This is a genomic window from Herbaspirillum sp. C7C2, assembly GCF_022627865.1.
Taxonomy (GTDB): domain Bacteria; phylum Pseudomonadota; class Gammaproteobacteria; order Burkholderiales; family Burkholderiaceae_D; genus Herbaspirillum; species Herbaspirillum frisingense.
The window spans coordinates 228,615-285,214 of record NZ_JABXGI010000003.1 but is presented as its reverse complement, the minus strand read 5'-3'; the positions used below and the strand labels follow the sequence as shown (position 1 = coordinate 285,214).

General features: G+C 63.9%; 48 protein-coding genes (2 of these 48 cut by a window edge). 19 read left to right on the top strand and 29 right to left on the bottom strand.

The window, feature by feature from the left end; genetic code table 11:
• Positions 1–1,486, bottom strand: the 5' portion of a protein-coding gene (murJ, locus tag HWE04_RS07245; protein ID WP_241811972.1) for a murein biosynthesis integral membrane protein MurJ. The gene continues 68 nt to the left of window position 1, outside the view; the window shows 1,486 of its 1,554 coding nt (coding positions 1–1,486); the start codon lies at positions 1,484–1,486; its stop codon lies beyond the left edge, outside the window.
• Positions 1,487–1,827: 341 nt separating this feature from the next.
• Here murJ and rpsT point away from each other — a divergent pair, with 341 nt between their 5' ends.
• On the top strand, positions 1,828–2,094 hold the full coding sequence (rpsT, locus tag HWE04_RS07240) for a 30S ribosomal protein S20 (RefSeq protein WP_006463174.1): 267 nt from the start codon (positions 1,828–1,830) through the stop codon (positions 2,092–2,094).
• 188 nt (positions 2,095–2,282) lie between these two features.
• Here the strand turns inward: rpsT and HWE04_RS07235 are convergent, their stop codons facing one another.
• From HWE04_RS07235 to HWE04_RS07225, 3 genes are all read right to left on the bottom strand, one after another.
• On the bottom strand, positions 2,283–2,756 hold the full coding sequence (locus HWE04_RS07235; protein WP_241811971.1) for a DUF192 domain-containing protein: 474 nt from the start codon (positions 2,754–2,756) through the stop codon (positions 2,283–2,285).
• A 153-nt stretch (positions 2,757–2,909) separates the two neighbouring features.
• Positions 2,910–3,080 carry a hypothetical protein gene (locus tag HWE04_RS07230; RefSeq protein WP_006463172.1) on the bottom strand — a complete coding sequence of 57 codons (171 nt, stop codon included), beginning with the start codon at positions 3,078–3,080 and terminating at the stop codon, positions 2,910–2,912.
• Between the two features lie 192 nt (positions 3,081–3,272).
• Positions 3,273–3,839 (bottom strand): pseudouridine synthase, encoded by a 567-nt coding sequence (locus HWE04_RS07225; protein ID WP_241811970.1) that lies wholly within the window; start codon positions 3,837–3,839, stop codon positions 3,273–3,275.
• Between the two features lie 248 nt (positions 3,840–4,087).
• On the opposite strand from HWE04_RS07225, the gene icd reads away from it, so the two are divergent.
• Complete coding sequence (gene icd, locus HWE04_RS07220; protein WP_006463170.1) at positions 4,088–5,344, top strand: NADP-dependent isocitrate dehydrogenase; 1,257 nt, start codon at positions 4,088–4,090, stop codon at positions 5,342–5,344.
• A 187-nt stretch (positions 5,345–5,531) separates the two neighbouring features.
• On the opposite strand, the gene cspE is transcribed toward icd, so the two are convergent.
• Positions 5,532–5,738, bottom strand: coding sequence for a transcription antiterminator/RNA stability regulator CspE (cspE, locus tag HWE04_RS07215; RefSeq protein ID WP_006463169.1), 207 nt, complete (start codon positions 5,736–5,738; stop codon positions 5,532–5,534).
• A gap of 339 nt (positions 5,739–6,077) precedes the next feature.
• Here cspE and clpS point away from each other — a divergent pair, with 339 nt between their 5' ends.
• Positions 6,078–6,392 (top strand): ATP-dependent Clp protease adapter ClpS, encoded by a 315-nt coding sequence (gene clpS / locus HWE04_RS07210; RefSeq protein WP_006463168.1) that lies wholly within the window; start codon positions 6,078–6,080, stop codon positions 6,390–6,392.
• Positions 6,389–8,692, top strand: coding sequence for an ATP-dependent Clp protease ATP-binding subunit ClpA (gene clpA, locus HWE04_RS07205; protein WP_006463167.1), 2,304 nt, complete (start codon positions 6,389–6,391; stop codon positions 8,690–8,692). The genes clpS and clpA overlap by 4 nt, the downstream gene beginning before the upstream one ends.
• Before the next feature lie 186 nt (positions 8,693–8,878).
• On the opposite strand, the gene HWE04_RS07200 is transcribed toward clpA, so the two are convergent.
• On the bottom strand, positions 8,879–9,970 hold the full coding sequence (locus tag HWE04_RS07200; RefSeq protein WP_241811969.1) for a M48 family metalloprotease: 1,092 nt from the start codon (positions 9,968–9,970) through the stop codon (positions 8,879–8,881).
• Between the two features lie 143 nt (positions 9,971–10,113).
• Positions 10,114–10,575, bottom strand: coding sequence for a dUTP diphosphatase (gene dut, locus HWE04_RS07195; protein WP_006463163.1), 462 nt, complete (start codon positions 10,573–10,575; stop codon positions 10,114–10,116).
• A gap of 447 nt (positions 10,576–11,022) precedes the next feature.
• Between dut and HWE04_RS07190 the strand changes: the two genes are divergently transcribed.
• The 5 genes from HWE04_RS07190 to HWE04_RS07170 all read left to right on the top strand — a co-directional run bounded on the left by HWE04_RS07190 (position 11,023) and on the right by HWE04_RS07170 (position 15,816).
• Positions 11,023–11,823 carry an ABC transporter ATP-binding protein gene (locus HWE04_RS07190; protein WP_006463162.1) on the top strand — a complete coding sequence of 267 codons (801 nt, stop codon included), beginning with the start codon at positions 11,023–11,025 and terminating at the stop codon, positions 11,821–11,823.
• Between the two features lie 10 nt (positions 11,824–11,833).
• Entirely contained in the window at positions 11,834–12,598 is a 765-nt protein-coding gene (locus HWE04_RS07185; RefSeq protein ID WP_006463161.1) for an ABC transporter permease, read from the top strand.
• Positions 12,595–13,566: an ABC transporter substrate-binding protein gene (locus HWE04_RS07180; RefSeq protein WP_241811968.1), complete on the top strand. Its 972-nt coding sequence runs from the start codon at positions 12,595–12,597 to the stop codon at positions 13,564–13,566. Before HWE04_RS07185 ends, HWE04_RS07180 begins: the two co-directional genes overlap by 4 nt.
• A 159-nt stretch (positions 13,567–13,725) precedes the next feature.
• Positions 13,726–15,027, top strand: coding sequence for an amidase (locus HWE04_RS07175; protein ID WP_241811967.1), 1,302 nt, complete (start codon positions 13,726–13,728; stop codon positions 15,025–15,027).
• Positions 15,028–15,150: 123 nt separating this feature from the next.
• Positions 15,151–15,816 carry a GntR family transcriptional regulator gene (locus tag HWE04_RS07170; protein WP_006463158.1) on the top strand — a complete coding sequence of 222 codons (666 nt, stop codon included), beginning with the start codon at positions 15,151–15,153 and terminating at the stop codon, positions 15,814–15,816.
• Positions 15,817–15,821: 5 nt separating this feature from the next.
• Here the strand turns inward: HWE04_RS07170 and coaBC are convergent, their stop codons facing one another.
• The 17 genes from coaBC to HWE04_RS07085 all read right to left on the bottom strand — a co-directional run bounded on the left by coaBC (position 15,822) and on the right by HWE04_RS07085 (position 34,868).
• Positions 15,822–17,018: a bifunctional phosphopantothenoylcysteine decarboxylase/phosphopantothenate--cysteine ligase CoaBC gene (coaBC, locus tag HWE04_RS07165; protein WP_241811966.1), complete on the bottom strand. Its 1,197-nt coding sequence runs from the start codon at positions 17,016–17,018 to the stop codon at positions 15,822–15,824.
• A gap of 57 nt (positions 17,019–17,075) precedes the next feature.
• Complete coding sequence (gene lspA / locus HWE04_RS07160) at positions 17,076–17,591, bottom strand: signal peptidase II (protein ID WP_006463156.1); 516 nt, start codon at positions 17,589–17,591, stop codon at positions 17,076–17,078.
• A gap of 81 nt (positions 17,592–17,672) precedes the next feature.
• Positions 17,673–20,567: an isoleucine--tRNA ligase gene (ileS, locus tag HWE04_RS07155; protein ID WP_241811965.1), complete on the bottom strand. Its 2,895-nt coding sequence runs from the start codon at positions 20,565–20,567 to the stop codon at positions 17,673–17,675.
• Between the two features lie 122 nt (positions 20,568–20,689).
• The gene (locus tag HWE04_RS07150) at positions 20,690–21,667 is read right to left on the bottom strand and encodes a bifunctional riboflavin kinase/FAD synthetase (RefSeq protein ID WP_241811964.1); all 978 of its coding nucleotides are present in this window, start codon (positions 21,665–21,667) and stop codon (positions 20,690–20,692) included.
• Between the two features lie 192 nt (positions 21,668–21,859).
• Complete coding sequence (locus tag HWE04_RS07145) at positions 21,860–22,564, bottom strand: GntR family transcriptional regulator (protein ID WP_234295873.1); 705 nt, start codon at positions 22,562–22,564, stop codon at positions 21,860–21,862.
• Positions 22,565–22,598: 34 nt separating this feature from the next.
• Positions 22,599–22,976 (bottom strand): oxalurate catabolism protein HpxZ, encoded by a 378-nt coding sequence (gene hpxZ / locus HWE04_RS07140; RefSeq protein WP_006463152.1) that lies wholly within the window; start codon positions 22,974–22,976, stop codon positions 22,599–22,601.
• Entirely contained in the window at positions 22,973–23,656 is a 684-nt protein-coding gene (locus HWE04_RS07135) for a cysteine hydrolase family protein (RefSeq protein ID WP_241811963.1), read from the bottom strand. Before HWE04_RS07135 ends, hpxZ begins: the two co-directional genes overlap by 4 nt.
• Positions 23,653–25,248, bottom strand: a complete 1,596-nt coding sequence (locus HWE04_RS07130) for an ABC transporter ATP-binding protein (RefSeq protein WP_241811962.1) — start codon at positions 25,246–25,248, stop codon at positions 23,653–23,655. Before HWE04_RS07130 ends, HWE04_RS07135 begins: the two co-directional genes overlap by 4 nt.
• A 2-nt stretch (positions 25,249–25,250) precedes the next feature.
• Entirely contained in the window at positions 25,251–25,946 is a 696-nt protein-coding gene (gene biuH, locus HWE04_RS07125) for a biuret amidohydrolase (RefSeq protein ID WP_241811961.1), read from the bottom strand.
• 17 nt (positions 25,947–25,963) lie between these two features.
• Positions 25,964–26,884: an ABC transporter permease gene (locus HWE04_RS07120; RefSeq protein WP_006463148.1), complete on the bottom strand. Its 921-nt coding sequence runs from the start codon at positions 26,882–26,884 to the stop codon at positions 25,964–25,966.
• Entirely contained in the window at positions 26,877–28,034 is a 1,158-nt protein-coding gene (locus tag HWE04_RS07115) for an ABC transporter permease (protein ID WP_006463147.1), read from the bottom strand. Before HWE04_RS07115 ends, HWE04_RS07120 begins: the two co-directional genes overlap by 8 nt.
• A 22-nt stretch (positions 28,035–28,056) precedes the next feature.
• Positions 28,057–29,154: a BMP family ABC transporter substrate-binding protein gene (locus HWE04_RS07110; RefSeq protein WP_102661293.1), complete on the bottom strand. Its 1,098-nt coding sequence runs from the start codon at positions 29,152–29,154 to the stop codon at positions 28,057–28,059.
• A 102-nt stretch (positions 29,155–29,256) separates the two neighbouring features.
• A complete protein-coding gene (locus tag HWE04_RS07105; RefSeq protein WP_241811960.1) occupies positions 29,257–30,114 on the bottom strand; it encodes an ABC transporter ATP-binding protein in 858 nt (285 codons plus the stop codon).
• Positions 30,111–30,956 carry an ABC transporter permease gene (locus HWE04_RS07100; RefSeq protein WP_241811959.1) on the bottom strand — a complete coding sequence of 282 codons (846 nt, stop codon included), beginning with the start codon at positions 30,954–30,956 and terminating at the stop codon, positions 30,111–30,113. The genes HWE04_RS07105 and HWE04_RS07100 overlap by 4 nt, the downstream gene beginning before the upstream one ends.
• A gap of 7 nt (positions 30,957–30,963) precedes the next feature.
• Positions 30,964–31,977, bottom strand: a complete 1,014-nt coding sequence (locus tag HWE04_RS07095; RefSeq protein WP_241811958.1) for an ABC transporter substrate-binding protein — start codon at positions 31,975–31,977, stop codon at positions 30,964–30,966.
• A gap of 39 nt (positions 31,978–32,016) precedes the next feature.
• A complete protein-coding gene (atzF, locus tag HWE04_RS07090; RefSeq protein WP_241811957.1) occupies positions 32,017–33,873 on the bottom strand; it encodes an allophanate hydrolase in 1,857 nt (618 codons plus the stop codon).
• A 269-nt stretch (positions 33,874–34,142) separates the two neighbouring features.
• Complete coding sequence (locus HWE04_RS07085) at positions 34,143–34,868, bottom strand: 16S rRNA (uracil(1498)-N(3))-methyltransferase (protein WP_006463141.1); 726 nt, start codon at positions 34,866–34,868, stop codon at positions 34,143–34,145.
• Between the two features lie 215 nt (positions 34,869–35,083).
• Between HWE04_RS07085 and tkt the strand changes: the two genes are divergently transcribed.
• From tkt to HWE04_RS07065, 4 genes are all read left to right on the top strand, one after another.
• Positions 35,084–37,084: a transketolase gene (gene tkt, locus HWE04_RS07080; RefSeq protein ID WP_326491480.1), complete on the top strand. Its 2,001-nt coding sequence runs from the start codon at positions 35,084–35,086 to the stop codon at positions 37,082–37,084.
• 14 nt (positions 37,085–37,098) lie between these two features.
• The gene (locus HWE04_RS07075) at positions 37,099–37,626 is read left to right on the top strand and encodes a GNAT family N-acetyltransferase (protein WP_006463139.1); all 528 of its coding nucleotides are present in this window, start codon (positions 37,099–37,101) and stop codon (positions 37,624–37,626) included.
• Between the two features lie 149 nt (positions 37,627–37,775).
• Positions 37,776–38,789 (top strand): type I glyceraldehyde-3-phosphate dehydrogenase, encoded by a 1,014-nt coding sequence (gene gap, locus HWE04_RS07070; RefSeq protein ID WP_241811956.1) that lies wholly within the window; start codon positions 37,776–37,778, stop codon positions 38,787–38,789.
• Between the two features lie 234 nt (positions 38,790–39,023).
• Positions 39,024–39,542 carry a hypothetical protein gene (locus HWE04_RS07065; RefSeq protein ID WP_039875190.1) on the top strand — a complete coding sequence of 173 codons (519 nt, stop codon included), beginning with the start codon at positions 39,024–39,026 and terminating at the stop codon, positions 39,540–39,542.
• A 91-nt stretch (positions 39,543–39,633) separates the two neighbouring features.
• Here HWE04_RS07065 and glnE read toward each other — a convergent pair whose 3' ends face one another.
• Positions 39,634–42,351: a bifunctional [glutamate--ammonia ligase]-adenylyl-L-tyrosine phosphorylase/[glutamate--ammonia-ligase] adenylyltransferase gene (glnE, locus tag HWE04_RS07060; RefSeq protein WP_077237814.1), complete on the bottom strand. Its 2,718-nt coding sequence runs from the start codon at positions 42,349–42,351 to the stop codon at positions 39,634–39,636.
• 296 nt (positions 42,352–42,647) lie between these two features.
• Between glnE and HWE04_RS07055 the strand changes: the two genes are divergently transcribed.
• The 4 genes from HWE04_RS07055 (at position 42,648) to aroG (ending at position 51,057) form a co-directional block, all read left to right on the top strand.
• Complete coding sequence (locus tag HWE04_RS07055) at positions 42,648–46,988, top strand: YhdP family protein (protein ID WP_241811955.1); 4,341 nt, start codon at positions 42,648–42,650, stop codon at positions 46,986–46,988.
• Between the two features lie 130 nt (positions 46,989–47,118).
• Positions 47,119–47,925, top strand: coding sequence for a carbon-nitrogen hydrolase family protein (locus HWE04_RS07050; protein ID WP_241811954.1), 807 nt, complete (start codon positions 47,119–47,121; stop codon positions 47,923–47,925).
• A gap of 26 nt (positions 47,926–47,951) precedes the next feature.
• Positions 47,952–49,412: a metalloprotease TldD gene (gene tldD / locus HWE04_RS07045; RefSeq protein WP_102661302.1), complete on the top strand. Its 1,461-nt coding sequence runs from the start codon at positions 47,952–47,954 to the stop codon at positions 49,410–49,412.
• Positions 49,413–49,983: 571 nt separating this feature from the next.
• Positions 49,984–51,057, top strand: coding sequence for a 3-deoxy-7-phosphoheptulonate synthase AroG (aroG, locus tag HWE04_RS07040; protein ID WP_102661303.1), 1,074 nt, complete (start codon positions 49,984–49,986; stop codon positions 51,055–51,057).
• Positions 51,058–51,150: 93 nt separating this feature from the next.
• On the opposite strand, the gene HWE04_RS07035 is transcribed toward aroG, so the two are convergent.
• Positions 51,151–51,636, bottom strand: a complete 486-nt coding sequence (locus HWE04_RS07035; protein WP_006463130.1) for a YajQ family cyclic di-GMP-binding protein — start codon at positions 51,634–51,636, stop codon at positions 51,151–51,153.
• Positions 51,637–51,772: 136 nt separating this feature from the next.
• Here HWE04_RS07035 and murB point away from each other — a divergent pair, with 136 nt between their 5' ends.
• On the top strand, positions 51,773–52,804 hold the full coding sequence (gene murB / locus HWE04_RS07030) for a UDP-N-acetylmuramate dehydrogenase (protein ID WP_241811953.1): 1,032 nt from the start codon (positions 51,773–51,775) through the stop codon (positions 52,802–52,804).
• 74 nt (positions 52,805–52,878) lie between these two features.
• On the opposite strand, the gene ppnP is transcribed toward murB, so the two are convergent.
• The 3 genes from ppnP to argF form a co-directional block, all read right to left on the bottom strand.
• Complete coding sequence (ppnP, locus tag HWE04_RS07025) at positions 52,879–53,193, bottom strand: pyrimidine/purine nucleoside phosphorylase (RefSeq protein ID WP_006463128.1); 315 nt, start codon at positions 53,191–53,193, stop codon at positions 52,879–52,881.
• Positions 53,194–53,237: 44 nt separating this feature from the next.
• Positions 53,238–54,572: an argininosuccinate synthase gene (gene argG / locus HWE04_RS07020; RefSeq protein WP_241811952.1), complete on the bottom strand. Its 1,335-nt coding sequence runs from the start codon at positions 54,570–54,572 to the stop codon at positions 53,238–53,240.
• A gap of 70 nt (positions 54,573–54,642) precedes the next feature.
• Entirely contained in the window at positions 54,643–55,560 is a 918-nt protein-coding gene (gene argF, locus HWE04_RS07015; protein ID WP_006463126.1) for an ornithine carbamoyltransferase, read from the bottom strand.
• A gap of 341 nt (positions 55,561–55,901) precedes the next feature.
• Between argF and HWE04_RS07010 the strand changes: the two genes are divergently transcribed.
• Positions 55,902–56,600: the start of a TonB-dependent receptor gene (locus HWE04_RS07010; RefSeq protein ID WP_241811951.1), read on the top strand. Its footprint extends 1,473 nt past the window's final position; 699 of the gene's 2,172 nt are visible here — the first part of the coding sequence; it begins with the start codon at positions 55,902–55,904; its stop codon lies off the right edge, out of view.

Genomic DNA, 56,600 nt, shown 5'->3' with positions numbered 1-56,600 from the left:
CAGCTGCACAGACCCCCAGTACCAGCATCAACGCGCCGATGCGTAGCAGCGGATGGGCGCGCAGGGCGACCCAGTCGAAGTGGCCGGCGATCCACAAGGCCACTCCGGCCATCACCAGCAAGGCGCCGCATAGACGCACCAGGAACAGGCCCCAGCCCGGTCGCGGCACGTAGATCTGGCGCCGGCGCAGGCCGATGAACAGGCACAGCGCATTGAGGCAGGCGCCCAGCCCGATCGACAGCGCCAGGCCGGCATGAGCGAAGATCGGCACGAACAGGCTGTTCATGGCCTGGGTGGCGATGAGCACGCCCACGGCGATGATCACCGGGGTGCGGATATCCTGCTTGGCATAGAAACCGGGCGCCAGGATCTTGACCAGGATCAGTCCGATCAGGCCCACGCCATAGGCCACCAGTGCGTGGCCGACCATGGTGACGGAAAGCGCGTCGAAACGTCCGTAGTGGAACAGGGTGGCGGTCAGCGGTTCGGAGAGCGTGGCCAGTCCTACCGCGGCCGGCATGGCCAGCATGAAGGTCAGCCGCAGGCCCCAGTCCAGCAGGGCCGAGTACTCCTCCATGTCCTGCGCGGCGTGGGCGTTGGACAGGCTGGGCAGCAGGATGGTCCCCAGGGCGACGCCCAGCAGGGCGGTGGGGAATTCCATCAGGCGGTCGGCATAGGTCAGCCAGGAGACGCTGCCGTGCTCCAGGCGCGAGGCGATGTTGGTATTGATCATCAGGCTGATCTGCGCGGCCGAGACGGCAAAGACGGCCGGCCCCATCTTCTTCAACACCCGTTTGACGCCCTCGTCGCGCAACCCGAGCATGGGATTCCAGTACAGGCGCGGCAGCATGCCGATCTTCACCAGTGCCGGCACCTGGATGGCCACCTGCAGCACGCCGCCCACCAGCACGGCGAAGGCCATGGCGTAGATGGGCTGCTCCATGAAGGGCGCCACGAACAGCGAGGCCACGATGAAGGCCACGTTGAGCAGCACCGAGGTCACGGCCGGGATCTTGAATTCCTTCCAGGTATTGAGGATGCCCCCGGCCAGCGCCACGAAGGCCATGAAGCCGATGTAGGGAAACATGATGCGGGTCATCAGCACCGAGGCGTGGAAGGCGTCCGGGTTGTATTGCAGGCCGGTGGCGATGAAATAGACCACGAAGGGGGTGGCCACGATGCCGGCCACGCAGGTGATGAGCATCACCCACATCAGGGCGGTGGCGACATGGTCGATCAGCTGCCTGGTCTCTTCGATACCGCGGCGGTTCTTGTATTCGGCCAGGATGGGCACGAAGGCCTGCGAGAACGCGCCTTCGGCGAACAGGCGGCGCAGCAGGTTGGGAATACGGAAGGCGATGTTGAAGGCGTCGGTGTAGGCGGAGGCGCCGAAGGCGCGGGCAAACAGGATTTCCCGGACCAGTCCGGTGATGCGCGAGAGCATCGTCATGCCGGAAATGGCGGCTAGCGTTTTATGCAAGTTCATGGAGCGGCATTATAGCGGGGGCCTTGCGGCGGCGGCCGCAATCGCGGCCCTGGTTCCGGTGCGTCTGCCGGCCTGGACCGGCGATGCGCAGCGGGTGGAGGTAGAGTCGCCGGGTGGATGGCAGGTTCGATGCCGGATGACAATTTCTTTGCGGCAATCCAGCCCTCGCTGAACTTGCATGCCGGCCGATGCAGGGCTGTTTACGGCAGTTCAGCGACAGAAGAGGGCAAGTTGATTGCCTTGTCGAGTGAATCTGGTTATAATCCGATGCTTTACAGAATTTGGCATCGCGAGTCCTCGGGGTTTGCGGCGCAAACGACTCTCGATTTAGGATAATTTTCATGGCAAATACCGCACAGGCACGTAAGCGTGCTCGTCAAGCAGTCAAGCAAAACGCTCACAACTCGAGCCAGCGCTCGACCCTGCGCACCGCAATCAAGGCAGTTCGCAAGGCCATCGCCGCCGGCGACAAGGCTGCAGCAACCTCCGTGTTCCAATCTTCCGTGTCGACCATCGACAGCATCGCCGACAAGAAGATCATCCACAAGAACAAGGCTGCTCGCCACAAGAGCCGTCTGGCTGCTGCCCTGAAGGCCCTGGCTGCTTAATTGCTGCTTGGCTTGAGCTGAAGCGCGGTTCACCCGCTTCAGACTGCAGTACAAGAAAACCGCTTGCTTGCAAGCGGTTTTTTGCGTTTGTCGCCCGTGTTTTACCCGTTTGCCGCGACTTGTTCCTGCCGGTTTGTGGTGGCCGGCACGGCAGGCCACCAGCCTGCCGCTCCTGCTGACCACCTTGCTTACTGGGGCAGGCCTTCGATCTTGGTGCCGGGCTTGATGTTCTTTTGCTTGAACCAGCCCTTGTTCATCTCCAGCGCATAGACCGCTGCGCGTTTCGCACAATGCGAATCCAGGGTCTGTTCCTTCATTTCCTCGATGTTGATGATGACGCCTTTTTCATCCATGAAGGCCACCGACAGGGGAATCAGCGTATTTTTCATCCACATGCAGACGCCTGCCGGCTGACCGAACAGGAACAGCATGCCTTCGTTGTCCCCCATCTTGTCGCGGAACATCAGGCCTTGCTCGCGCTCGGCTTCGGACTGGGCCACTTCGGCCTTGATCAGGTGGATGCCGATGTTGAGCTGGGTGGTGGGGAACTTGCGGACCGGCGTCTGGGCGCTGGCAGTGGTGCTGGCGAGGCAGCCGATGGTCAGCGCGGCAGCGGCGGCGAGGCGCAAGAGGGCGGGGCGGAAAAGTGAAGATTGGCGCATGTTCAATATCTATCGTGGATCAGGTCGGACGAAGAGCAGGCAGCATAGCAGGTGCCGGGCCGGGTGCGACAGTGGATGAGCAGCCAGCCGGCAAAAGCGTGCGGGCATGAAAAAAGGCAGGACCAGCCTGCCTTTTCTTGATGCGGACGCTAATTACTTAGCTTCAGCTGCCTTCTTTGCCTTCTTTGCCTTTTTGGCCTTCTTGGCCTTCTTAGCCTTCGGAGCAGCGGCTTCAGCCTTCGGCGCTTCCGGAGCGGCCGGAGCTTGTGCGAAAGCAGCAGTGGCGAACAGACCAGCGATCAGAGCGGCGATCAATTTTTTCATTTTGCGTCCTTCAATTCAACATGTTAGGGATGTGAGGCAAACGATGATTCGTGCGAATCAATGCCAATAACGGCGGGCGCGGATGAAGGTTGACACTGATTTTGATCTTTTTTACGGAGATTGATGAAGAATCATGCACTCTGCCACAATAAAATGTTGTTAGAGTGATCAGTATTTTGGGTCCTGGCCTGTTCAGGATGGGTTGTCCAGTGCGGCCGGATCGACCTCGCGCCATTCGCCGGGCATCAGAGGATGACTCGCCAGCGAGAACGGCCCGATCGCGATGCGCACCAGGCGCAGCGTCGGCAGGCCTACGGCAGCCGTCATCCGGCGCACCTGGCGGTTCTTGCCTTCGCTGATGGTCAGTGCGATCCAGCTGGTCGGCTGGTTCTGGCGCTGGCGGATCGGTGGTGTGCGCGGCCATAGCCAGGGCGGTTCCTGGATCAGTTGGGCCTGGCTTTGCTGGGTCACGAAATCGCCCAGGTCCAGCGGGTTGCTCAAGCGTTGCAGCGCCTCCGGGCTGGCCTGGCCTTCCACCTGGGCCAGATAGGTCTTGGGCTGCTTGCGCCGGGGATGGGCAATGGCATGCTGCAGCTTGCCGTCGTCGGTGAGCAGGAGCAGGCCCTCGCTGTCGGCGTCCAGCCGGCCGGCGGGATAGACATTGGGAATATCGATGTAGTCGGCCAGGGTCTGGCGTTCGGGGTGGGCCGAGAACTGGCTCATCACCTGGAAAGGTTTGTTGAATAAGATCAGAGGCATGCGCTAGTGTCGCAAAAACATGGCATTCCGTAAAATCCTGATGCATAATCGTCCACGGATGTCCTATATCTTATATAAGACCTTGCGCGTGCATTCCGGAATTTCCCCGACTCAAACTGCGGAAATCTCTTAAAATTCCCCGCTTGTATGACAATCCAGGCAATGGCGACCTGCTGGTCGCTGGTCCGGATTGCCGCTGATGCCTTCTATCCCTTCTATCGCCACCGCCTCAACCGTCGGAGACCACGATGTCGTACCAACATATCCAAGTGCCTGCTGAAGGGCGCAAGATCACCGCCAACGCTGATGACACCCTCAATGTCCCCAATAACCCCATCATCCCCTTCATCATGGGCGATGGCGTGGGCGTGGATGTGACGCCGGTGATGCTCAAGGTGGTCGATGCCGCCGTGGAAAAGGCCTACGGTGGCGCGCGCAAGATCCACTGGATGGAAATCTACGCCGGCGAAAAGTCGACCCGGCTGTATGGTCCCGATGTCTGGCTGCCGGATGAGACCCTGGACGTGCTCAAGGAATACCTGGTCTCGATCAAGGGGCCCCTGTCCACGCCGGTCGGCGGCGGTATCCGCTCGCTCAACGTGACCATGCGCCAGCAGTTGGACCTGTATGTCTGCCTGCGGCCGGTGCGTTACTTCAAGGGCGTGCCTTCACCGCTGCGCGAGCCGGAGAAGACCGACATGGTGATCTTCCGCGAGAACTCCGAGGACATCTACGCCGGCATCGAATGGCAGGCCGGCACGCCGGAAGTGAAGAAACTGATCGAACTGCTGACCCGCGAGATGGGTGTCAAGAAGCTGCGCTTCCCGGAGACCTCTGCACTGGGCATCAAGCCGGTCTCGCGCGAAGGTACCGAGCGCCTGGTACGTAAGGCGATCCAGTACGCCATCGATCACGACAAGCCCTCGGTCACCCTCGTCCACAAGGGCAATATCATGAAGTACACCGAAGGTGCCTTCCGTGACTGGGGCTATGCCCTGGCGGGCCGCGAATTCGGTGCCGAGCTGATCGACGATGGCCCGTGGATGCGCCTGAAGAATCCCAAGACCGGTCGCCAGATCGTGATCAAGGATGCGATCACCGATGCCTTCTTCCAGCAGGTGCTGATGCGCCCGGCGGAATACAGCGTCATTGCCACCATGAACCTGAACGGAGACTACATCTCCGACGCCGTGGCGGCCCAGGTCGGCGGCATCGGCATCGCGCCGGGTGCCAACATGTCCGACTCCGTGGCCGTGTTTGAAGCCACTCACGGGACCGCGCCCAAGTACGCCGGCAAGGACTATGTGAACCCCGGCTCCAGCATTCTCTCGGCAGAAATGATGCTGCGCCACATGGGCTGGATCGAAGCGGCCGAACTGATCGTGACCGCGATGCAGAAGTCGGTCTCTGCCAAGCGCGTGACCTATGATTTCGCCCGTCTGCTGGAAGGCGCGACCCAGGTTTCGTGCTCCGGCTTCGGCGAAGCCATGATCGAAAACATGTAAGGCCGTCAGACTGCTTCCGGTAGAGATTCGGGTTGCGAAGATGACGAAAAAACAACAGCCGGCAATGTCCGGCTGTTTGTTTTTGGGAAGAAGGGGAAGGGCGATAACGCCGCCACGCGGATTGCACTAGCCGCGCGCCCAATGAAAAAAGCCCTGCAATGCAGGGCTTTTAAGAGCATACCGGGGTTTAAGCGGCGTTCTGGATGTTCGATGCTTGCTTGCCTTTGGGGCCTTGCGTAACGTCAAACTGGACTTTTTGACCTTCTTTCAGGGTCTTGAAGCCGTTCATCTGGATTGCGGAGAAGTGAGCGAACAGATCTTCGCCGCCGTCATCCGGAGTGATAAAGCCAAAGCCTTTGGAATCATTGAACCACTTGACAGTACCTGTTGCCATAAAAGCATCTTTCAAATATTAACTATCACACGAGCCGTCAAAGCAAGAAGCATCGCGCGTCACGCAGCCCCCCTTAAACCGTGCCCCCTTCGCATCGATCAGTTGTTACATTTGGTAACTACTAATCAATGAATTTGCATTGTTCTCGGTCGAAATCCAAAAGTCAAGCAGTTTTCATCTCAAAGTTTATGGGCTTGTTTGGGGGATAGCGCAGGATCCCCTTGATTTAGGATAAATCATCGTCATCTGCGCAAGGTCCGGAAAACAAGTAATATCTATCTCATCTAGAGGTTACGAGATCATTGTGCGTTGCACAGCTTTTGATGGTCCAATAAACGCATGGCAACCAAGCACGTAAATGATGGCGGTACAGTCCTGGAACGGCAGGAGGCCAAACTCAAGCCGCCCGCGATGTACCAGGTTTTTTTGTTGAACGATGACTATACGCCGATGGAATTCGTCGTCGCAGTCATCCAGCAGTATTTCAACAAGGACCGTGAAACCGCGACGCAGATCATGCTCAAGGTTCACCGCGATGGGAAGGGAATGTGTGGTGTGTATCCCAAAGATATCGCATCCACTAAAGTGGAACTCGTTTTAACCCACGCTCGAAAGGCAGGGCACCCCCTGCAATGCGTGATGGAGGAAGCATGATTGCGCAGGAACTCGAAGTCAGTTTGCATATGGCCTTTGTCGAAGCCAGACAATCGCGTCATGAATTCATTACCGTGGAGCACTTGCTGCTGGCGTTGCTGGACAACCCGTCGGCCGCCGAAGTGTTGCGCGCCTGCTCGGTGAACATTGACGATCTGCGCAAGACGCTGACCAATTTCATCACCGACAATACCCCCACGGTACCCGGTACTAACGAAGTGGATACCCAGCCCACGCTGGGCTTCCAGCGCGTGATCCAGCGCGCCATCATGCACGTGCAGTCGGCGTCCAATGGCAAGAAGGAAGTCACCGGCGCCAACGTGCTGGTGGCCATCTTCGGCGAGAAGGATTCGCACGCGGTGTACTACCTGCACCAGCAGGGCGTGACCCGCCTGGACGTGGTCAATTTCATTTCGCACGGTGTGCGCAAGGACCAGCAGGCTGATCCGCAGAAGGCGCCGGAAGGTGCCGAGGACGTGCAGGCCGAAGGCCAGCAGAAGGAAAGCCCGCTCGACCAGTTCACCCAGAACCTGAACAAGGCCGCCGCCGAAGGCAAGATCGATCCGCTGATCGGCCGCGATTCCGAGGTCGAGCGCGTGATCCAGACCCTGTGCCGTCGCCGCAAGAACAACCCGCTGCTGGTGGGCGAAGCCGGCGTGGGCAAGACCGCCATCGCCGAAGGCCTGGCATGGCGTGTCACGCAAGGCGATGTGCCGGAGATCTTGAAGAACGCCGTCGTCTACTCGCTGGACATGGGCGCGCTGCTGGCCGGCACCAAGTATCGCGGTGACTTCGAACAACGTCTGAAGGCAGTGTTGAAGCAGTTGAAGGACAGCCCCAACGGCATCCTCTTCATCGACGAAATCCACACCATCATCGGTGCCGGTTCGGCCTCGGGTGGCACGCTGGACGCGTCCAACCTGTTGAAGCCGGCGCTCTCCAGCGGTCAGTTGAAGTGCATCGGTGCGACCACCTATACCGAGTTCCGTGGCGTCTTCGAGAAGGATCACGCGCTGTCGCGTCGCTTCCAGAAGATCGACGTGAACGAACCGACCGTGGAACAGACCGTGCAGATCCTGCGTGGCCTGAAGTCCAAGTTCGAGGAACACCATGGCGTGAAGTATTCCGCTTCGGCGCTGACTTCGGCAGCCGAGCTGGCAGCCCGCTTCATCAATGATCGTCACCTGCCCGACAAGGCCATCGACGTCATCGACGAAGCTGGTGCGGCACAGCGCATCCTGCCCAAGTCCAAGCAGAAGAAGACCATCGGCAAGCCGGAGATCGAGGAAATCATTTCCAAGATCGCCCGCATCCCGCCGCAGTCCGTGAACCAGGATGATCGCGCCAAGCTGCAGACCATCGATCGCGACCTGAAGAACGTCGTCTTCGGTCAGGACCCGGCCATCGAAGCGCTGTCGTCGGCCATCAAGATGGCCCGTGCCGGCCTGGGCAAGACCGACAAGCCGATCGGCTCCTTCCTGTTCTCCGGTCCGACCGGCGTGGGCAAGACCGAAGTGGCCAAGCAACTGGCCTTCATCCTCGGTATCGAGCTGGTGCGTTTCGACATGTCCGAATACATGGAGCGTCATGCCGTGAGCCGCCTGATCGGCGCCCCCCCGGGTTATGTCGGCTTTGACCAGGGCGGCCTGCTGACCGAGGCTGTCAACAAGAAGCCGCATGCCGTGCTGCTGCTGGACGAAATCGAAAAGGCGCACCCCGACATCTTCAACATCCTGTTGCAGGTGATGGACCATGGCACGCTGACCGACAACAACGGCCGCAAGACCGACTTCCGCAACGTGATCATCATCATGACCACCAACGCGGGTGCCGAGAGCCTGCAGAAGCGCACCATCGGCTTCACCGAGAAGAAGGAAGCCGGGGACGAGATGGCGGACATCAAGCGCATGTTCACGCCTGAGTTCCGCAACCGTCTGGATGCCATCATCAGCTTCCGCCCGCTGGACGAGGAAATCATCCTGCGTGTGGTCGACAAGTTCCTCATGCAACTGGAAGAGCAGCTGCACGAGAAGAAGGTGGAAGCCGTCTTCTCCGACAGCCTGCGCAAGTTCCTGGGCAAGAAGGGCTTCGATCCGCTGATGGGTGCACGCCCGATGTCGCGCCTGATCCAGGACCTGATCCGCAAGGCGCTGGCCGACGAACTGCTGTTCGGCAAGCTGGTCAGCGGCGGTCGCGTGACGGTGGAGATGGACGACAAGGAGCAGATCAAGCTGGAATTCCCCGAGGGCGACGATTCGTCCCCGCCGGAAGAGCCGCAGGAAAAGCTCGAAGTCGAATAAGCCTCAGCCAGTAAATCAGCAAGCCAACAAGGCCGCTCCGGAAATCCGGAGTGGCCTTTTGTTTTTGGGGCAGGGCGCTTTCGATACCCGCGTCCACACAACAAGATACGCACAACAAAAAACGGCGCGGTCTTCACCGCGCCGTCTCAGGGCAAACCTCAGGCCAAAGAGGCGTGATCAGAAGACTCAGGGTACCAGTGGCTTGCCCGCTTCCTGCTTGGCCTTCACGATCTGCGTGACCTTGTCGATCATCGACAGACGATAAGTGGTCGCCGGATGCAATGCCGTATAGCCATTCGGCACACTGGCCGGATACTGCTCGGCCAGGCGCTTCCAGAAGGCCGGCACATTGTCGATGTTGTAGCCGGCGCGTGCCAGCAGGTACAGCGACAGGGTATCGGCCGCTGCATCCAGATCCTGCGGATAGACGCGGATGCCGGCCGTACCGGCGGTGGTGGTCGGGTCCGGATGCGGCAGCAGCAGGTTGTCGATCACCTCCGCGATGGTCGACACCATGCGTTGGCGGATCGCATGGCCGAGGATGTTGTGCGCCATGTCCTTGGCGATCAGATAGGCCAGTTCGTCATCCGAACGGGTGAACTTGAGCATGCCCCGGGTGATCAGCACGCGGCGACCATCGGCATAGGTGTTGACGTTGTCGGCATTGCCCAGCTCGATGCTGAAGGCGCAGGCGTAGGTCAGCGGCACGTTGAGCGTGCTGTTCTGGCCATTGCGTTGCACGCCCAGCGCGATCGGCGCCTGCTTGACCACCAGCGGGCTCAGCAGCACGGCGGCCTGGCGTTCGGCATCGGTGCCCTGCGGCATCGGCTTGCCTGCCACCGACATCAGGAAGTCACCACGCTGGATGCCCGCCTTTTCCGCTCCACTGCCGGGCAGCACGCCGGTAACCTGCAGGCGGTCGTCATAGCCCAGGCTGCGGGCGGTTTCAGCGTATTCGATCGGGAAGGAATACTTGTTCTTGGCGGTAAATCCCAGCAGGTTGCGGGCGTTGCCACGGCATAGTTGCGCGTTGCTGGTCAGCAGCGGCGCGGCCACGCGATAGAGGCGATCCTGCTGGGCGATCAGTTCACGCAGTTGCGCTTGTTGGGGATTGTCGGCGACCGGTTTGGGGGCCTGGGTCACTACCGTCGGCTTGGCGGGGGCGCTGGTCGGCGCGGTGCCGGGTTCCTGGGTGGCGCAGGCGGCCAGGATGGCCAGCGGCGCCAGGGTGGCGAGGGTTCTTATCTTCTGCCACGCGGGCAGGGGGGGTACGAGCATGCGGTTCTCCATCAATAGGGGCCTGCTGGGTCCGGGGTGTCCCGGACAGGCCATAGGACAGGCTCATCCTTGTCACGGTTCCTTGTCGCTTTGTACTGTGGCGTAGGACGGCCGCTGGCGCCGCAGCCAGCGGCAGGGACGATTCAGGACTTGCCGGTGCTGCCGAAGCCGCCTTCGCCGCGCTCGGTTTCGGTGGAGAACTTGTCCACCATGCTCAAGGCCACCTGTACCACCGGCTGGAACATCAACTGGGCAATCCGGTCGCCCGGCTGCACGACGTAGTCTTCCTGGCCCGAATTGGCCAGGATCACGGCGATTTCACCGTGGTAATCGGCATCGATGACGCCGATGCCTTGTGCCACATGCAGCCCGTGCTTGAGCGAAAGGCCCGAGCGCGAGGCCACGATGGCCACCAGCGAAGGGTCCATCATGTTGATGGCCAGGCCGGTCTTGATCAGTTCGCGGCTACCGGCGCGCAGGGTGATCGGGGCTTCGATGCAGGCCCGCAGATCCAGTGCGGCGGAGCCATCGGTGGCATAGCTGGGAACAGGGATCTGTTCGCCGAGAAGGGGGTTGACGATACGGGCTTCGATTCGACGATGCATATTTCTTCACGGGTGATGGAATGACAAGAATGCGCGCCAGGCTGGCGGCGTGCATCACCTAAGGCCGCAATTCTAGCAACTTCCATCTTGGAATGGATGTTTCTTGCCGCCCTGGCGAGAAGCGGGGATTGCCGCGCGAGTCCGTTGGTTCGGACATCCTTGGTGCACTGCAATGTCCGATCGAGGTGCAATCGCGCCAATGTCGGGCCTGATGCCATGGCCGCCAGCGCCGTGGCAGGGCGGGAAGAATATCCGTGATCGGCTGCAAGCGCATGGCCCATGCGGCTTGCGGCGTCCTGTTGCCACCTCTGGCACAGTTTCTGCTCATGACCTCAGGCAAGATTATGCATTATGCATAATCAATGTCGCCATGCCGCTGACACGCGGCATGCGGGTCATCTTCCGTGCCATCCATGCCATTCAAGCAGTCTTCAGGAGCAGGAGCCCATGTCGGACCACCGTCTAGAAGTCGACAATCTGAGCCACGCCTTCATCAAGGCCAACGGCGAAGAAATCCGGATATTCCAGAACCTTCACTTCAATGTCGGCAAAGGTGAGATCGTCGCCATCGTCGGTCGCAGTGGCGCAGGCAAGAGTACGCTCTTCAACCTCATCTCCGGCCTGCTCAAGCCGACTGCCGGTCGCATCGTGCTGCAGCCGCGCGAGGATGGCCGCGCCGGCAGCATTGCCTACATGTTGCAGAAGGACTTGCTGCTGCCCTGGCGCACCATCCTCGACAACGCTGTGCTGGGCATCGAGTTGCAGCGCGATGTCACCGAGGCCGACCGTGAGCGCGCCCGCGCCATGCTCAAGCGCTACGGCCTGGACACCGTGGCGCAGTCCTATCCACATGCGCTCTCCGGCGGGATGAAGCAGCGCGTGGCGTTATGTCGCACGCTGCTGGCCGATCCCACCGTGGTGCTGCTGGACGAACCCTTCTCCGCGCTCGACTACGAGACCCGCCTGATGCTGGAAAACGATGTCATCAGCCTCACGCGCAGCGAAGGCACCAGCGTCATCCTGGTGACCCACGACATCGACGAAGCCATCGCCATGAGCCAGCGGGTGGTGGTGCTCGGTGGACGTCCGGCGCAGATCATGCGCGAGCAGCACATCGTGCTCACGGTGGAGGGCAGCGATGGCCTGCGCGACGCCGTCAGCGCCCGGGGCGCGCCGGAATTCCCGCACTACCACAAAGAGATCTGGAACGCCCTGCGTGCCAGTGACGTCGCCCACGCCAGCACCTGAGGAGAGAGTGATGAAATCCAAAGACGGCAGCGCCACCGCCATCGTCGCCACCTTGCTGGTGGTGGCCGTCATCGTGTGGCAGATGGCGGCGCAGTCCAATCTGATCAACGGTCAACTGCTGGGCTCGCCGGCGGGAATCTACAAATCCGCCGTGATCGGCCTGAGCCAGGGACAACTGCTCTACGACACCTGGGTCACGCTGGTGGAGACCCTGCTGGGCCTGTTGCTGGGCAGCGGCCTGGGCATCGCACTGGGGCTGGCGCTGTGGTTCTATCCGCGTACTTCGGCCATCGTCGAGCAGTTCTCCATCCTGCTCAACAGCATTCCCAAGATCGCGCTGGGGCCCTTGATCATCATCTGGTTCGGCTCGGGCATGGTCTCCAAGATCTGGCTGGCGGGGATCTCCACCTTTGCGGTGGCCATCATCTCTTCCTGCGCCGCCGCCCAGGAGGTCGACAAGGATCTCCTGAACCTGTTCAAGTCCTTCAAGGCCCAGCGCGCCAAGGTGTTCAAGAAGCTGATCCTGCCGGCGTCGGTGCCGTGGATCTTTTCCATCCTGCGCATCAACATCGGCTTCGCCCTGATCGGGGCGGTCGTGGGCGAATTCATCGCCTCCGAAAGCGGACTCGGGCATGCGGTCTTCGTGGCCGGCTCGCTGTTTGACCTCAATACCGTCTGGCTGGGCGTGATCATCCTCACGCTCATGGCGGCCTTACTCACCTGGCTGGTAAAACTGACTGAAGAAAGGGTAATTTCATGGAAAGGCGAACAATGAAGTCCATCCGCAAGGCAAGCGCAGCCGCACTGCTGTGCATCGGCTGTTTCGGGAGCAGCGTCGCGATGGCCGCCGAGAAGGCGGTGATCTACCAGGCCTTCCAGTCCATCCAGTATCTCCCCCTGTATGTCGCCATGGGCGAAGGACTGTTCGCCAAGCGTGGTCTGGAAGTGCAGAAGGTGACCGCCGGCGGGGGCGCCCAGGGTGTGGCGGCGGTCATTGGCGGTCATGCCGATTTCTCGCTGCAAGACCCGATGACGGCCGTGCTGGCCAATCTCAAGGGCGCGTCGTTGACCAATGTGGCCATGATAGTGGCGGGCGTGCCGGTGTGGACGGTCGCGCCGGCCAATTCACCGATCAACTCCATCGCCGACTTCAAGGACCGGACCATTTCCACCGCCATCCCGCCGTCGACCTCGACCTACCTGCTGCAGAACCTGCTCAAGGAAAAGGGCCTCAGTTCGGTCAAGCTCAATACGGTGGCCATCGGTACCGAGATTTCGCCGGTAGCCGCGGGCCGAGCCGATGCGGCGACGCTCTACCAGCCGCAGGTGGAGCAGGCGCTGGCCAACGGCTACAAGATCGTGCATGACTTCGCCAAGCAGTACAACGGTGTCTACGCCTTTTCCACGATTGATACCCTCAAGTCCACGGTGGAGAAAAAACCGCAACTGGTGCAGAGCTTCGTTGCCGGTATCGCCGATGCCGAAAAGCTGATGCAGTCCAATCCGGAGGTGGCCTACAAGGTCGCCATCGCCGAGTTCCCCCAACTGGACCCGACGGTGGTACGCGCGGCTGTCAAACGCCTGCTGGAGCAGAAGGTCTACCCGGCCACCCCCGTCATCTCGCGTGAAGCCTTCCAGGCCGGTCTGGATCTGCAGATTGCCATCGGCAACGTCAAGCCCGGGCAGGTCACCTACGAGAGCGCGGTCGACAACAGCTTCGCCGAAAAGACCACCAAGCCTTAAGATCTCCATGTGCCGCGCCGTGCATCCTGCCTCCGGGCCTCGGATGCACGGCAGCCAGCCGGTCGCGCAATGGCAGGTGATTGCGCAGTTGACTGCGCAGTTGATTGCGCACTGGATTGGCAGCACGGCACCGCCACCCAGCAGCAGAGGAAGACGATCATGACCACAGAAGCGACGCAGACCGCACCCGCATCCGCAACCGCAACCGCATTTGCCCGCGACCCCAGCCCCCTGGCCACCGCCGTGGCGGCTGCCGACCATCTCGACGAGCGGCTCCGGGCCTTCGTCTGGCGCCCGGAAAGCTATCCCGCAACCCAGAACACCAGCGGGCCGCTGGCAGGCATCCCGGTGGCAGTCAAGGACCTCATCGATACTGCCGACATGCCCACCGCCTATGGTTCGGCGATCTTCGCCGGCCAGCAACCCGCCGCCGATGCCTGGATCGTGGCCCGGCTGCGCCAGGCCGGTGCCATCATCTTCGGCAAGACCGTGACCACCGAATTCGCCTGGCGTGATCCCGGCGCCACCGTCAACCCCTGGCATCCGGGCTACACCCCCGGAGGTTCCTCCAGTGGCTCGGCGGCGGCAGTGGGCGCGGGCATCGTCGACATCGCCCTGGGTACACAGACGGTCGGCTCCGTCATCCGCCCGGCCGCCTATTGCGGCGCCTATGGCTACAAGCCGACCTTTGGCCGCATTCCCTCCGAGGGCACGCACAAGCTCGCCCCCTCACTGGATCACCTGGGTTTCATCACCTCCAGTCTCTACTGGTCGGCGGTCATGCATGCCGTGATCGTGCGTGACGGCGCCATTGCACCGCCCGTCTCGGCGAGCGCCTTCCATGCCGGCGTCAAACCGGCCCGTGTCGGGATCTATCGCAGTTCGCGCTGGGCGCAGGTACAGGGTGACGTCCAGCAGAATGTCGACGGCGTCATCCGGCGCCTGGAAAGGCAAGGCGTTGCCTGCGTGCCGGTGGAATTGCCCGTCGACCTGGTCGAGATGCATGCCTTGATCAACGAGATCCTGGCCTATGAAGCGCGGGCCGCCCTGCGGGACGATATCCGCGGCAAGGAGGACCTGGCCGGTCCCAATATCCGCGCGCTTATCGAGGCCGGTGCCGCCATCAGCGATGCGCGCTACGAAGAGCTGTGCGCGCGGCTGGCCAGCCTCAGGGCCGAGCGTGATCGCGTCTTCGACGGGCTCGATGCGGTCCTGACCCTGCCTTCGCCGACCACCGCCTTGCCAGGTCTGGACAAGACCGGCGATGCGATCTTCTGCACCCCGGCGACCTTGCTGGGCTTACCGGCGGTGACCTTGCCGTCGGGGTATTCGTCCGACTTCCTGCCCTTCGGCGTGCAACTGATCGGCCCTGGCGACCAGGACCTGGCCTTGCTGCAGCACGCCCAATGGATCAGCACGATCCTGCCCACGATCCGGCCGGCGCAGCGGATGGAGAACTGAGCCGACCGGCGGGCGGAGCCGGCGCAAGGGCGCCCTTGCACCGGCCTGCGGGGCAGGCCACAATGAGGCTCCCCCCATCCTGCAGCCCGCTGCAGGGGGCGTGCCGTCCAGCTCAACGTGCTCATGTCAAAAGCCTTCAAAACCATAGAGCAGCAGGTCCTAAGCCAGCTGCGCAACGATATCCTGCGCGGCAACTATCGCCCCGGTGACAAGTTGCGCCAGGACGATGTCGCGCGCCGCTTCGAAGTCAGCACCACGCCCGTGCGCGAGGCTTTCCGGGGCTTGCGCTCGGAGGGGCTGGTGACCATCGATGCCAACAAGGGCGTGGTGGTCAAGGGACTCTCGGTGCAGGACGTGGCCGAGATCTATGAACTGCGCATCGTGCTGGAGCCGCTGCTGGCACGCAAGTCGGTCGCCTCGATCCGGCCCGATGCCCTGGAGGCAGCCACCGCGCTGCACGAGCAGATGTGCCGGGCCGACGACCCCCATGCCTGGGCGGCGCTGAACTGCGATTTCCATGATCACCTCATGCGCAGTGAACAGGGATCACGCCTGTACGAGATGGTCCGTAACCTGTTGCTGGTGGCCGCACCCTATGTCTCGCTGTCGATCTACCTGCTGCCGCAGATCCAGCTGACCGACAATGAAGAACACGCGCAGATTCTGCAAGGCTACCGGCAGCGCGATGCGGCCCTGGTCGAGCAGATCGTGCGCCAGCATCTGCAGCAGACGCTGGAGGCGATCCAGGATTCGGTCAACGAAGAGACCCTGGGCAGCGCGTTTCGCTAATCTGACTATTGCGCCATGCGGCGCGCAATCTCGCGGATCAGCTGGCGTGCCAGGGTTTGCTTGTCGGCGCGCGGCAGGGCGCTGTGGCCCTGGTCGTCGAACAGCATCAGGGAGTTGTCGTCACGGCCGAAGGTCTGGTGGCCGATATTGCCGACCAGCAGCGGGATGTTCTTCCTGATCCGCTTGGCCGTGCCGTATTGTTCCAGGTTCTCCGATTCGGCTGCAAAGCCCACGCAATAGGGGCGTTGGGGCAGGGCGGCGACGGTGGCGAGGATGTCGGGGTTCTGCACGAATTGCAGTGCTGGCGTATCCTGCTCGTTCTGTTTCTTCAGCTTCTGCGTGCTGGCATTGGCCACGCGCCAGTCGGCCACCGCTGCCACCGCCACGAACAGGTCTTGCCCGGTCACATTGCCCATCACCGCATCGTGCATCTGCTGTGCCGTCTGCACGTCCACGCGACGCACGCCATAGGGTGTCTCCAACGCCGTCGGGCCGGATACCAGCGTCACTTCCGCGCCTGCTTCACGTGCCGCCCGGGCGATCGCATAGCCCATCTTGCCCGAGGACAGATTGGTGATGCCGCGCACCGGGTCGATGGGTTCGAAGGTCGGGCCGGCCGTCAACAGCACGCGGCGGCCCGCCAGCAGCTTGGGCTGGAAGGCGGCGACGATCTCTTCCAGCAGTTGCATCGGTTCCAGCATGCGGCCTTCACCGACTTCGCCACAGGCCTGTGCGCCGGCATCGGGGCCGAGCAGCAGGATGCCGTCTTCCCTGATCTGGCGCACATTGCGCTGGGTCGCCGGGTTCTGCCACATCTCCACGTTCATGGCCGGTGCCACCATCAGGGGCAGCCGTGCCGGACGCGCCACGCACAGCGTCGAGAGCAGGTCGTCACAGGCGCCATGGGCCAGCTTGGAGATGAAGTCGGTGGAGCAGGGCACGATCACCACCGCATCGGCATCGCGGGTGAGGTTGATGTGCGGCATGTTGTTGTCCATGCGCGCATCCCACTGATCGGTATAGACCGGGTTGCCGGTCAGCGCCTGCATGGTGACGGCGGTCATGAAATGGGTGGCCGCCTCGGTCATCACCACATGCACCGACGCCCCGGCGCGGCCAAGTTCGCGCGCCAGCATCGCGGCCTTGTAGCAGGCCACGCCGCCGGTCAGGCCCAGTACGATTTTCTTGCCAGCCAGTTCCATTGCTTGCTCCCTTGCGCCAGGTGGCGCGCCGCAGGTGGGTTGCCGTGCTTGTCGTTCTTACTTCCGGGAGACCCGGCGCAGTTCATCCACCACGAACAATACCGCACCCACGCAGATCGCACTATCGGCGATGTTGAAGGCCGGCCAGTGCCAGTTGCCGACATAGACGTCGAGGAAGTCGATCACGTGGCCATAGACCACGCGGTCGATCACGTTGCCGATGGCGCCGCCCAGGATCAGCGCCAGCGCCCAGCAGAACATGCGCTGGCCGGGATGCTTGCGCAGCAGGTGGATGATGAACACCGCCGCGCCGATGCCGATGGCGGTGAAGAGGTAACGCTGCCAGCCACCGCTGGCGGCCAGGAAGCTGAAGGCCGCGCCCTTGTTGTAGACCAGCACCAGGTTGAAGAAACCGGTCACCGGCAGCGATTCGCCGTAGTGGAACAGTTTCAGGATGGTGATCTTGGAGAGCTGGTCCAGCAGCAGCACGATGGTGGCGATGCCCAGCCAGGGCAGCAGGCCCTGGGTGGAAGAGGACGAGGCGGAAGAGGAGGAGCGCTTTTTGGTTGCCATGGATGTTCTTGTTTGAGTGAGCTGCCCGCTGCGCAGAGTGCAGCGGGCAGCTTGCAAGGCCGTCCTGCTTGGATCAGGTGATCAGGCGAAGCGACGCTTCTCGCCCTGGCCGAACAGGTTGCTGACGCAGCGGCCGCACAGGCCGGGATGCTCGGGATGAGACCCGACATCGGCGCGATAGTGCCAGCAACGTTCACATTTCTGCTGGGTCGAGGGCGTGACCACCACGCCTTCTTCCTCGGCGCTGGCCACGCGGGTCACGCTGGCTGCGGAGGTGATGAGCACGAACTTGAGGTCTTCACCCAGGCTCTCCAGCAGATCGGCCTTCTCGCCCGACACCTTCAGTTCCACCTCGGCCTGCAGGGAAGAACCGATGCTGCCGGCGATACGCACTTCTTCCAGCTGCTTGGTGACGGCGGCGCGCACTTCGTGCATCACTGCGAACTTGGCCAGCAGGGCTTCGGCATCGCCCACTTCCGGCAGCGCGTAGTAGGTCTGCGAGAAGATGGTCTCGCCGCTGGCCTCGAAGGCTTCCTTGCCGGCAAAGAAGCTCCAGGCTTCTTCGGCGGTGAAGGACAGGATCGGTGCCATCAGGCGCAGCAGCGACTGGGTGATGTGCCACACCGCGGTCTGGGCCGAACGACGCGCCGCCGAATCCACGCCGCTGGTGTAGAGGCGATCCTTGAGGATGTCCAGATAGAAGCCGCCCAGGTCTTCCGAGCAATACATCTGCAGCTTGGCCACCACCGGGTGGAATTCATAGGTCTCGAAGTGCGCCAGGACCTCAGCTTGCAGGCGCGCCATGTTGGCGATGGCGTAGCGGTCGATCTCCAGCAGCTCGGCCACCGGCACGGCGTGCTGCGCCGGGTCGAAGTCGGCCGTGTTGGCCAGCAGGAAGCGCAGGGTATTGCGGATGCGGCGATAGGCTTCCACCACGCGCTTCAGGATTTCGTCCGAGATCGACAGTTCGCCCGAGTAGTCGGTCGAGGCCACCCACAGGCGCAGGATTTCCGCGCCCAGCGAGTCCGAGACCTTCTGTGGGGCCACTACGTTGCCCTTGGACTTGGACATCTTCTTGCCCTCGCCATCGACCACGAAGCCGTGCGTGAGCAGGGCCTTGTAGGGCGCGCGGCCATTCAACATGGACGAGGTCAGGAGCGACGAGTGGAACCAGCCACGATGCTGGTCCGAGCCTTCCAGGTACAAGTCGGCCGGGAACTGCGACTGCTGGCGGTGCGAGCCACGCAGCACGGTCTGGTGGGTGGTGCCGGAGTCGAACCAGACATCCAGCGTGTCGCGGTTCTTGACGTAGTGCTCGGCATCCTCGCCCAGCAGTTCCTTGGGGTCCAGCGCCTGCCAGGCTTCGATGCCGCTCTTCTCGATGCGCTGGGCCACCTGTTCGATCAGCTCCGGCGTACGCGGATGCAGCTCGCCCGTTTCCTTGTGCACGAAGAAGGCCATCGGCACGCCCCACTGGCGCTGGCGCGACAGGGTCCAGTCCGGACGGTTGGCGATCATGCCGTGCAGGCGTGCCTTGCCCCAGCCGGGGAAGAAGGCGGTGTCTTCGATGCCTTGCAGCGCGGTCTGGCGCAGGCTGGGGCCGCCATCCTTGGGCGTGTTGTCCATGCTGGCGAACCACTGTGAGGTGGCGCGGTAGACGATGGGGGTCTTGTGGCGCCAGCAATGCATGTAGCTGTGGTCGAACATGACCAGCTTGAACAGCGAACTCACTTCTTCCAGCTTGGCGCAGATCGGCTTGGAGGCTTCCCAGATGGTCAGGCCGGCGAACAGCGGCAGCCAGGACGCATAGCGGCCATCGCCCATGACCGGGTTGAGGATGTCGTCATCCTTCATCCCGTGCGCCTTGCAGGAGATGAAGTCTTCGATACCGTAGGCCGGCGCCGAGTGGACGATGCCGGTACCGCTGTCGGCGGTCACGTATTCACCCAGGTAGACCGGCGAGAGGCGGTCGTAGCCGGCATCGGCCTTGGCCAGCGGATGGTGGAAGCGGATCAGCGAGAGCTTCTCGCCGGTGGTGGTGGCGATGATCTTGCCTTCCAGGCCGAAGCGCTGCAGGCAGGATTCGACCAGGTCCTTGGCCAGGATCAGCAGCGTGGCTTCGCCGTTGCGGCTGGTCTCGACCAGCGCGTATTCGAATTCCGGGTGGACGTTGAGCGCCTGGTTGGACGGGATGGTCCAGGGCGTGGTGGTCCAGATGACGATGTAGCCGTGGCGGGTCGGCAGGTCGGTCAGGCCGAAGGCGGTGGCCAGCTTGTCGTGTTCGGCGAAGGGGAAGCCGACATCGATGGCCGGGTCGCGCTTGTCCTGGTATTCCACTTCCGCCTCGGCCAGGGCCGAGCCGCAATCGAAGCACCAGTTCACGGGCTTGAGGCCACGATAGACATAGCCCTTCTCCAGGATCGTGCCGAGCGCGCGCAGCTCATCGGCTTCGTTGGAGAAGTTCATGGTCTTGTACGGGTTGTCCCATTCACCCAGCACGCCCAGGCGGATGAAGTCGGCCTTCTGGCGCTCGATCTGCTCGCCGGCGTAGGCACGCGCCTTGGCCTGCACTTCGGCCACCGGCAGGTTCTTGCCGAACTGCTTCTCGATCTGGATTTCGATGGGCATGCCGTGGCAATCCCAGCCCGGCACGTATTGCGCGTCGAAGCCGGCCATGTTGCGGGCCTTGACGATCATGTCCTTCAAGATCTTGTTGACGGCGTGGCCGATGTGGATGTCGCCGTTGGCATACGGAGGACCGTCATGCAGGATGAACTTGGGACGGCCGGCCGACGCCTTGCGGATACGTTCGTAGACCTTCTTCTCCTGCCACTGCTTGACCCATTGCGGCTCGCGCTTGGCCAGGTCGCCGCGCATGGGGAAGGCGGTCTCGGTCATGTTGACCGGGTATTTGGAGGGCGCCTTGCCGGCTTTTTCCGGTTTGCCGGGCTTGGCGGAGTTGTCGTTGCTGGACATGAGAAAGCTTTCCTTGGATGCAGTTTGATTCTGGCGCCGGGCGTGCTGACATGCGCGCTGGCGAAATGCGGATGGGGCGGCTGGACGACGGCGGAAGCGCTGCTCCGGCCATCGCCCAGCGTTCAAATTCGGTCGGTGGCCGAGACGGCGAAGCCGGCGTTCTCGCGGAACCAGGCGCGGGCATGGTCGACGTCGCGGGCGATGGCGGTGGTCAGTGTGGGCAGGTCCACGTACTTTTCCTCGTCGCGCAGCTTCTGCAGGAACTCGACCCGCACCAGCTTGCCGTAGCAATCGCCCTGGAAGTCCAGCAGGTGGGTTTCCAGCAGGACCCGCCCGCTGTCATCCACGGTCGGACGCACGCCCAGGCTGGCCACGGCCGGCAACGGCCGGTCCGCCAGGCCATGCACCTGCACCACGAAGATGCCCGACAGGGCCGGACGCTTGTGGCCCACGCGCATGTTCAGGGTGGGGAAGCCGATGGTGCGGCCCAGTTTCTTGCCATGGACCACGCGCCCGCTGATGGCGTAGGGGTGGCCCAGCAACTGGCGCGACAGGTCGAAGTCGCCCTCGGCCAGTGCCGCCCGCACGGCGGAAGAAGAGATACGCACACCGGCATTGGTCACCGTCGGCAGGGCATGGACCTCGAAGCCATGCTGGCGGCCGGCCTCGATCAGGGTGTCCAGGGTACCGGCGCGGCGCGCGCCGAAGCAGAAGTCGTCGCCCACCATCAGCCAGCGCACATGCAGGCCCTGTACCAGGATCTTCTCGATGAAGTCCTGCGGGGAGAGCGCGGCGAAGTGGCTGCCGAAATGCTCCACGACCACGCGGTCGATGCCGGAGTCGGCCAGCGATTGCAGCTTGTCGCGCAGGTTGGCGATGCGCGCCGGGGCGCGTTCGGGGGTGCCGGCCAGTTGGGCGAAGAATTCACGCGGATGCGGTTCGAAGGTCATCACCGCCGCGTCCAGGCCCAGTTTGCCGGCGGCCTCGCGCACGCGTGCCAGCAGGGCCTGGTGGCCCAGATGCACGCCGTCGAAATTGCCGATGGTCAGCGCGCACGGGGCGCGCGATTCGGCTGTGGGAAGTCCGCGAAATACCTTCATTGAGCCGCTGGAGAGATGCGCTGTTACAAAAGCCTTCCATTATAAATGGTTTCGGACGCTTTCCCTGATTTGGTGGCGGGATCGGGGGGATCAAGCGCCTGCTTGCGCATCTCAGGAAGCTTTTTTCACATTTCCCAATAGAAATATTGCTTTTCGTGCATGCCTGGCAGTCTTATCTCGGCTTGGCCAAGTTCAGCGCAGGGCCGGCACCGCTTCCGGCTCCTGCAACTGGCGCGCCTCGGCCAGCATCCAGATGGTGATCTTGCGCACCTCCAGCTTGCTCTGGGTGATGTGGGCGCGCAGCAGGATCTGCGCCTCGGTGGCGCGGCGCTTGGCCACCAGCTGCAGGATCTTTCCGTGTTCCTCGTAGGTGGCGTCGACGCGCTTCTTCTTGAGGAAGTCCAGGCGGCGCACGATGCGGATCTTTTCGGTGACCTCGGTATGGACCCGGGTCATCTCCTGGTTGCCGGCGGCGGCCACCAGGTTGGTATGGAAGGCTTCGTCCAGTTCGGCCACCTGCACCGCGTCGGCGAGCCGATCTTCCGGCTGTACCAGCCAGATCGCGTTCAGCTGCTCCAGGCCGGCGCCGGGCTCTTCCTGGCTGCACAGCTTTTCCAGCGCCGCCATCTCCAGCACGATGCGCAGGTCGTAGAGATTGTCGAGCCGGTCGAAATCGATGGGGCAGACCTTCCAGCCGCGCCGGAAGCCCACCTCCAGATAGCCCTCGCGCTGTAGCCGGAACAGCGCATCCCGCAGCGGCGTGCGCGAGACGCCCTGGCGCTGCGCCATCTCGGTCTCGGTGAAATTGTCGCCGGGCAGCAGGCGGAAGCTGAAGATGTCGTCCTTGATCCGGTGATAGACCTGTTCGGCGAGCGGATTGGCAACGGTGACGGTCATGGCGCGGGCATTCTGGTGTTCTCGGGAGGCGGTCTCATGCCATCAGGCTGACGTGGGCGGCGACGATGCGCCAGCCTTCTTCCATGCGGACCCAGGTCTGCATCTGACGGCCGATCCGGTCGGACGTGTGGTCCGTGAATTCGGTGGAGACGGTAGCATAGTCGGTGCCGAAGGTAGTGACAACGGTACGCTGCAGCTTGCGCGAGGCCGGTACCGGGGTGCAGGTCTTGCGGTACTGGCGGATCGCCTCACCACCCAGCAGTACCTCGCCCACGCCATAGCGCACCGTCTGCGGCGCATACCAGAACCAGCGGTCCAGGGTGGGGATGTCATTGACCAGCAAGGCGTATTCGTAATCGGTGAAGGCCTGTTCGACCTCGGCCACCACATGGGGCAGGTTCACTTGCATCATGGATTGTCTCCTGTGTAGGCAGCCACGCCGGCCTGCAGTTGTGCCAGCGGGGCACGCCAGCCGACGATGCCGCCCTGGGCCGTCAGCATCTCCAGCGTGGTGCGATGGAAGTCGGGGAAGTAGCTGGCGCAGGCATCCTCGATCACCAGGCATTCATAGCCACGGTCATTGGCCTCGCGCATCGAGGTCTGCACGCAAACCTCGGTGGTCACGCCGGCCACCAGCAGGTGGGTGATGCGACGCTCCTGCAGTTGTGCATGCAGGTCGGTGGCGTAAAAGGCGCCCTTGCCGGGTTTGTCGATGACCAGTTCGCCCTCCACCGGCGCCAGTTGAGGCAGGATCTGATTGCCCGGCTCGCCTTGCACCAGGATGCGGCCCATCGGTCCGACATCGCCGATGCCCAGCGTCGGGTTGCCGCGCAGGCGCTTGGAGCGCGGGCAGTCCGACAGGTCTGGCAGGTGCGATTCGCGGGTATGCACCACCAGCATGCCGGCCTCGCGTGCCAGCTGCAGCAGCGCCGCCACGGTCGGCACGATGGCCGCCAGCGGCCGCACGTCATTGCCGAGCGCACTGCCGAAGCCGCCTTCCTCGATGAAGTCGCGCTGCATGTCGATCACCACCAGCGCCGTGCTGCGCGGGTGGAACTGGTAAGGGTAGGGCGTGGCGTCGATACGGATCATGCGGCCTCGGCGTGAGTGGGTTGTTCGGAGTGGCCCGCCATCCAGCGGCCCAGCGCGGCGCGGTCGGCGCCCCGGGTGGCGACATCCTGCGCCACATGCACGATGCGGCCTTCGGTCATCACCAGGATGCGGTCGGACAGCTCCAGCAATTCGTCCAGGTCTTCGCTCACCAGCAACACCGCAGCTCCACGTGCGCGGGCCTGCAGCAGGCGGGCGTGGATGTCGGCCACCGAGGCGAAGTCCAGGCCGAACACCGGGTTGGCCACGATCAGTACGTTGGGGGCAGCGGCGCTGTCGCCATGATTGGCATCGCCAGCGGTCGCATGCTCGCCCAGTTCGCGGGCCAGCACGGCGCGCTGCACGTTGCCACCGGAGAGCGTGCCGATGGCGCGTTCCGGCAACGGCGGCTTGACGTTGAAGGCGCTGATGAGCGATTGCGCCTGGCGCTTCATGGCGGCCCGGTCGATGCGCCAGCCACCGCGTTTGAAGGGAGCGACGTCGAAGTTGCGCAGCGCCATGTTCTCGGCCACGCTCATGCCCGGGATGCAGGCATTGCGCAGCGGTTCTTCCGGCAACGCGAACACGCGCAGGCGGCGCATCTCGGCGCGGGTGGCGGCGTAGGGTGCGCCGGCTACGTGGATCTCGCCCTGCAGGTGACGGCGCTGGCCCAGCAGGGCTTCCACCAGTTCCTTCTGGCCATTGCCGGAGATGCCGGCCAGCCCCACGATCTCGCCCTGCCTGACCTGCAACGACAAGGCCCGCACCGCCGCCACGCCACGATCATTGTTGACCGTGAGATCGCGCACCTCCAGTCCCACCGACGCCTGCGCCGGCACCGCAGGGCGCGCCACCTGCGCCTTTTCCTGGCGGGCATGGCCCATCATCCAGTGCGCCAGCTCGTCCGGACTGGTATCGGCCACGCGGGCGCTGCCCACCAGCCGGCCCTTGCGCAGCACGGTGACATCGTCGGCATAGGCGCTCACTTCATGGAACTTGTGGGTGATCATCAGCACCGTCAGCTCCTGCTGGCGGGTCAGGGCGTGCATCAGGCCCAGCACTTCGTCGGCCTCCTGGGGCGTGAGCACCGAGGTCGGCTCATCCAGGATCAGGAAGCGACGCCGCAGGTAGAGTTGCTTGAGGATTTCCAGCTTCTGTTTTTCGCCGGCCGAGAGGCTGCTCACCGCCCGGTCCAGCGCCAGCCGGAAGGGCATGCGCGCCATGAATTCTTCCAGCGCCGCGCGTTCGCTGCCCCAGCGGATGCGCCAGGGCAGGTCGCCCCGTGCCAGCAGCAGGTTTTCAGCCACGTTCAGGCTGGGCGCCAGCGTGAAGTGCTGATAGACCATGCCGATGCCCAACTGGCTGGGCGTGCGCGCACCACGGATGTCCACCTCGCGCCGGTCGGCCATGACGCTGCCCTGGTCGAGCGGGCTATACCCCACCAGACCCTTGACCAGCGTGCTCTTGCCGGCGCCGTTCTCCCCCAGCAGGGCGTGGATGGTGCCGGCACGAATCTTCAGCGACACCTCGTCCAGCGCCCGGAAGCTGCCGAAGGACTTGCCGGCGCCGAGGATTTCCAGCTCAAGCGCGTGCATGATCAGGCCCCGATCACATCGATCAGCGCGGCCGAATCCGAGACCGCGCCGAAGACGCCACCCTGCATCTTGATCATCGACAGCGCTGCCAGGTGGTTGTTGTGGTCGGTGGCGCCACAGCAGTCGGAGAGCATCACGCATTCGAAGCCGCGGTCATTGGCCTCGCGCATGGTGGTGTGCACGCAGACATCGGTAGTGATGCCGGTCAGCACGATGTTGCGGATGCCCCGGGTGTGCAGGATCATTTCCAGGTCGGTGGCGCAGAAGGAGCCTTTGCCGGGTTTGTCAATGATGATCTCGCCGGCGATGGGCGCCAGCTCCGGGATGATTTCCCAGCCCGGCTCGCCGCGCACCAGGATGCGGCCGCAGGGACCGGCGTCGCCGATGCCCACGCCATTGGTACCGATCTGGCGCGAGCGCCAGCGCTTGTTGGCGGGCAGGTCGGAGAGGTCGGGGCGGTGGCCTTCGCGGGTGTGGATGATGGTGTAGCCACCGGCGCGCATGGCGGCCAGCACGCGCTTGATCGGCTCGATCGGCGCGCGCGTGAGCGAGAGGTCATAGCCCATCTTGTCGACGTAACCGCCGATGCCGCAGAAATCGGTCTGCATGTCGATGACGATGAGCGCGGTATTGGCCGGGGTCAGGGCGCCATCGTAGGGCCAGGCATAGGGTTCGGCCTTGATGAAGAGTTTGGACATGGTGGCTCCTAGGTTGATTATCGGGTCAGGCTCAGTTCGCCCGGGGCGCTGGACAGCGTGCGGTCGGGACGGCAGGTGAGGATCATGATCAAGAGCGTCAGCGCATAGGGCGCCGCATTGAAGAGGTAGTAACCGGAGGTCACGCCCACTGCCTGCAGCGCCGGGCCCAGCGCGCCGGCCGCGCCGAACAGCAGCGCCGCCAGCAGGCAGCGCCAGGGTTGCCAGCGCGCGAAGATCACCAGCGCTACCGCCATCAGGCCCTGGCCGCTGGAGAGACCTTCGTTCCAGCTGCCGGGGTAGTACAGCGAGAGATAGGCGCCGCCCACCGCTGCCAGGAAGCCGCCTGCGGCGGTGGCAGCAATACGCGTGCCGGTCAGGCGATAACCCAGTGCGCGGGCGGTTTCGGCATGGTCGCCCACCAGCCGCAGCGCCAGCCCCCAGCGCGTGGCCGACAGGCCCCATTGCAGCAGCAGGGCCAGCGCCACGCCGACGAAGAACAGCGCATTGATCTGCAGGGCGTGGTGCAAGCGCTCATTGCTGCTCCAGGCGCCCAGGTCGATGGAAGGCAGCATCGGCGCCTGCGGCTGGATGAAGGGCTTGCCCAGGAAGAAGGCCAGGCCGGTGCCCAGCAGCATCAAGGCAATGCCGAAGGCGATGTCGTTGACCCGTGGCAGCGAGCACACCACCCCGTGCAGCACCCCCAGCAGCAAGCCCGAGCAGCCCGCCGCCAGCACCCCCAGCCAGGCCGAGCCGGTGTAGAAGGAGGCCGCATAGCCGGTCATGGCGCCGCAGACCAGGATGCCTTCCAGCCCCAGGTTCACGCGTCCGCCTTTTTCGGTGAGGCATTCGCCCAGGCTGACGAAGAGGAAGGGCGTGCCGACCCGGATCGCCCCGGCGAACAGCGCCAGCAGCAGGGTCGCATAGTCGAAGTCATGCATGGCGGGACTCCTTGCTCGGGAGGGTTGGCGCCGCCTGCTGCCAGCGCAGCTTCAGGGCGGCCAGGCGGCCGGTGATGGATTCCCAGGCCAGCAGGTTGCAGAACAGCAGGCCCTGCAGCACCAGCGTGGTGGCGTCGGGCAGGTCCAGTCGGCGTTGCAGCAGGCTGCCGCTGGCTTCCACGCCACCGATGACGATTGCGCAGACAATGATGGCCAGCGGATTCTGGCGTGCCGCGAAGGCCACCAGGATGCCCGAGAAACCATAGCCGGCCAGCAGCGCACTGGTGGCGCTGCCTTGCACGGCGCTGACCTCGAACATTCCCGCCAGTCCGGCCGCCGCGCCCCCCAGCGCGCAGGCCGTGAGCACCAGGCGATTGACCGACAGCCCCACCAGCCGCGCCGTGCGCACATTGCCGCCCACCACGCCCATGGCAAAGCCGGACACGCTATGGCGCAGGAACACCCAGGCCGCGATACAGGCGATGGCGCCCCAGGCCAGGCCCCAATGCACTTCCAGCCCCGGCAGCGAACCCACCAGGTAGGGGTCGGGCAAGGGCAGGGTGGAGGGCTTGTTCAGGCTGGCCGGGTCGCGCAGCGGGCCTTCCACCAGATGCTTGAACACCGCCACGGCGAGATAGGACAGCAACAGGCTGGAGATCGTCTCGTTGACACCGCGCCACTGGCGCAGCCCACCGCACAGGGCGATCCACAGGCCACCGGCCAGCATGGCGGCTACCGCCATGAGCACCAGCATCACCAGCGCCGGCAGGCCCGGCAGCAGTTGCGGCATCACCGCCGCCGCCAGCCCGCCCAGCGCCAGCGCGCCCTCGCCACCGATGACGATGAGCCCCACCCGCGCCGGCAAGGCCACGCACAGGGCAGTCAGCAGCAGGGGCGCGGCACGTTGCAAGGTGTTCTGCCAGGCGAACAGGGTACCGAAGGCACCCTGGTAGATCAGCAGGCAGGCATCGCCCGCCGGCTTGCCTTGCACCAGCAGGAACAGCACGAACAACAGCAGCGTGCCGGCCAGGGCGCACAAGGTCGGCAGGGCCGGCGCCACGCCATTGAGCAGGGCCGACCGCAGCCTGCGCCAGGGCGAGGCCGTCGGTCCGGTCGGCGCAGCCACGCCGGGAGCGGGGAGGGTAGTCATGGTGCCGTCCTGCGTGCTCGCGTCAGACCTGGCCGACCACGCCGGCCACCAGGTAATTCATCTTCTCCAGCGCCACATCGGTCTGGACCTGGGTGGTGCCGGCCGGGATCACGGTATTGCCCTTGTTGTCCTTGATCGGTCCCTTGAAGATCTGGAACTTGCCGGCCAGCATCTGGGCCTTGATGTCGTCCGCCTTCTTCTTGGCCGGGGCGCTCACGGCTGCGCCATAGGGCGACATCTTCACGAAGTTGTCCTTCAGGCCGCCGCGCAGGAAGTTGATCATGGGCTTGCCTTCCAGCGTGGCCTTGACGATCTCGGTATAGGGGGTGGCCCAGTTCCACTCGGCGCCGGTGAGATAACCCTTGGGCGCCAGCGAAGCCTGGCTGGCGTGATAGCCGGTGGTCATGATGCCGCGCTTCTCGGCGGTCTCGACGATCACCTTGGGGCCGTCGACGTGGCAGGTGATGACGTCGCAACCCTGGTCGATGAGGCTGTTGGCGGCTTCGGCTTCCTTCACCGGCAGCGACCAGTCACCGGTGAAGATGACGTGGCAGGTGATGGAAGGGTCGACCGACTGCGCGCCCAGGGTGAAGGCGTTGATGTTGCGCAGCACCTGCGGAATGGGCTTGGCGGCGATGAAGGCCAGCTTCTTGCTCTTGCTCATGTGGCCGGCCACTACGCCGGAGAGGTATTCGCACTCCTCGATGTAGCCGAAGAAGCTGCCCACGTTCATCGGGTGCTTGCCGGCGGTCCACAGGCCGCCACAGTGGGCGATGCGCACCTTGGGATATTTCTCGGCGATCTTCAGGACATGCGGGTCGAAGTAGCCGAAGGAGGTCGGGAAGAGCAGGGTGGCGCCATCCTGCTGGATCATGGCTTCCATGGTCTTTTGCACGGCCACGGTCTCGGGGACCTTTTCTTCTTCGATCACCTTCACGCCCGGCATCTTCTTGATGATGGCGGCAGCTTGCGCATGCGACTGGTTGTAGCCGAAGTCATCGCGCGCGCCGACATAGATGAAGCCCACGGTCAGGGGACCTGCGGCCAGCAGATCGAGCGGGAAGGCGGCGCCCAGGGCGGCGGCTCCGGACAGTTTCAGAAAATCGCGGCGGTTTTTCATGTTGTTGCGCTCCAGTCTAGGCGTGGGTGGATGGTCGGGTGGTTGAATGCTCGGGTCGGTCTGTTGGCTGCGGATGGCGGCCAGGGGCTACGTCACTCAGGGTCAGGACAGGCTCAGTGTCCCCGGCGCCTGCATCCGCGCCGGTTTGCGCACTTCGCGCTGGAAGATTTCCATGGACAGCTTCTTGGCCGCGATGAAGCCCGCCTGCGACAGCGTCTCCACCGTGCGCGGTCGCGCATCCTGGTAATGCAAGATGTCTGCCACCGCCGTCGGGCGCTTGGTCAGCAGCAGGATCTGGTCGGCCAGATAGACCGCTTCTTCCAGGTCGTGCGAGACCAGGACCATGGTGGTGCCGGTCTGCATGAAGACCTGCTGCAGCTTTTCGCGGATGAACAGCGTCATCTCGAAATCCAGTGCCGAGAAGGGTTCGTCCAGGAACAGCACTTCCGGCCCCGGCGCCAGGGCGCGCATGATGGAGGCGGTCTGCTGCTGGCCGCCGGACAGCTCGTAGGGGTAGCGCATGAGGTCGAACTTGACGTCGAAGGACGCCACCAGTTCATCGACCCGGTGCTTGATCTCGGCCTTGGACTTGCCCTCCAGTTTCAGGGGATAGGCAATGTTGTCGATGGTGCGCAGCCAGGGGAACATGGCGTCGCGGTAGTTCTGGAACACGTAGCCGATCTTGGTCTGGGCCAGCGACTTGCCGTCGAACAGGATCTGGCCGGCGTCGATGGGGATCAGCCCGGCGATCATGTTGATCAGCGTGGACTTGCCGCAGCCATTGGGGCCGAAGACCGAGACGATCTGGTGCTTGGGGATGTCCAGGTCGAAATTCTCGTACAGGGGCCAGCCGGCGAAATGCTTGGTCAGGCCGCGAATGGTGATATGGGTACCTGGCGGCCCCGGAAGGAAAGGGGTTTCCGGGGGCAGGTCGATCTTGGGACTGATGACGACGCTCATCTTCCGCTCCAGTGGACGATACGTTTTTCGATGATGATGAAGACCACGTTCAGCACGTAACCGAGGGCGCCGGCCGAGAGGATGGCGGCATACATCTCGCGCACGTTGAGGACCTGCTGGGTGTCGATGATGCGGTGGCCCAGGCCGTTTTCGGAGCCGATGAACATCTCCGCCACGATCACGATCACCAGCGCCATCGAGACCGCGCTGCGCAGACCCACGAAGGTGGCCTGCAGGCTTTCCCACAGCAGCACGTCGCAGAAGATGCGCCAGCGTGACGCCCCCATCACCTTGGCCGCCATGACGCGCTGCTTGCGCGCGTTGAGCACGCCATAGGCGCTGTTGAAGAGCACGATCAGGAAAGCGCCGAAGGCAGCGATGGCAACCTTGTTGATGTCGGAGACGCCGAAGATCAGCAGGAACAACGGGATCAGCGCCGACGACGGTGTGGAACGGAAGAAGTCGATCAGGAATTCCACGCTGCGGTAGGCGCGTTCATTGCTGCCCAACAGCACCCCGATGGGCACCCCCAGCACCATGGCAATGACGAAGGCCTCCAGCGTGCGCACCACCGTGACGCTGAAGTCCATCAGCAGCGGTCCGCCGGCCAGGCCCTTGAGCATGGCCATGAGCGTGGCTTCGGGCGGCGGCAGCAGGATCGCCTTGATCCAGCCGGCGCGCACCACCAGCTCCCACACCACGAACAGTGCGATGGGGCCGACGATGGGCAAGAGCCGGCCCAGCGCCGGACGCTTGCGCACGACGGTTGGCGGGGGTGGGGGCGAGGTCGCCGTGGGCTTGCTGGCGGCCACGGTCACGGAAGGAGCGACGGTCTCGTTCATGATGGCCTCAGCCCTTGTAGATCAGGTTATCGACCACGATGCGCTGCGAGAACACACCCTTCTCGACGAACAGGTCGTAGAACTTCTGGAAGTAGGCGATATCGCTGGGCTTGAACTCGTTGTAGAGCATGTAGGCCGCCAGCGGCACTTCATTGGTGAGCGAACCCTCGATGGCGGTATAGCCCTTGAGGTAGGTGCGCGCCTGGTCGGGCTTGCTGCGCACCAGTTCGATGCCACGCGCATAGGCGGCGATGTATTTGCGGGCCACTTCGGGATGCTTCTTGATGAATTCCGTGGTGAGTGCAGCCGCACCGCCATGCCAGGGCGCCATCGGGTCGCCCAGGATGTACCTGGCGATCACGCCCGCTTCCAGCACGCGGGTGGTGTTGTTCATGCGGCCGACGGTGCCGGTGGGTTCCAGCGTATAGGCGGCATCGACCTGGCCGGCCGCGAGCGAGGCTACGTGCTGGCCGATGGGCAGCTCCACCACGGTGGTGCCGGTGGCGCCGGCCCGTTCCAGCACGGTCTTGGCCAGCGTGACGTTCTGGATGCCGGGGCCGGAGGCGACCTTCTTGCCCTTCAATTCGGCAATCGATTTGACCGGGCTGTCCTTGGGCACCAGGAATTCATCGAGCACGTACTTGGCATTGCTGGGATTGGTGGCGAAGATCTTGAACAGGCCCGGCTGCGCGATCTCGCCGATGGCCAGGTTGCCGGCGCCGGTGCCATTGGCCGAGCCATCGGCACGGCCGGCCAGCATGGCTTCCATCACCTGCTGGGCACCGGCGAACTTGATGGCCTGCACTTCCAGCCCGGCTTCCTTGAAATAGCCCGCTTCCACGGCGGCGTAGAAGGGCAGGCCGGCGGCCACCGGCCAGTAGCCGATGCGGATCGGCGGCGTCTGCGCGCGCAGGATGGCCGGGGCGCCAGCGATGGCGGTGGTGGCCGCCACCAGACCGGCCCTGGCGATGAAGCGGCGGCGGGTGGTGTCCTGCAGGGGGGAGAGGATGTTCTTTTTCATGAGCAGCTCCGTGGTGAGGTGTCGGTCGTATCGGTCGTGTCAGTTAAGCGAATCGAGGTAGTGGACCCAGCCGCCGTGGTGGGTGATGTCGGTGGCGCTGGCAATGCCGGCCGGCTCGCAAATGAAGCCCTTGACGCTGCTGCCGTCGGCCAGCTCCACCGTGCCGATGCCCAGTGGCGCCGGAATGGCGGCCACGAAGCCGCCGAACTGGCGCAGCGGCATTTCCCACACTTCCACCGCGATGGCGGCGCCGTCGCCTTCGGTGCGGGCCAGGCCGGGTTTGGGCGGCGTGGTGCCAGCCAGGGCATACAGGCGGTACTGGGCGGCGGTGCGGGTGACGGCTACGCGGCGTGCGCCGGCTTCCAGCAATTGCCAGTTCAGCGGCTGGCCGGAGAGGTGGGCGCCGACCACGCAGACCTTGATGGTGCTTTCATTGAAGGGCAGCGGCGCGGCGGCAATCGCATCGGCCTGGGCGGCACCGCCCAGTTGCTGCTGCAGGCGCGCGCCGGCCTCGGCCAGCAGGTGGTCGGACCCGGCCGGGCCGATCAGGGTCACGCCGGCCGGCAGGCCATCGCGCCGCCACACGCCAGGGATGGCCAGGGCCGCCATGTCCATCAGGTTGACGAAGTTGGTGTAGTAGCCCAGTTGCGAATTGCGCACCACCGGATCGGCCTGGACCTCGGCGATGGTGGGGAAGGTGGTGGTGGTCGGCACCAGCATCAGGTCGCTGCCTTCGAGCAGGTCTTCGGCCTCGCGTCGCAGGTCGGCCAGGCGGTACTGGGCATTGAAGGCGTCCACCGCGTCGTAATTGTCCGACTGGGCGGTGATCTGATGCACCACCGGGTCGATGGCCTGCGGGTTTTCCAGGAAGAAGTCGCCCAGCGCGGCGCGGCGTTCGGCCACCCAGGGGCCCTGGTACAACAGCTGCGCGGCATCGCTGAAGGCAGCGAAGGGAATGCGCGCCAGCGTCACGCCGGGCAGTGCCGCGATCTGCGCCAGGCTGCGCTCCCAGGCTTCCTGGGCGACCGTGTCGCCGTAGAACTCGCAGACATCAGGAATGGCGATGCGGTAGCCACGGCGCTTCACGCCCAGCATCGCCGGGCGGCGCGAATAGCCGTCCTCGGCGTCGTAGCCGGCGGCGCTGTGCAGCACGCGCCAGGCGTCGGCCACGTCGTGGGCGAAGATGGAAATGCAGTCCAGCGTGCGGCAGGCCGGCACCAGGCCACGTGCGCTGATGAGTCCCTTGGTCGGCTTGAGGCCCACCAGATGGTTGAAGGCGGCCGGCACGCGGCCCGAGCCGGCGGTATCGGTGCCCAGCGAAAACATCACCTGTCCCAGCGCCACGGCCACGGCCGAACCGGAACTGGACCCGCCCGAGACATACTGCGGCTTGAGCGCATTGCGCACCGCGCCGTAGGGTGAGCGCACGCCCACCAGCCCGGTGGCGAACTGGTCGAGGTTGGTCTTGCCCACCAGCAGGGCGCCGGCGGCCTGCAGGCGCTGCACCACGGTGGCGCTCTCGCTGGCCAGACGGCCGAATTCGGGGCAGGCGCCGGTGGTGGACATGTCGGCCACGTCGATGTTGTCCTTGACCGCGAAGGGGATGCCGAACAGCGGCATGGTCTCGAACACTGCCTCGCCCTTGATCTGCAGCATCAAGTCCAGCGCCGCGGCCTGTTGCTTGAGCTGCTTGGGCGGCACCCGGCTGATCCAGACTTCATTGCGACCGGCGCTGTCGATGCGCGCCAGCAGATCGGCCACGATCTTGCCGGGGGTGCTGCGCCCCTCGCGGTAGGCGGCCAGGGTGGCGGCGATGGTGGGGATGTCCGTACCGGCGCTGGCGTGGATATCGGCGGCTTGGAAGGCAGCTTGTTGCGGGGTCTGGGTGGCGTTCATTTTGGATATTCAAACTTGAATACAAGATTGAATATCTTTAAGCAGAAGCCGTGCCAGGCCATCGTCAGGCGCTGCGGTGGGAGGGGAAAGTCAGGCGGGAAGCGGCTTTGCGGCGGAAATTGCCGCGCGGCAGGATGTCATGGGAGCAACGGCGCAGCTTGTCGATGAGACAAATTGGTGAGGCCTGCGCCGTTTTTGCACCTCAAGTGCGGCGGGTCTGCACGTTTAGGCGGCAGGTCGGCAGATCGGCAAGTCGGGTCAGCCGGAGATTACAGTTCGCCCCATACCGCATTCAGGGCGGCCAGAGCGGCCAGCCCGGCGGTCTCGGTGCGCAGCACGCGGCTGCCCATGGACAGCATCAGCGCGCCCTGGGCGCAGGCCAGGTTTTCTTCTTCCTCGCTGAAGCCGCCTTCCGGGCCGACCACCAGCGTCACTGCCTGCGGCGGGTGATGGCGGGCCCAACCGGAGAGCGGCTGCTCGCCGCGGGGCGAGAGCAGGATGCGCCGGTGCAGGTCGCTCTGGGCGATCCAGCGCTTGAAGTCGGTCACTTCGGCCAGATGCGGCAGGCGGTTGCGGCCACATTGTTCGGCGGCGGCGTGGATGATGCCTTGCCAGTGGGCCTGCTTCTTCTCGGCGCGTTCGCCCGAGAGCCGTACCACGCAACGTTGCGCGGCCAGCGGCTGGAGGGCGGTGGCGCCCAGTTCCACGGCTTTTTCGATGATCCAGTCCATCTTCGACCCTTCGGGCAGGGCCTGGGCCAGGGTCAGGCCATAGGGCAGCTCGGCTTCGCGGGGGGAGAAGGTCTTGGGTTCGGCGTGGGCGCGCTTCTTTTCGATGGCGGTCAGGCTGGCGGTGTATTCACCCCCTTCGCCATTGAAGAGGGTGATGGTGTCGCCCGGCTGCAGGCGTAGCACCTGCACGTGGTGGGCGATCTGCTCGGGCAGGACCACGGCCGAACCGATCGCCAGGGGGTGCGGGAAATAGAAACGAGGCATGGGGCAGGGTCCTGGGGGCGAGGGAGATCAAGAAAATGCAAGAAACATCGAAAATTCTTGTCAGACGATTCATAGGCTGACCCCGAATTTTAATCCCCCCGACGCACTCTGGTAAAATACGGCCCCGCGCTTGTCCCGGGTATTCCGGGCGGGCGCTTTGGCTTCAGAACCCGATTCATGCGCCAGTCGGCGCCTCCAGCACAGCACACACAGACATCGACATGATTTCCACTCTCCCCACCGACAAGATGGCCAACGCGATCCGCGCGCTGGCGATGGACGCAGTTCAGAAAGCCAATTCCGGTCACCCGGGCATGCCGATGGGGATGGCCGAAATCGCAGTCGCCCTGTGGGCCAAGCACTATCGCCACAATCCGGCCAATCCGCAGTGGGCCAACCGCGACCGCTTCGTGCTCTCCAACGGCCACGGCTCCATGCTGCAGTACGCGCTGCTGCACCTGACCGGCTACGACCTGTCGATGGACGACATCAAGAATTTCCGCCAGCTGCATTCCAAGACTGCCGGCCACCCCGAAGTGCACATCACCCCGGGCGTGGAAACCACCACCGGCCCGCTGGGCCAGGGCATCACCAATGCCGTGGGCATGGCGCTGGCCGAAAAGCTGCTGGCGGCCGAATTCAACAAGCCCGGCCTGTCCGTGGTCGATCATTACACCTACGCCTTCGTCGGCGATGGTTGCCTGATGGAAGGCATCTCGCACGAGGCCTGCTCGCTGGCGGGCGTGCTGAACCTGTCCAAGCTGATCGTGCTGTATGACGACAACGGCATCTCCATCGACGGTCACGTCGAAGGCTGGTTCAAGGACGATACCCCGAAGCGCTTCGAAGCCTACGGCTGGAACGTCATCCCGGCTGTGGACGGCCACAATGTCGAGGCGGTCAGCGCCGCCATCCACCAGGCCAAGCTGGCCGACAAGCCGACCCTGATCTGCTGCCGCACCGTCATCGGCAAGGGTTCGCCCAACCTGGCCGGCACCGACAAGGTCCACGGTGCCGCCCTGGGCGACAAGGAAATCGCCGCCGTGCGCGAAGCGCTGGGCTGGTCCGCCGCCCCCTTCGAGATCCCGGCCGACGTCTACGCCGCCTGGGATGCCAAGGCCACCGGTGCCGATTTCGAATCCAGCTGGAAGCAGACCTTCGATACCTACGCCGCCCAGTTCCCGGCCGAAGCCGCCGAACTGCTGCGCCGCCTGAAGGGCGAACTGCCGGCCGCGTTCGAATCGACGGTGACCGCCTACATCAATTCCACGCTGGAAAAGAAGGAAACCATCGCCACCCGCAAGGCCAGCCAGAACGCCATCCAGGCCTATGCGCAGGCACTGCCGGAATTCCTGGGCGGCTCGGCCGACCTGACCGGCTCGAACCTGACCAACTGGAAGGAATCGGTGGCCGTGCGCGCCGACCAGCGCGGCAACCACATCAACTACGGTGTGCGCGAGTTCGGCATGAGCGCCATGATGAACGGTATCGCCCTGCATGGCGGCTACCTGCCCTTCGGCGCGACCTTCCTGACCTTCTCCGACTACAGCCGCAATGCCCTGCGCATGGCCGCGCTGATGAAGATCCGTTCGCTGTTCGTGTTCACCCACGACTCCATCGGCCTGGGCGAAGACGGCCCCACCCACCAGTCGGTGGAACACGTCTCCAGCCTGCGCCTGATCCCCAACCTGGACAACTGGCGTCCGTGCGACACCACCGAGACCGCGGTGGCCTGGGCCGAGTCGATCAAGCGCAACGATGGTCCCAGCACCCTGATCTTCTCGCGCCAGAACCTGCCCTTCCAGGAGCGTACCGACGCCCAGGTCAAGGACATCGCCCGTGGTGGCTATGTGCTGCGTGATGCGCCCAATGCCAAGGTGGTGCTGATCGCCACCGGCTCCGAAATCGAGCTGGCCACCAAGGCCGCCGATGCGCTGAGCGCCGAAGGCATCGCCGTGCGTATCGTCTCGATGCCCTCGACCGACGTGTTCGACCGCCAGGATTCGGCCTACAAGGCATCGGTGCTGCCGCGTGGCATCCCGCGCGTGGCCATCGAGGCCGGCGTGACCGCCTTCTGGTACAAGTACGTGGGCCTGGAAGGCGCCGTGGTCGGTATCGACACCTTCGGCGAATCGGCACCGGCCGGCGTGCTGTTCAAGCACTTCGGCTTCACCGTCGAAAACGTGGTGGCCAAGGCCAAGGCAGTGCTGGCTTGAGCGCTACGCCAGCCATGAGCGAGCAGGTCCTGATCCGCCTTGCCCGCAAGGGTGATGCGGCGTCCATCGCCGGTGTGCGCATCGACGCCTGGCGTGCCAGCTATCGCGGCCTGGTGCCGGACAGCTACCTCGACCATTTGAAGCCCGAGGAAAGCGTCAAGCTGTGGGAACAGGTGCTGGAAGCCTCCTCGGATGCGGCCTGTACCTTCGTGGCCGAGAGCGGTGGCGAGATCATCGGTTTTGCCTCCGGTATGACGCTGGCCGAAGCCCGCTTCGGCTGCGATGCCGAGCTGACCGCGATCTGCGTGCTGCCCGATGAACAGCGCCGTGGCCTGGGCAAGCGCCTGCTGGCCAATGTCGCGGCCACCCTCATCAGCGCCGGCGCGACCGGCCTGATGGCGTGGGTATTGAGCAAGAACGAAGGCGCCGGGGAATTTTTCGAGTCGCTGGGGGCCGAAAGGCTTTATGAACAAACCTTCACCTGGGATGATGGCAGTGAACTGGACGAGATCGGTTTCGTCTGGCGCCAGCTGAAGTCCTGAGCGTGGATGCGGTAAGAACAAGAACGGCAGGAAGGCCGGAAAAGGCGGAATCATGACCGGGCCAGTGCGCCGCAAGGGCGTAGGCTGACGGGCAGGTCGCTTTACCGGCTATCGGTTTGCATCGATTTTTACTACTTGAGGAGAACAGCATGACCATTCGCGTAGCAATCAACGGTTATGGCCGTATCGGCCGCAATATCCTGCGCGCCCACTACGAAGGCGGCAAGAAGCACGATATCGAAATCGTCGCCATCAACGACCTGGGCGATCCGAAGACCAATGCCCACCTGACCCAGTACGACACCGCCCACGGCAAGTTCCCCGGCATCGTGACCGTCGATGGCGATTCCATCGTCGTCAACGGCGACCGCATCAAGGTGCTGGCCCAGCGCAATCCGGCCGAGCTGCCCTGGGGCGAGCTGGGTGTGGACGTGGTGCTGGAATGCACCGGCTTCTTCACCACCAAGGAAAAGGCCAGCGCCCACATCAAGGGCGGCGCCAAGAAGGTGATCATCTCCGCTCCGGGCGGCAAGGACGTGGACGCCACCGTCGTCTTCGGCGTGAACCACCAGGTGCTGAAGGCGTCCGACACCGTCATCTCCAACGCCTCCTGCACCACCAACTGCCTGGCACCGCTGGTGCAGCCGCTGCACGAAAAGATCGGCCTGGAAACCGGCCTGATGACCACCATCCACGCCTACACCAACGACCAGGTGCTGACCGACGTGTATCACGAAGACCTGCGTCGCGCCCGTTCGGCCACCCAGTCCATGATCCCGACCAAGACCGGCGCTGCTGCCGCGGTCGGCCTGGTGCTGCCGGAACTGAACGGCAAGCTGGACGGTTTCGCCATCCGCGTGCCGACCATCAACGTCTCGCTGGTGGACCTGTCCTTCGTGGCCTCGCGCGACACCACCGTGGATGAAGTCAATGCCGTCCTGAAGGCCGCTGCCGAAGCCGGTCCGCTCAAGGGCATCCTGACCTACAACACCGAGCCGCTGGTGTCGGTGGACTTCAACCACAACCCGGCATCGTCCAACTTCGACGCCACCCTGACCAAGGTCTCCGGCCGTCTGGTGAAGGTGTCGTCCTGGTACGACAACGAGTGGGGCTTCTCCAACCGCATGCTGGACACGACCGTCGCCCTGGCGACCGCCAAGTAAGACGTGTCAAGACGTACCGGCCGGGGTTCCCTGGCCGGGAGCGTCAATTTCAGGGCTGTTTCGGCTTCTTTTCCTCGTATGCAAGCCTGCTTGCCGAGGTGAAAATAGACGGATCAGCCTGCAAAAGGATCAGAAGGCTGTTGCGAGCGTCGCTTGCAATGGCCTTTTGTCCGTTTGCCGCCAAGGGCCGCAGGCCCGTCAACAACAAGAGCAACCGACCCAACGAGGGAACGCATGTCAGCAAGCTCATCCCAGGCCCGTCGCCTGTTGGCCAACCTGGCCTTGATATCCGCCGTCAGCCTGTCGCTGTCCGCGTGCGACTATGTCAGCAGCTTCACCAAGCCCAAGCAGACCCCGGAAGAGGCCAAGGCCGAGGGTATCGCGCTGGGCGCCGGCTGCCGCCAGGCCGGCCAGAGCCTGGAAGACTGCTACCAGCGCAATCCCGATGCCCTGAAGGCCGGCATCTTCACCGGCTGGAAGGACATGCACGAATACATGGCGGCCAAGGGCATCCAGACCGTGACGCCGCCGGCGCCGGCACCCGCGGCCGATGCGGCCAAGGATGACGCCAAGGGAAAAGATGGGAAGGACAAGGATGCCAAGGACAGCGATCGCAGCAGCCGTGCCCGCGAACGTGATGCCAATCGCGACAACGCCCGCTCGCGTGACCGCGAAAGCTCCTCGTCCTCCCGCGACAGCAGCACGAGCGATCGTCGCGCAAGCCGCGAAGACAAACAGCCACCCAAGTACTGATCTTCACCTGGCGATCAGTTCGCCTTCAGGAAAGAGGGATGCACCGGCCGGTGCATCCCTTTTTTTTCACTTTTGCGCCGACATGGCCATTTCAACCGAACACCTGCTGCCACAGCCGGATCACGCAGGCCCGTTCATGCTCCACGCGGATGGCGTCGATATGCGCCCGGTCCGAGCCCTGTAGCCGGATCTGGTGCTGCAGCTTGCGGAAGAGGCGATAGGCGTTGGCCGCCTCGTCGGCCATGAGGGCATCGATCAGCCCCAGTTGCGCCGCCAGCTTCAACAGCGCGATGTTGCCGATGTCGCCGGTCAGCTGCGGGTGGTCGCAGGCATGGCGCAGGACCAGGTACTGCACCATGAATTCGATGTCGATCATGCCGCCCTCGTCGTGCTTGAGGTCGAACATCATGCTGCGGTTGGGATGGGCGTCGCGCATGCGGCGCCGCATGGAAAGCACTTCCTCTTCCAGCTTGTCGGCGTCGCGCGGCTGGCGCAGCACGCGCTCGCGCAGCGCCTCGAAACGTTCACCGATGGCGCTGTCGCCGGCACAGAAACGGGCGCGGGTGAGGGCCTGGTGTTCCCAGATCCAGGCGGCGTTGAGCTGGTATTTCTCGAACGCCGACAGGGGCGACACCAGCAGGCCGCTGGCGCCGTCCGGACGCAGGGCGATGTCGATGTCGAACAGGGTGCCGGCCGGGGTGTGGCTGGTCATCCAGGTGATGAAGCGCTGCGCCAGCTTGGCGTAGAGGGCCGGGGCTTCCTGGTCGTCATCATCGTAGAGGAAGACCACGTCCAGGTCGGAGGCATAGCCCAGTTCCTTGCCACCCAGCTTGCCGTAGGCGATCACGGCGAACTGCGGGACCTCGCGGTGGCGCTGGGTGATAGTGCCCCAGACCGCTTCGATGGTCACCTGCACCAGTACGTCGGCCAGGGCGGAGAGTTCATCGGCCAGCTTTTCCACCGACAGGTCGCCTTCCAGGTCCTGCGCCAGCAGGCGGAACTGTTCGGCATGGTGCAGTTCGCGCAGGATGTCGAGCTGGCGTTCGGTGTCGCCTTCGGCCGTGGCCAGCTGGCGTCGGCAGTTGTCGGAGAAGGCGGCCCAGTCGGAGGCGGCCTTGAGGTTGCGGTCGTCCAGCAGTTCATCCAGCAGCAGGGGGTGACGCGTCAGGTAGGTGGCGGCCCAGCCGCTGGCGCCGATCATGCGCACCAGGCGCTGCAGGGCGTAGGGATATTCGGTCAGGAGTGCCAGATAGGCGGCGCGGCGGGCAATGGCTTCGAGGAAATCCAGCAGCCGTCCCAGGGCCGGCAATTCGTCGTAGTGCAGTGCCGCCAGCAGCGGCAGGCAGTTGTTGATGACCGTATTGAGCCGGTTGCGGCTGGCCTCGGGCAGGCTCTGCATGCGCGGCGATTGCCAGGTCAGGTGCAGGCGCCGGGCGCCGTCCTCGACATCGTCTTCCGGGAAGCCGACCAGGCGCAGGGCGTCGGCCAGGCCTTCCAGGTTGTCGTTCTCGCTCACGCTCACGGCCGGGCCATCGGCTTCGCTTTCGCCGGACTGCTTGTCGGCGAAGATGGCGTCGAACTGGGCGGCGACGATGGCGCGCTGGCCTTCCAGCTCATGCAGCAGGGCCGCGCTGTCCGGGTAGCCCATCATCTGCGCCACCAGCAGCAGGTCGTCGGGATTGACGGGCAGGGTGTGGGTCTGGGCGTCTTCCAGGTATTGCAGGCGGTGTTCGAGGTCACGCAGGAAGCTGTAGGCGTCCAGCAGTTGCTGCACCACCTCGGGCGCCAGCAGTTCCTTGGCGGCCAGGGTGCGCAGGGTGATGCGGGTGGAGCGGTCGCGCAGTTCCACGTCGCGCCCGCCCCGGATCAGCTGGAACACCTGGCTGGTGAACTCGATCTCGCGGATGCCGCCCCGACCCAGCTTGACGTTGTTGCTGCGGTCCGGGTGCAGGGCTTCCTGGCGCTTGACCTCGGCGCGGATCTGGCCGTGCATGGAGCGCAGGGCGTCGATGGAGCCGAAGTCCAGGTAGCGGCGGAAGATGAAGGGGCGGCTGATCGCCTCCAGGGTGGCGATATCCTCCGGTGTGCCGGTCAGGGCGCGGGCCTTGGTCCAGGCATAGCGCTCCCATTCTCGGCCCTGGCGCACCAGGTATTCCTCGACCATGTTGAAGCTGGCCACCAGCGGGCCGGAGTTGCCGTTGGGGCGCAGCGCCATGTCGACCCGGAAGGTGAAGCCGTCTTCGGTGATCTCGGCCAGGGCGCCGATGAGTTTCTTGCCCAGGCGCACGAAGAATTCATGGTTGGACAGCGACTTCTGGCCAGCTTCGGCCCGGGTGTCGCCATCTTCCGGGTAGACGAAGATGAGGTCGATGTCGGAGGACACGTTGAGTTCGCCCCCGCCCAGCTTGCCCATGCCCAGCACGATCATTTCCTGCGGGCGGCCGGACTCCTCGCCGATGGGCTGGCCGTAGAGGGCGGTCTGTTCCTGCATCAGCGCGGCCAGATGGGTCTGCACGGCAAAGTCGGCAAAGCCGGTCATGGTCGCCACCACTTCGGCCAGGTCGGCGCGGCCATCAAGGTCGCGCGTGATCAGGGCGCAGATGATCAGGTTACGCAGGCGCCGCATGGCCGCCGGCAGCGCCAGGCCGGCGTCGAGGTCGGCCTGCAGGCGCTGCTGCATGCCGGCACGGTCCATGGGCTGGGCGGCGGCGGCCAGGACCAGGGCCGGGCGGGCGGCGTCGGCCTGGGTCCAGCGGGTGTAGTAGCGGGAGGTGGTGGCGTCGACCAGGGATCGTTGATGAACAGGCATAGGGGACCGCAAAGCTCCACGACAGGATGTGAAAACACGATGGTGTAAAGGAGGGCAAACCGCCGTTAAGGCAATTCAATGGCACTTCAGCAGGCCGCCCTGTTGACCGATAGTGTAAGCAGGACTGACAGTGGGCTGACGGTTTTGCACGATAACGGGGATTCTAGCCTTCCTTTTTAAACTTATCGGACATTTTGCCCCTCATACGTCCTTGGCACGGATGGCATGGCCTGGTTTTCCATGCGATCATGTCGCCTGCCCGATTTTCTCCCATACCGAGCTGCCTTTGCATCCTGATGTCCCACGAAAAACATAACGCCGCATCCAGGCCTGGCCGTTGGGCGCTGTGCTGGCGATTTGCACGGGGCAGCTACATTCACCTGAACCGGGCCAGCCACCATGTGCTGGGTTTCACCCTCAAGCTGCTGCTGGCGGCCTACTTCGTCTTTTGCGCGCTGTTCCTGGTGCTGCGCTATGCGGTGCTGCCCGAGATCGGCCACTACAAGCCGCGCATCGAACATCTGGTGTCGGCCCAGATCGGGCGCGCGGTCAGCATCGAGGCCATCGACGCTTCCTGGAGCGGCCTGCGCCCGCAGCTTTCCCTGTCCAATATCACCGTGCATGACCAGCAGGGCGAGGCCGCGCTGACCTTGCCGCGGGTATCGACCACCTTGTCCTGGAGCAGCGTGCTGGTGGCGGCGCTGCGGGTGGAAAACCTGAGCATCGAGGGCGCCGACCTGGCGATCCGCCGCGATGCCGCCGGCAAGCTCTTCGTGGCCGGCATCCCGGTGCCCACGGGCGGTGACGGCAGTACGCTGGATTGGCTGCTGTCGCAGCGTGAGATTGTGATCCGTCACAGCAAGCTGCGCTGGGATGACGAAATGCGCAAGGCGCCCGAGCTGGTGCTGGAAGACGTCAACCTGATCCTGCACAACCGCTGGCTGCGCCACCGCCTGTCCTTGCGTGCCAATCCGCCACAGGACACCTCGGCGCCGCTCGATGTCAGGGCCGATTTCAGTCATCCGGCCTTTGCCCGCAGTTCCGAGATCACGCGCTGGAAGGGTGTGCTGTATGCCGACCTGCGCAATACCGACCTGGCGGTCTGGCGCGCCTGGGTGGACTACCCGATCGCCATCAACAGCGGTCGCGGTTCGGTGCGGGCCTGGCTCACGCTGGACCATGCCAAGGTCGCCAATTTCACCGCTGACCTGAGCCTGGCCGATTTCAACGCCCAGTTGTCGCGCCAGCTGGAGCCCCTCTCGCTCAAGCGCGTCAATGGCCGCATCTCGGCCAGCGAAACCCTGGGCGCCGGCCAGCAGGACGGTGTACCCACCTTCGGCACCAACGGCCACCAGGTGACCCTCACCGATTTCTCGATAGAAACCCCGGACGGCTTCGTCCTGCCGCCGACCTCGATCACCGAGAGCTACGAGCCGGCCACCCCGCTCAAGGCCGAGCGCACCAGTGTCAAGGCCACCTACCTGAACCTGCAGACGCTGTCGCAACTGGCGACCCGGCTGCCGCTGGCACCCTCGCAGCGCAAGTTGCTGGACGACCTGGCGCCACGCGGAGAACTGAACGATTTCACCGTGCAGTGGCAGGGCAGTTATCCGGAACTGAGTTCCTACCGGGTACAGGGACGTTTCAAGGGCCTGGGCATGAAGGGCCTGGCGGCCCATGTGGAGCCGCGCAAGAATCCGGCCCAGCAGGCGCGCGCGCAGTGGGCGGGCTTCCCGGGCTTCAGCAACCTGAGCGGCGAGATCGATGCCACCGAAAAGGGCGGCTCGGTCAAGGTGGATACGCAGCAGCTGGTGGTCGATCTGCCCGCCGACATGTTTGCCGAGCCCAGCATGCCCTTCGATACCCTGAAGCTTCAGGCGCACTGGCAATATCTGAAGGATCAGACACTGCAGGTGGATCTGGATCAGATGCAGTTCAGCCAGCCCGGCGTGGCCGGCAGCCTGTCCGGTCGCCATCTGCTGCCCTTGCAGGGCAAGTCGGCGGGTACCCTGGACGTGGCCGGCGAGATCAGCAGCTTCGACATCAAGGCGATCCGGCGCTATCTGCCGCAGCACATGAGCGAACCCCTGCGACGCTGGCTGACCGAGGGGCTGATGGCGGGCAACCTGCATGATGTGCAGTTCAAGCTCAAGGGCGCGCTGGCTGATTTCCCGTTCCATACTGCCAAGCCTGGCGAGCAGCCCAAGGGCCAGTTCCAGCTGAGTGGCGACTTCGAGGGGCTCAAGCTGAATTACACCCCGGGCCATCTCGGGCGTGACGGCAAGGAACCCGAGTGGCCCTTGCTGGAAGAGGGGCGTGGGCGCCTGAGCATCGACCGCACGCGCCTGGAGATCAAGGCCGAGAGCGCCCGCAGCCTGGGCGCGCGGCTGGGGCCGGTGACGGCGCGGGTGGCCGATGTCGATTCGCACGAAGCCACGCTGGAAATCGATGGCGTGGCCAATGGTCCGATGCCGGCCTTCCTGCAGTACGTGAACCAGAGCCCGGTGGCGCGCTGGACCGGCAATGTCATGGAGCACAGCAGTGCGTCCGGCGAGGCGCGGCTGGATCTCAAATTCCAGATGCCGCTGAACCACGCCATCGACACCCGCGCCCAGGGTGCCTTCCACTTCGCCAACAACGACGTCGATTTGCTGCCGGACCTGCCGGTGCTGTATCGGACCATCGGCAAGGTGGAATTCAACGAACGCGGTTTCACCCTCAACGGCGTGCGTGGCCAGTTCCTGGGCGACAGCCTGGCCATCAGCGGCGGCACCCAGAAGGATGGCAGCAGCCAGGTGCGGCTGGAGGGCGCGGTCAATGTCGAGGCGCTGCGCAGGCAATACACCGAGCCCTCGCTGCAGCGCCTGCTGGCACGCCTGTCGGGGAGCGCGCGCTATACCGCCACGGTGCAGGTGCGGCAGCGCCAGCCCGAGGTCAGCATCGAATCCAACCTGGCCGGGCTGGGTCTGGACCTGCCGGCACCCTTGCGCAAGGGCGCACAGGACGTTCTGCCGTTGCGGGTGGACCTGCTGCCCCTGGCCTCGCCCGATCCGCTGATCGAGCGCGAGGAATTGCGCGTCTCGCTCGGGCAGAACATCAGCACGCGCCATGTGCGCGAACGGGTGGTGGCCAGTGGTGGCAATTGGCGCGTTGCCAGTGGCGGCATCGGCTGGAACCAGCCGGCGCCGACGCCGCCGTCCGGACTCAAGCTGGCTCTGGCGACCGACAGCCTGGACCTGGATGCCTGGCTGGCCCTGAAGAACGACCTGGTCGGCAAGGGCAGCAGCAGCCCGGCAGCCAGCTCGGCGGGGCGCCTGGCCAGCGATGATGTGACGCAGTACCTGCAGCCGGACAATGTCTCGGCCCGGGTGGGCGAGCTCAGGCTGATGGGCAAGAAACTCAACAAGCTGATCCTGGAGGCGACGCATCGCCGCAATGCCTGGCAGATGAACCTGGAGTCGCAACAGGCGGCCGGCACGGTCACCTGGGACGAACCCACCGGCGGCAAGGGCGCGGGCAAGGTGACGGCGCGCCTGTCGTCGCTGGTCATTCCCAAGTCCAGCCCGTCTGCCGAGGCGGCGCAAGCAGCACAAGCGGTACAGGCAGCACAAGTGCCCCAAGCGGCCCAGCCCCAGCCCGACAGCAGTGACGACAATGTGCAGATGCCGGCCCTGGACATCCGCGCCGACCAGTTCGAGCTGGGAGACAAGAAGCTGGGCCGACTGGAGCTCGATGCCAGCAACATCGTCACCTCGGTGGGGCGCGAATGGCGCATCAGCCGGCTGCTGCTGGCCAATCCCGATGCGCAGTTCCGCGCCGCCGGCAACTGGCTCAGCTTCGGCAGCAACCATACCTCCAACTTCACCTATGCACTGGATGTCGAGGACGCCGGCAAGCTGCTGGAACGCTTCGGGTATCCCGGTACCATCCGCGGCGGTCGCGGCAAGCTGGATGGCGACCTGAGCTGGAAGGCGCCGCCCTATGCCATGGACATGGCCAGCCTGGGCGGCCAGGTCCACATGGATGTGCATTCGGGCCAGTTCCTGAAGGTCGATCCGGGCGCGGCCAAGCTGCTGGGCGTGCTCAACCTGCAGGCGCTGCCGCGCCGGCTGACGCTGGACTTCCGCGACGTCTTCTCGGAAGGCTTTGCCTTCGATACGGTGGCCGGCACCGCCAGCATCGCTCGCGGCATCGCCACCACTGACAATCTCAAGATGGCCGGCGTGACGGCCTCGGTGCTGATGAGCGGCTCGGCCGACATCGCCCGCGAAACCCAGGACCTGCATGTGGTGGTGATCCCCGAGATCAACCTGGGCACGGCCTCGGTGGTGGCCATGGCGGTCAACCCGGTGGTGGGCGTGAGTACCTTGCTGGCACAGCTGTTCCTGCGCAATCCGGTGATGAAGTCGCTCAGTTTCGAATACAAGGTGACCGGGCCGTGGAGCGACCCCATCGTGGTCAAGCAGGGGCAGGTGTCGCCGGTGGACGCCGAGCGCGCCAAGGAAGTGCTGCAGAAGGGCCGGGACGACAAAGAGCAGTCCCCACCGGCCAATAACCTGCCCCCGGCACCGGCGGTGGCCCCTGCCTCCCCGCGTCGTCAGCCTGCGCCCGGCCCGGCCATCAATTCAGGTGCCTGAACCCGATCGGTGACGCCTGCAGATAGTCGCGGGATGGGCCATACTGAAGCATCCTTCATATCATTCACGCGTCCCGCCATAGCCGGATGCGTCAGGCAAGTGCCAGGCAAATGGCAGACAAGAGGCAGACATGAGCCAGACATTCAAGGTGGCGGCCATCCAGATGGTCTCCACCCCCGAGGTACAAGAGAACTTCGCCAGTGCGGCGCGCCTGGTGGCGCAGGCGGCGGAGCAGGGCGCGCAGCTGGTGCTGCTGCCCGAATACTGGCCCCTGCTGGGCCGTCACGAACGCGACAAGCTGGCCCATGCCGAGGATGATGGCACCGGCCCGATCCAGGCCTTCATGCAGACGCTGGCCCGCCAGCATCAGATATGGCTGGTCGGCGGCACCTTGCCGCTGCAGTCGGCCGACCCTGACAAGGTCCTCAATACCTCGCTGGTCTATGACCCGCAAGGCCAGCGCGTCGCCCGCTATGACAAGATCCACCTGTTCAACTTCGTGCGCGGGCAGGAAAGCTATGACGAGGCCCGCACCATCGAACATGGCGGCGAGGTACGCAGCTTCGAGGCGCCGTTCGGCCGGGTCGGGCTGTCGGTCTGCTATGACCTGCGCTTCCCCGAGCTCTACCGGGCCATGGGCGAGTGCGCGCTGATCGTGATGCCGGCCGCCTTCACCTATACCACCGGCCGCGCCCACTGGGAGCTGCTGCTGCGCGCCCGCGCCGTCGAGAACCAGTGCTACGTGCTGGCCTCGGCCCAGGGCGGCGAGCACGTCAATGGCCGCCGGACCTGGGGCCACAGCATGCTGGTGGACCCCTGGGGCGAGATCGTGTCGGTCCTGCCGGAAGGCGAAGGCCTTGTGATCGGCGACATCGACCCCCATCGTCTACAATACGTTCGAGAAAGCTTGCCGGCGCTTCGCCATCGTAAGCTTTGACCTTTTTTGCCTTCCGACAAGACGCTATGAAATTATTTGAACCCAACATGGGCGCCCTGCAAGTGGCGCGCGACGTGCTGCTGACTCCCTTCGGCCTGGACGAATCCAAGCTGCTCAAGGCCCTGGGCAACATGTTCACGCACAAGGTCGACTACGCCGATCTCTACTTCCAGTTCACCAAGAGCGAGGGCTGGAGCCTGGAAGAGGGCATCGTCAAGACCGGCAGCTTTTCCATCGACCAGGGCGTGGGCGTGCGCGCCGTGTCGGGTGACAAGACTGCGTTTTCCTATTCCGACGAGATTTCCGAAGCGGCTCTGATGGACGCCGCCGCCGCCACCCGCACCATTGCCCGCCAGGGCAGCGGCAAGGTCAAGGTGGCCGGGTCCATGATCCCCGCCGGCGGTCGCGCGCTCTACCTGCCGCACGATCCGCTGACCTCGCTGGACGCCACCGCCAAGGTGCAATTGCTGGAGCGCGTGGAGCGCATCGCCCGCGCCAAGGACCCGCGCGTCAAGCAGGTCATGGCCAGCCTTTCCGGCGAATATGACGTGGTGCTGGTGGCGCGTGCCGATGGCGTGCTGGCGGCCGATATCCGCCCGCTGGTGCGGGTTTCGGTGACGGTGATCGCCGAACAGAATGGCCGTCGCGAGATGGGCAGCAGTGGCGGCGGTGGTCGTTATGACTATGGCTACTTCTCCGACGTGCTGCTGGAAAAGTACGCCTCCGAGGCAGTTGCCACCGCCCTGGTCAACCTGGACGCGCGCCCGGCCCCGGCCGGCCCGATGACCGTGGTGCTCGGCCCCGGCTGGCCCGGCATCCTGCTGCACGAAGCCATCGGCCACGGCCTGGAAGGCGACTTCAACCGCAAGGGCTCGTCCACCTTCTCCGGCCGCATCGGCGAGCGCGTGGCGGCCAAGGGCGTGACCGTGGTCGATGACGGCACGATCGCCGACCGTCGCGGTTCGCTCAACATCGACGACGAAGGCAACCCGACCCAGTGCACCACGCTCATCGAGGACGGCATCCTGAAGGGTTATATCCAGGACACCATGAACGCGCGCCTGATGAAGATGGACGTCACCGGCAACGCCCGCCGCGAATCCTTCGCGCACCTGCCCATGCCGCGCATGACCAATACCTACATGCTGGGCGGCGACAAGGACCCGGGCGAAATCCTGGCCTCGGTCAAGAACGGCCTGTATGCGGTCAACTTCGGCGGCGGCCAGGTAGATATCACCAATGGCAAGTTCGTCTTCTCCGCCAGCGAGGCCTACATGATCGAGGATGGCAAGATCACCTATCCGGTCAAGGGTGCCACGCTGATCGGCAATGGTCCCGATGTGCTGAACCGGGTTTCGATGATCGGCAACGACATGCGCCTGGATTCCGGCGTGGGCGTGTGCGGCAAGGAAGGCCAGAGCGTGCCGGTCGGCGTGGGCCAGCCAACCCTGCGCCTGGATGGCGTGACCGTGGGTGGCACCGCCTGAACCAGCTGGCCAGGTTCAGCAGAAGCAGGTTCAACACTGCAATGAAGACCGCCGGAGAGCTTGCCGGCGGTTTTTTTTCGTCGGCTGGGGATGGAAAAAGCTGCGGTGAAGGCGCTGAATGAGACGTCGCCAGATCAAATTACCGCTTTTTTTGCAGGATAACCACAGCGAAAAGTGGCACAGGAGACGGGCAGGGCTTGCATGGGGTGTGATTTTTTATTGCTTTTGGAGGCTGATATGGTGCATTTAAGGCAATGGTCGTACAAATATTCTATGATTTTTGAGAAAAATGTGCATGAGCACTGCATCAATCCATTTTTCGCATCTCCCTTGCCAAAGCCCCGGATTTGTAGCACTATGAATATCTGCTTCAATTAATCCATGACGCCAGACATGTCTTTCGCCCGCGCTTACTTTTATTTTTACTTTAGCTATTCCAGCCCCACGGCGGTGAAAAGCGGTAAGCGTTCGTAAAAAGACAAAACCGAATTTCCTAAAAAACCGCCAGTGATGGCGGTTTTTTTTTGGTCAAATTTCCAGCTGAATATTTGCAGCACTCCAGGAGAAAAAAATGCCGCGCACTGACGATCTTCGCATCCGAGAAATGAAAGAACTGGTCCCCCCCTCGCATCTCATCCGCGAATTCGGCTGCACCGAAAAGGTTGAGCGCACCACCGCCGAAGCCCGCACCGCGCTGCATCGCATCCTGCACGGTCAGGACGACCGCCTGATGGTCGTCATCGGTCCCTGCTCCATCCACGACACCAAGGCCGCCATGGAATATGCGCGCCGCCTGGTGGTGGAGCGCGAGCGTCACAAGAACGAGCTGGAAATCGTCATGCGCGTCTACTTCGAGAAGCCGCGCACCACCGTCGGCTGGAAGGGCCTGATCAACGACCCGTACATGGACAACAGCTTCCGCATCAACGATGGCCTGCGCGCTGCCCGTGAACTGCTGCTCAACATCAACGACCTGGGCCTGCCGGCCGGTACCGAATTCCTCGACGTGATCAGCCCGCAATACATCGCCGACCTGATCAGCTGGGGTGCCATCGGCGCCCGCACCACTGAATCCCAGGTACACCGCGAACTGGCCTCCGGCCTGTCCTGCCCGGTGGGCTTCAAGAACGGCACCGACGGCAACGTCAAGATCGCCGTGGATGCCATCAAGGCCGCGTCCCAGCCGCACCACTTCCTGTCGGTGACCAAGGGCGGTCACTCGGCCATCGTCTCCACCGCCGGCAACGAGGATTGCCACATCATCCTGCGCGGCGGCAAGCAGCCCAACTATGATGCGCCCAGCGTGGAAGCAGCCTGCCAGGACATCGCCAAGAGCGGTCTGGCCGCGCGCCTGATGATCGACGCCTCGCACGCCAACAGTTCCAAGAAGCCGGAAAACCAGATCCCCGTCTGCGCCGACATCGGCCGCCAGATCGCCGGTGGCGACACCCGCATCGTCGGCGTGATGGTGGAATCGCATCTGGTGGCCGGTCGCCAGGACCTGGTGCCGGGCAAGGAACTGACCTATGGCCAGTCTGTGACCGATGGCTGCATCAACTGGGAAGAAAGCCTGCAAGTGCTGCAAGGCCTGGCCGACTCCGTCAAGCAGCGCCGTCTGGTGGGCGACGAGCGCGATGCCGCCTGATCGGGTCTGACCTGATCCGCTTCAAGCAGCGCACAAGCAAAACGCCGGCAATCGCCGGCGTTTTTCATTGCAAGGCCTGATCAGGCCCGGGGATCAATCACGGAAGTTGTTGAACTCCAGCGGAATGTCCTTGATCTCCTTGCGCAGCAGCGCCATGGCGGCCTGCAGGTCGTCGCGCTTGGCGCCGGTGATGCGCACGGCATCGCCCTGGATGCTGGCTTGCACCTTCATCTTGCTGTCCTTGATGACGCGCACGATCTTCTTGGCGTCGTCGCTTTCGATGCCGTTCTTGACCTTGATCACCTGCTTGACCTTGTCACCGCCGATCTTCTCGATCTTGCCTTCGTCCAGGAAGCGCACGTCGACGTTGCGCTTGGTCATCTTGTTGGTGAGCACGTCGCGCACCTGGCTCAGCTGGAAGTCGGAGTCGGCGAAGGCGGTCAGTTCCCGTTCCTTCTGTTCGACGCGGGCGTCGGTACCCTTGAAGTCGAAGCGGGTGGAGATTTCCTTGTTGGCTTGTTCTACGGCATTCTTGACTTCGACCAGATTGGCTTCGCAGACGGTATCGAATGAGGGCATGGCTTTATCCTTATGTTCTTGCAGCCGGCGGAGGCCGGCGTCTGACCCGTGATTCTAGCGGAGTGGGGCCGCCGCCGCCATCGTCGTCCCGCCGACAGCCGATCTCCGGCCTCCGGAGCGCTATAATCGCTGCCCTATGACCATGTCTTCGCTTCCCCTCCAGCACGCCGTTTCCCTGCGCGCCCTCAATACCTTCGGCATCGAGGCCCAGGCCCACGCCTACCTGCCCGTCGATGCTGTGGAAACCCTGCAGGCACTACGCGCCGATGCCTCCCTGATGAGCTTGCCCCGGCTGGTGCTCGGAGGCGGCAGCAACCTGCTGCTGACGCAGGATTTCGGTGGACTGGTGCTGCATATGCAAGGCCGGGGCATGGCAATCACCGGCCAGGACGACGACTTTACCTACGTGCGCGCCGCCGCCGGCGAAAGCTGGCACGGCTTTGTCCAGTGGACGCTGGCGCAGGGGCTGGGCGGACTGGAGAACCTCTCGCTCATTCCCGGTAGCGTGGGCGCCGCGCCCATCCAGAACATCGGCGCCTATGGCATCGAACTGAAGGATCGTTTCCACAGCCTGCGCGCCTTCGATCTGGAGCGCGGCGAGATCTTGACGCTGGACCGCGAGGCCTGCCGCTTCGGCTATCGCGACAGCGTCTTCAAGCACGCACTGCGTGACCGCGCCATCGTGCTCGACGTCAGCTTCGCCCTGCCCAGGCGCTGGATCGCCAATGCCAACTATGCCGATGTGTCGCAGGCGCTGGAAGAGCAGGGCATTACCGCGCCCGGACCGCGTGACATCGCCGAGGCCGTCATCGCCATCCGCACCCGCAAGCTGCCCGATCCGGCGCGCATCGGCAATGCCGGCAGCTTCTTCAAGAACCCCATCGTGCCGGCCCGCCTGCGCGATCGCCTGCTGGCGCAATACGCCAACCTGGTCAGCTATCGGGTCGATGACGATCACTACAAGCTGGCCGCCGGCTGGCTGATCGACCGCTGCGGCTGGAAGGGCAAGTCCATGGGACGGGCGGGTGTCTACGAACAGCAGGCACTGGTGCTGGTCAATCGCGGCGGCGCCAGCGGTGCCGAAATCGCCAGGCTGGCCAAGGCCATCCAGGATGACGTGCTGGAGAAGTTCGGGGTGCAGCTGGAGCCGGAGCCGGTCTTCATCTGAGTACGCGTTTTCCTGCACGTAAAAAAGCCGTCGGTATCGCTACCGACGGCTTTTTCATTCTGCTTTGCTGGCGATCAGCCGAAGTGGCAGACGTAGTCCAGGGTCTCGGTCACTTCGATGTCGAAGCTGGAGTTGCCCGGCACGCTGAAGGTGGTACCCGCAGCATAGGTATTCCAGGCTTCTTCGCCCTTCAAACGCACGCGGCAGCTACCGCCGTTGATTTCCATGATTTCCGGCGCGCCGGTGCTGAAGTTCAGCGAAGACGGCAGGATCACGCCCAGGGTCTTCTTGCTGCCATCGGCCAGCAGCACGGTGTGCGAGACGCACTTGCCGTCGAAATAGACATTGCCCTTCTTGAGGACGGTGACGTTGTCGAATTGGGTGCTCATCGAATCGCTTCCATTAAACGGTGTAAGGGGGAATCCTGCAGGAATTAATTCTCATCCTTGCCCAGCAGCGGCAGCGACACGGCGGTGCTGGAATCCAGCAGGCCGGTGCCCTGGTAGATCGCCAGCTTCTGGCGGGTGTCGGCGATGTCCAGGTTGCGCATGGTCAGCTGGCCGATACGGTCGATGGCGGAGAAGCTGCCTTCGCCCTTTTCCATGGTCAGGCGTTCCGGGTGGTAGGTCAGGTTGGGCGACTCGGTGTTGAGGATCGAGTAGTCATTGCCGCGACGCAGTTCCACCGTCACTTCGCCGGTGATGGCGCGCGCCACCCAGCGCTGGGCGGTTTCGCGCAGCATGATGGCCTGCGAATCGAACCAGCGGCCCTGGTACAGCAGGCGACCCAGCTTGCGGCCGTTGTCGCGGTACTGTTCGATGGTGTCTTCGTTGTGGATGCCGGTGACCAGACGCTCGTAAGCGATGAACAGCAGGGCCAGGCCCGGGGCTTCGTAGATGCCGCGGCTCTTGGCTTCGATGATACGGTTCTCGATCTGGTCGCTCATGCCCAGGCCATGACGGCCACCGATGCGGTTGGCTTCCAGGATCAGGTCGGTCATGCTGTCGAAGGTCTTGCCGTTCAGGGCCACCGGACGGCCTTCTTCGAAGCGCACGGTGACCGTCTCGGCCTTGACTTCGACGTCATCGCGCCAGAACGCCACACCCATGATGGGCTGCACGATCTTGATGCCGCTGTTCAGGAACTCCAGGTCCTTGGCTTCGTGGGTCGCGCCCAGCATGTTGGAGTCGGTCGAGTAGGCCTTTTCCACCGACATCTTGTAGTCGAAGCCGGACTTGATCATGAACTCGGACATTTCCTTGCGGCCACCCAGTTCGTTGATGAAGGTGCTGTCCAGCCAGGGCTTGTAGATCTTCAGGTTGGGGTTCACCAGCAGGCCATAGCGATAGAAACGCTCGATGTCGTTGCCCTTGAAGGTGCTGCCGTCGCCCCAGATATCGACGTTGTCCTCGCGCATCGCGGCCACCAGCATGGTGCCGGTCACGGCGCGGCCCAGCGGGGTGGTGTTGAAGTAGGTGATGCCTGCGGTGGAGATGTGGAAGGCACCGCTCTGCAGGGCGGCAATACCTTCGTTGGCCAGCTGTTCGCGGCAGTCGATCAGGCGCGCCAGCTCGGCACCGTATTGCAGGGCCTTCTTGGGGATGGCGTCGTAGTCCGGCTCATCCGGCTGGCCCAGATTGGCGGTATAGGCGTAGGGGACGGCGCCTTTCTGGCGCATCCAGGTCAGCGCGGCGCTGGTATCGAGGCCGCCGGAGAAGGCGATGCCGACTTTTTGATTGACCGGGACGGATTGCAGGATGTTGGACATGATCTTGACGTTGCGATGAGGATGAATTGACTAGGACTGGCGGGCTGGGCGTCATGCGCAGCCCGGAATTTCATTGGTCGAACTTGCCGTGCACCAGATACTCGAGCAGGGCCTTCTGGACGTGCAGGCGATTTTCCGCCTCTTCCCAGACCACCGACTGCGGGCCGTCGATCACCTCGGCGGCCACTTCCTCGCCACGGTGGGCCGGCAGGCAGTGCATGAAGAGTGCATCCTTCTTGGCGCGCGACATCTTGGCCTGGTCCACGATCCAGCCGTCGAAGGCCTTCAGGCGCGCATTGTTCTCCGCCTCGAAGCCCATGCTGGTCCATACGTCGGTGGTGACCAGGTCGGCATCCTGGCAGGCATCGGCCGGATTGGCGAAGAAGGTGTAGTGCGTGTTCCCGGGCGAGACCTGGGCCGGGTCGATGTCATAGCCCTTGGGGGTGGAGACATTGACGTGGAAGCCGAACACCTCGGCCGCCTGCAGCCACGAATACAGCATGTTGTTGGCATCGCCCACCCAGGCCACGATCTTGCCCTGGATGCTGCCGCGCTGCTCGATGAAGGTGAAGACATCGGCCAGCACCTGGCAGGGATGCTGCTCGTTGGTCAGGCCGTTGATCACCGGCACGCGCGAATGCTTGGCAAAGCGCTCGATGATCTCCTGGCCGTAGGTACGGATCATGATGACGTCGCACATGCGCGACATCACCTGGGCCGCATCTTCCACCGGTTCGCCGCGGCCGAGCTGGCTGTCGCGGGTGTTCAGGTAGATCGCGGCACCGCCCATCTGGTGCATGCCGGCCTCGAAGGAGAGGCGGGTGCGGGTCGAGTTCTTCTCGAACACCATCACCAGCGTGCGGTCGGCCAGCGTGTGGTGGGGCTCGTAATTCTTGAACTTACGTTTGATCACACGGGAACGTTCGATCACGTACTCGTATTCATCAAGCGTAAAGTCGGAAAACTGAAGGTAGTGTTTGATTGCCATAAATAAAAACGGCGGCCAGTGTGGCGCCTGCCGCCGATAGTCGTTAACTCCTTAGATTATAAGGGATTCGGCTTAAAAAGATACCCGCTGTACTTGCCTTGCGGAAACAGTCGGCGAATCCCCTTGTGGGGGCGGGCAATGAAGCTGGCTCGGGCAGCAGAAACAAATTTCTCGACACTATTCGAGCCGCAGGCAGAACTTATTTGAATCAGCTATCGATATCTGACGAGAAAATCCTTCTACTACGAATCGGTCAGCAAATGTCACGATATAAATAAGAATCATTAGCATCTGTGCAATTAGAATCGGCGCCTTTCTATTCCCTTGGAGTAAAAGCTGCCATGTCCGATTCGCCTGTTGTCCCATCCGGTTTCCGTCTGCGAGCCTTGCCTTCGGCGCTGGCTGCTGCCGTGCTTTCCATGCCGGCCCTGCCTTTGCTGGCGGCCCCCGCTGCTGACGACCAGGAAGAAACCGTCACCTCCCGCCTGCCCGCTGTCGAGGTCCGCGACCGGCGCAGCCAGGGTGATCCGCGTCCCGGCAAGCTCAGTAGCGCCACCCGCACCGCCACCGAGCTCACCGACATACCGCAGACCGTGCAAAGCGTCGCCGTCGAACGGGTGATGGCCTACGGCGGGCGCGACATGGCGGCCGCATTGACGGGGGTGCCGGGCATTTCCAATGTCTCCGATACCCGTTTCGACGCCTTCCGCATCCGTGGCTTTTCCAATGCCGGCGACATGCTGCTGGACGGCATGCGTGACGACGCCCAATACGTGCGCAGCCTCGGCACCATCGAGCGCATCGACATCCTCAAGGGACCGGCCGCCGTCCTGTATGGGCGGGGCAGTGGTGGCGGCGTGATCAATCGCATCAGCAAGCAGCCGGGTCAGGAGGCTTTCGGTCAGGCCTCGGCCACCTTCGGCAGCTACGGCCAGCAGGGCGTGGCGCTGGACTGGAACCGTCCGCTCGATGCGCAATGGGCCATGCGTCTGAACCTCGGCCGCGAGCACGAGGGCAATTTCCGCGATGAGGTGCGCGGC

What these genes read in the sequence shown, in the direction of transcription:
- rpsT (WP_006463174.1), top strand. Translation starts at nt 1,828, where the DNA reads ATGGCAAATACCGCACAGGCACGTAAGCGTGCTCGTCAAGCAGTCAAG.
- HWE04_RS07235 (WP_241811971.1), bottom strand. Translation starts at nt 2,756, where the DNA reads ATGCGCCAATCTTCACTTTTCCGCCCCGCCCTCTTGCGCCTCGCCGCC.
- HWE04_RS07230 (WP_006463172.1), bottom strand. Translation starts at nt 3,080, where the DNA reads ATGAAAAAATTGATCGCCGCTCTGATCGCTGGTCTGTTCGCCACTGCT.
- HWE04_RS07225 (WP_241811970.1), bottom strand. Translation starts at nt 3,839, where the DNA reads ATGCCTCTGATCTTATTCAACAAACCTTTCCAGGTGATGAGCCAGTTC.
- icd (WP_006463170.1), top strand. Translation starts at nt 4,088, where the DNA reads ATGTCGTACCAACATATCCAAGTGCCTGCTGAAGGGCGCAAGATCACC.
- cspE (WP_006463169.1), bottom strand. Translation starts at nt 5,738, where the DNA reads ATGGCAACAGGTACTGTCAAGTGGTTCAATGATTCCAAAGGCTTTGGC.
- clpS (WP_006463168.1), top strand. Translation starts at nt 6,078, where the DNA reads ATGGCAACCAAGCACGTAAATGATGGCGGTACAGTCCTGGAACGGCAG.
- clpA (WP_006463167.1), top strand. Translation starts at nt 6,389, where the DNA reads ATGATTGCGCAGGAACTCGAAGTCAGTTTGCATATGGCCTTTGTCGAA.
- HWE04_RS07200 (WP_241811969.1), bottom strand. Translation starts at nt 9,970, where the DNA reads ATGCTCGTACCCCCCCTGCCCGCGTGGCAGAAGATAAGAACCCTCGCC.
- dut (WP_006463163.1), bottom strand. Translation starts at nt 10,575, where the DNA reads ATGCATCGTCGAATCGAAGCCCGTATCGTCAACCCCCTTCTCGGCGAA.
- HWE04_RS07190 (WP_006463162.1), top strand. Translation starts at nt 11,023, where the DNA reads ATGTCGGACCACCGTCTAGAAGTCGACAATCTGAGCCACGCCTTCATC.
- HWE04_RS07185 (WP_006463161.1), top strand. Translation starts at nt 11,834, where the DNA reads ATGAAATCCAAAGACGGCAGCGCCACCGCCATCGTCGCCACCTTGCTG.
- HWE04_RS07180 (WP_241811968.1), top strand. Translation starts at nt 12,595, where the DNA reads ATGAAGTCCATCCGCAAGGCAAGCGCAGCCGCACTGCTGTGCATCGGC.
- HWE04_RS07175 (WP_241811967.1), top strand. Translation starts at nt 13,726, where the DNA reads ATGACCACAGAAGCGACGCAGACCGCACCCGCATCCGCAACCGCAACC.
- HWE04_RS07170 (WP_006463158.1), top strand. Translation starts at nt 15,151, where the DNA reads ATGTCAAAAGCCTTCAAAACCATAGAGCAGCAGGTCCTAAGCCAGCTG.
- coaBC (WP_241811966.1), bottom strand. Translation starts at nt 17,018, where the DNA reads ATGGAACTGGCTGGCAAGAAAATCGTACTGGGCCTGACCGGCGGCGTG.
- lspA (WP_006463156.1), bottom strand. Translation starts at nt 17,591, where the DNA reads ATGGCAACCAAAAAGCGCTCCTCCTCTTCCGCCTCGTCCTCTTCCACC.
- ileS (WP_241811965.1), bottom strand. Translation starts at nt 20,567, where the DNA reads ATGTCCAGCAACGACAACTCCGCCAAGCCCGGCAAACCGGAAAAAGCC.
- HWE04_RS07150 (WP_241811964.1), bottom strand. Translation starts at nt 21,667, where the DNA reads ATGAAGGTATTTCGCGGACTTCCCACAGCCGAATCGCGCGCCCCGTGC.
- HWE04_RS07145 (WP_234295873.1), bottom strand. Translation starts at nt 22,564, where the DNA reads ATGACCGTCACCGTTGCCAATCCGCTCGCCGAACAGGTCTATCACCGG.
- hpxZ (WP_006463152.1), bottom strand. Translation starts at nt 22,976, where the DNA reads ATGATGCAAGTGAACCTGCCCCATGTGGTGGCCGAGGTCGAACAGGCC.
- HWE04_RS07135 (WP_241811963.1), bottom strand. Translation starts at nt 23,656, where the DNA reads ATGATCCGTATCGACGCCACGCCCTACCCTTACCAGTTCCACCCGCGC.
- HWE04_RS07130 (WP_241811962.1), bottom strand. Translation starts at nt 25,248, where the DNA reads ATGCACGCGCTTGAGCTGGAAATCCTCGGCGCCGGCAAGTCCTTCGGC.
- biuH (WP_241811961.1), bottom strand. Translation starts at nt 25,946, where the DNA reads ATGTCCAAACTCTTCATCAAGGCCGAACCCTATGCCTGGCCCTACGAT.
- HWE04_RS07120 (WP_006463148.1), bottom strand. Translation starts at nt 26,884, where the DNA reads ATGCATGACTTCGACTATGCGACCCTGCTGCTGGCGCTGTTCGCCGGG.
- HWE04_RS07115 (WP_006463147.1), bottom strand. Translation starts at nt 28,034, where the DNA reads ATGACTACCCTCCCCGCTCCCGGCGTGGCTGCGCCGACCGGACCGACG.
- HWE04_RS07110 (WP_102661293.1), bottom strand. Translation starts at nt 29,154, where the DNA reads ATGAAAAACCGCCGCGATTTTCTGAAACTGTCCGGAGCCGCCGCCCTG.
- HWE04_RS07105 (WP_241811960.1), bottom strand. Translation starts at nt 30,114, where the DNA reads ATGAGCGTCGTCATCAGTCCCAAGATCGACCTGCCCCCGGAAACCCCT.
- HWE04_RS07100 (WP_241811959.1), bottom strand. Translation starts at nt 30,956, where the DNA reads ATGAACGAGACCGTCGCTCCTTCCGTGACCGTGGCCGCCAGCAAGCCC.
- HWE04_RS07095 (WP_241811958.1), bottom strand. Translation starts at nt 31,977, where the DNA reads ATGAAAAAGAACATCCTCTCCCCCCTGCAGGACACCACCCGCCGCCGC.
- atzF (WP_241811957.1), bottom strand. Translation starts at nt 33,873, where the DNA reads ATGAACGCCACCCAGACCCCGCAACAAGCTGCCTTCCAAGCCGCCGAT.
- HWE04_RS07085 (WP_006463141.1), bottom strand. Translation starts at nt 34,868, where the DNA reads ATGCCTCGTTTCTATTTCCCGCACCCCCTGGCGATCGGTTCGGCCGTG.
- HWE04_RS07075 (WP_006463139.1), top strand. Translation starts at nt 37,099, where the DNA reads ATGAGCGAGCAGGTCCTGATCCGCCTTGCCCGCAAGGGTGATGCGGCG.
- gap (WP_241811956.1), top strand. Translation starts at nt 37,776, where the DNA reads ATGACCATTCGCGTAGCAATCAACGGTTATGGCCGTATCGGCCGCAAT.
- HWE04_RS07065 (WP_039875190.1), top strand. Translation starts at nt 39,024, where the DNA reads ATGTCAGCAAGCTCATCCCAGGCCCGTCGCCTGTTGGCCAACCTGGCC.
- glnE (WP_077237814.1), bottom strand. Translation starts at nt 42,351, where the DNA reads ATGCCTGTTCATCAACGATCCCTGGTCGACGCCACCACCTCCCGCTAC.
- HWE04_RS07055 (WP_241811955.1), top strand. Translation starts at nt 42,648, where the DNA reads ATGTCCCACGAAAAACATAACGCCGCATCCAGGCCTGGCCGTTGGGCG.
- HWE04_RS07050 (WP_241811954.1), top strand. Translation starts at nt 47,119, where the DNA reads ATGAGCCAGACATTCAAGGTGGCGGCCATCCAGATGGTCTCCACCCCC.
- tldD (WP_102661302.1), top strand. Translation starts at nt 47,952, where the DNA reads ATGAAATTATTTGAACCCAACATGGGCGCCCTGCAAGTGGCGCGCGAC.
- aroG (WP_102661303.1), top strand. Translation starts at nt 49,984, where the DNA reads ATGCCGCGCACTGACGATCTTCGCATCCGAGAAATGAAAGAACTGGTC.
- HWE04_RS07035 (WP_006463130.1), bottom strand. Translation starts at nt 51,636, where the DNA reads ATGCCCTCATTCGATACCGTCTGCGAAGCCAATCTGGTCGAAGTCAAG.
- murB (WP_241811953.1), top strand. Translation starts at nt 51,773, where the DNA reads ATGACCATGTCTTCGCTTCCCCTCCAGCACGCCGTTTCCCTGCGCGCC.
- ppnP (WP_006463128.1), bottom strand. Translation starts at nt 53,193, where the DNA reads ATGAGCACCCAATTCGACAACGTCACCGTCCTCAAGAAGGGCAATGTC.
- argG (WP_241811952.1), bottom strand. Translation starts at nt 54,572, where the DNA reads ATGTCCAACATCCTGCAATCCGTCCCGGTCAATCAAAAAGTCGGCATC.
- argF (WP_006463126.1), bottom strand. Translation starts at nt 55,560, where the DNA reads ATGGCAATCAAACACTACCTTCAGTTTTCCGACTTTACGCTTGATGAA.